The 56885-nt window shown below is 42.0% G+C and carries 59 protein-coding genes and 2 other RNA genes (1 of these 61 running past the window's edge); 32 read left to right on the forward strand and 29 right to left on the reverse strand.

Annotated features, from left to right (window positions below; genetic code table 11):
- Positions 1-249: 249 nt before the first annotated feature.
- Positions 250-870 carry a PAQR family membrane homeostasis protein TrhA gene (gene trhA, locus J1N09_RS12915; protein WP_265200650.1) on the forward strand — a complete coding sequence of 207 codons (621 nt, stop codon included), beginning with the start codon at positions 250-252 and terminating at the stop codon, positions 868-870.
- A gap of 2 nt (positions 871-872) precedes the next feature.
- On the opposite strand, the gene J1N09_RS12920 is transcribed toward trhA, so the two are convergent.
- On the reverse strand, positions 873-1541 hold the full coding sequence (locus tag J1N09_RS12920) for a ZIP family metal transporter (RefSeq protein ID WP_265200651.1): 669 nt from the start codon (positions 1539-1541) through the stop codon (positions 873-875).
- Entirely contained in the window at positions 1538-2272 is a 735-nt protein-coding gene (locus tag J1N09_RS12925) for a class I SAM-dependent methyltransferase (RefSeq protein ID WP_265200652.1), read from the reverse strand. The genes J1N09_RS12920 and J1N09_RS12925 overlap by 4 nt, the downstream gene beginning before the upstream one ends.
- 56 nt (positions 2273-2328) lie before the next feature.
- Between J1N09_RS12925 and J1N09_RS12930 the strand changes: the two genes are divergently transcribed.
- Positions 2329-3489 (forward strand): THUMP domain-containing class I SAM-dependent RNA methyltransferase, encoded by a 1161-nt coding sequence (locus J1N09_RS12930; protein ID WP_265200653.1) that lies wholly within the window; start codon positions 2329-2331, stop codon positions 3487-3489.
- Positions 3490-3491: 2 nt separating this feature from the next.
- Here J1N09_RS12930 and J1N09_RS12935 read toward each other — a convergent pair whose 3' ends face one another.
- Genes J1N09_RS12935 through rlmD form a run of 3 tightly spaced genes read right to left on the reverse strand, consistent with a single transcriptional unit; the run spans position 3492 to position 6061 of the window.
- A complete protein-coding gene (locus J1N09_RS12935; protein WP_265200654.1) occupies positions 3492-4184 on the reverse strand; it encodes a DUF6048 family protein in 693 nt (230 codons plus the stop codon).
- Positions 4150-4638 carry a DUF6452 family protein gene (locus J1N09_RS12940; protein WP_265200655.1) on the reverse strand — a complete coding sequence of 163 codons (489 nt, stop codon included), beginning with the start codon at positions 4636-4638 and terminating at the stop codon, positions 4150-4152. Before J1N09_RS12940 ends, J1N09_RS12935 begins: the two co-directional genes overlap by 35 nt.
- A gap of 10 nt (positions 4639-4648) precedes the next feature.
- Positions 4649-6061, reverse strand: coding sequence for a 23S rRNA (uracil(1939)-C(5))-methyltransferase RlmD (rlmD, locus tag J1N09_RS12945; protein WP_265200656.1), 1413 nt, complete (start codon positions 6059-6061; stop codon positions 4649-4651).
- A 258-nt stretch (positions 6062-6319) separates the two neighbouring features.
- On the opposite strand from rlmD, the gene rocD reads away from it, so the two are divergent.
- The gene (gene rocD / locus J1N09_RS12950; RefSeq protein WP_265200657.1) at positions 6320-7603 is read left to right on the forward strand and encodes an ornithine--oxo-acid transaminase; all 1284 of its coding nucleotides are present in this window, start codon (positions 6320-6322) and stop codon (positions 7601-7603) included.
- Between the two features lie 46 nt (positions 7604-7649).
- On the opposite strand, the gene J1N09_RS12955 is transcribed toward rocD, so the two are convergent.
- The 3 genes from J1N09_RS12955 to J1N09_RS12965 are packed head-to-tail and all read right to left on the reverse strand — an operon-like array spanning position 7650 to position 10178.
- Complete coding sequence (locus J1N09_RS12955) at positions 7650-7976, reverse strand: CCC motif membrane protein (RefSeq protein ID WP_265200658.1); 327 nt, start codon at positions 7974-7976, stop codon at positions 7650-7652.
- 12 nt (positions 7977-7988) lie between these two features.
- Positions 7989-8282, reverse strand: coding sequence for a DUF2752 domain-containing protein (locus J1N09_RS12960; RefSeq protein ID WP_321160815.1), 294 nt, complete (start codon positions 8280-8282; stop codon positions 7989-7991).
- 3 nt (positions 8283-8285) lie between these two features.
- Entirely contained in the window at positions 8286-10178 is a 1893-nt protein-coding gene (locus J1N09_RS12965; RefSeq protein WP_265200659.1) for a T9SS type A sorting domain-containing protein, read from the reverse strand.
- A gap of 195 nt (positions 10179-10373) precedes the next feature.
- Here J1N09_RS12965 and J1N09_RS12970 point away from each other — a divergent pair, with 195 nt between their 5' ends.
- Positions 10374-10925 (forward strand): Smr/MutS family protein, encoded by a 552-nt coding sequence (locus J1N09_RS12970; protein WP_265200660.1) that lies wholly within the window; start codon positions 10374-10376, stop codon positions 10923-10925.
- Here J1N09_RS12970 and J1N09_RS12975 read toward each other — a convergent pair.
- Positions 10922-11812: a hypothetical protein gene (locus J1N09_RS12975; protein ID WP_265200661.1), complete on the reverse strand. Its 891-nt coding sequence runs from the start codon at positions 11810-11812 to the stop codon at positions 10922-10924. The genes J1N09_RS12970 and J1N09_RS12975 overlap by 4 nt on opposite strands.
- Positions 11813-11897: 85 nt before the next feature.
- Between J1N09_RS12975 and J1N09_RS12980 the strand changes: the two genes are divergently transcribed.
- Complete coding sequence (locus J1N09_RS12980) at positions 11898-13046, forward strand: cysteine desulfurase family protein (protein ID WP_265200662.1); 1149 nt, start codon at positions 11898-11900, stop codon at positions 13044-13046.
- Position 13047: 1 nt separating this feature from the next.
- On the opposite strand, the gene J1N09_RS12985 is transcribed toward J1N09_RS12980, so the two are convergent.
- A complete protein-coding gene (locus tag J1N09_RS12985; protein WP_265200663.1) occupies positions 13048-15540 on the reverse strand; it encodes a TonB-dependent receptor plug domain-containing protein in 2493 nt (830 codons plus the stop codon).
- 15 nt (positions 15541-15555) lie between these two features.
- Complete coding sequence (locus tag J1N09_RS12990) at positions 15556-17238, reverse strand: M23 family metallopeptidase (RefSeq protein WP_265200664.1); 1683 nt, start codon at positions 17236-17238, stop codon at positions 15556-15558.
- A gap of 149 nt (positions 17239-17387) precedes the next feature.
- Between J1N09_RS12990 and J1N09_RS12995 the strand changes: the two genes are divergently transcribed.
- The 4 genes from J1N09_RS12995 (at position 17388) to rny (ending at position 19829) form a co-directional block, all read left to right on the forward strand.
- Positions 17388-17678 carry a hypothetical protein gene (locus J1N09_RS12995; RefSeq protein WP_265200665.1) on the forward strand — a complete coding sequence of 97 codons (291 nt, stop codon included), beginning with the start codon at positions 17388-17390 and terminating at the stop codon, positions 17676-17678.
- A 5-nt stretch (positions 17679-17683) separates the two neighbouring features.
- Positions 17684-17974 (forward strand): cell division protein ZapA, encoded by a 291-nt coding sequence (locus J1N09_RS13000; RefSeq protein WP_265200666.1) that lies wholly within the window; start codon positions 17684-17686, stop codon positions 17972-17974.
- 52 nt (positions 17975-18026) lie between these two features.
- Positions 18027-18134, forward strand: a non-coding RNA gene (ssrS, locus tag J1N09_RS13005) — 6S RNA.
- 129 nt (positions 18135-18263) lie between these two features.
- A complete protein-coding gene (rny, locus tag J1N09_RS13010; protein ID WP_265200667.1) occupies positions 18264-19829 on the forward strand; it encodes a ribonuclease Y in 1566 nt (521 codons plus the stop codon).
- Between the two features lie 97 nt (positions 19830-19926).
- On the opposite strand, the gene J1N09_RS13015 is transcribed toward rny, so the two are convergent.
- Both J1N09_RS13015 and xerD read right to left on the reverse strand, forming a co-directional pair.
- Positions 19927-20874: an aldo/keto reductase gene (locus tag J1N09_RS13015; protein ID WP_265200668.1), complete on the reverse strand. Its 948-nt coding sequence runs from the start codon at positions 20872-20874 to the stop codon at positions 19927-19929.
- A gap of 73 nt (positions 20875-20947) precedes the next feature.
- Positions 20948-21850, reverse strand: a complete 903-nt coding sequence (gene xerD, locus J1N09_RS13020; RefSeq protein ID WP_265200669.1) for a site-specific tyrosine recombinase XerD — start codon at positions 21848-21850, stop codon at positions 20948-20950.
- 93 nt (positions 21851-21943) lie between these two features.
- Here xerD and J1N09_RS13025 point away from each other — a divergent pair, with 93 nt between their 5' ends.
- The 5 genes from J1N09_RS13025 to aroQ all read left to right on the forward strand — a co-directional run bounded on the left by J1N09_RS13025 (position 21944) and on the right by aroQ (position 24989).
- Positions 21944-22492: a porin family protein gene (locus J1N09_RS13025; RefSeq protein WP_265200670.1), complete on the forward strand. Its 549-nt coding sequence runs from the start codon at positions 21944-21946 to the stop codon at positions 22490-22492.
- 152 nt (positions 22493-22644) lie between these two features.
- Positions 22645-23154, forward strand: coding sequence for an outer membrane beta-barrel protein (locus J1N09_RS13030; RefSeq protein ID WP_265200671.1), 510 nt, complete (start codon positions 22645-22647; stop codon positions 23152-23154).
- Between the two features lie 137 nt (positions 23155-23291).
- Positions 23292-23918, forward strand: coding sequence for a porin family protein (locus J1N09_RS13035; protein ID WP_265200672.1), 627 nt, complete (start codon positions 23292-23294; stop codon positions 23916-23918).
- Positions 23919-24013: 95 nt separating this feature from the next.
- Positions 24014-24505, forward strand: coding sequence for an outer membrane protein (locus J1N09_RS13040; RefSeq protein ID WP_265200673.1), 492 nt, complete (start codon positions 24014-24016; stop codon positions 24503-24505).
- Between the two features lie 67 nt (positions 24506-24572).
- Complete coding sequence (gene aroQ, locus J1N09_RS13045) at positions 24573-24989, forward strand: type II 3-dehydroquinate dehydratase (RefSeq protein WP_265200674.1); 417 nt, start codon at positions 24573-24575, stop codon at positions 24987-24989.
- A 45-nt stretch (positions 24990-25034) separates the two neighbouring features.
- On the opposite strand, the gene lpdA is transcribed toward aroQ, so the two are convergent.
- The 5 genes from lpdA to J1N09_RS13070 form a co-directional block, all read right to left on the reverse strand.
- Entirely contained in the window at positions 25035-26411 is a 1377-nt protein-coding gene (gene lpdA, locus J1N09_RS13050) for a dihydrolipoyl dehydrogenase (RefSeq protein ID WP_265200675.1), read from the reverse strand.
- Positions 26412-26493: 82 nt separating this feature from the next.
- A complete protein-coding gene (locus tag J1N09_RS13055) occupies positions 26494-26718 on the reverse strand; it encodes a hypothetical protein (RefSeq protein ID WP_265200676.1) in 225 nt (74 codons plus the stop codon).
- A 49-nt stretch (positions 26719-26767) separates the two neighbouring features.
- On the reverse strand, positions 26768-27175 hold the full coding sequence (gene msrB, locus J1N09_RS13060; protein ID WP_265200677.1) for a peptide-methionine (R)-S-oxide reductase MsrB: 408 nt from the start codon (positions 27173-27175) through the stop codon (positions 26768-26770).
- Positions 27175-27651: a peptide-methionine (R)-S-oxide reductase MsrB gene (gene msrB, locus J1N09_RS13065; protein ID WP_265200678.1), complete on the reverse strand. Its 477-nt coding sequence runs from the start codon at positions 27649-27651 to the stop codon at positions 27175-27177. The genes msrB (J1N09_RS13060) and msrB (J1N09_RS13065) overlap by 1 nt, the downstream gene beginning before the upstream one ends.
- Position 27652: 1 nt before the next feature.
- A complete protein-coding gene (locus tag J1N09_RS13070) occupies positions 27653-28174 on the reverse strand; it encodes a hypothetical protein (RefSeq protein WP_265200679.1) in 522 nt (173 codons plus the stop codon).
- Between the two features lie 143 nt (positions 28175-28317).
- Here J1N09_RS13070 and J1N09_RS13075 point away from each other — a divergent pair, with 143 nt between their 5' ends.
- From J1N09_RS13075 to J1N09_RS13085, 3 genes are read left to right on the forward strand one after another with little or no spacing between them, the layout of a single operon-like run.
- Entirely contained in the window at positions 28318-29142 is an 825-nt protein-coding gene (locus J1N09_RS13075) for a M48 family metallopeptidase (protein ID WP_265200680.1), read from the forward strand.
- 55 nt (positions 29143-29197) lie between these two features.
- On the forward strand, positions 29198-30535 hold the full coding sequence (locus J1N09_RS13080; RefSeq protein WP_265200681.1) for an MFS transporter: 1338 nt from the start codon (positions 29198-29200) through the stop codon (positions 30533-30535).
- Positions 30536-30585: 50 nt separating this feature from the next.
- A complete protein-coding gene (locus J1N09_RS13085) occupies positions 30586-31986 on the forward strand; it encodes a DUF6252 family protein (protein ID WP_265200682.1) in 1401 nt (466 codons plus the stop codon).
- A 68-nt stretch (positions 31987-32054) separates the two neighbouring features.
- Here J1N09_RS13085 and J1N09_RS13090 read toward each other — a convergent pair whose 3' ends face one another.
- Genes J1N09_RS13090 through J1N09_RS13105 form a run of 4 tightly spaced genes read right to left on the reverse strand, consistent with a single transcriptional unit; the run spans position 32055 to position 34980 of the window.
- Positions 32055-32786 (reverse strand): head GIN domain-containing protein, encoded by a 732-nt coding sequence (locus J1N09_RS13090; RefSeq protein WP_265200683.1) that lies wholly within the window; start codon positions 32784-32786, stop codon positions 32055-32057.
- Positions 32787-32805: 19 nt separating this feature from the next.
- Positions 32806-33888 carry a hypothetical protein gene (locus J1N09_RS13095; RefSeq protein WP_265200684.1) on the reverse strand — a complete coding sequence of 361 codons (1083 nt, stop codon included), beginning with the start codon at positions 33886-33888 and terminating at the stop codon, positions 32806-32808.
- The gene (locus J1N09_RS13100) at positions 33872-34429 is read right to left on the reverse strand and encodes a hypothetical protein (protein ID WP_265200685.1); all 558 of its coding nucleotides are present in this window, start codon (positions 34427-34429) and stop codon (positions 33872-33874) included. The genes J1N09_RS13095 and J1N09_RS13100 overlap by 17 nt, the downstream gene beginning before the upstream one ends.
- Positions 34426-34980, reverse strand: coding sequence for an RNA polymerase sigma factor (locus J1N09_RS13105; RefSeq protein WP_265200686.1), 555 nt, complete (start codon positions 34978-34980; stop codon positions 34426-34428). The genes J1N09_RS13100 and J1N09_RS13105 overlap by 4 nt, the downstream gene beginning before the upstream one ends.
- 216 nt (positions 34981-35196) lie before the next feature.
- Here J1N09_RS13105 and lon point away from each other — a divergent pair, with 216 nt between their 5' ends.
- The 4 genes from lon (at position 35197) to J1N09_RS13125 (ending at position 40595) form a co-directional block, all read left to right on the forward strand.
- Positions 35197-37647: an endopeptidase La gene (lon, locus tag J1N09_RS13110; protein ID WP_265200687.1), complete on the forward strand. Its 2451-nt coding sequence runs from the start codon at positions 35197-35199 to the stop codon at positions 37645-37647.
- Positions 37648-37874: 227 nt separating this feature from the next.
- Positions 37875-38894 (forward strand): type IX secretion system protein PorQ, encoded by a 1020-nt coding sequence (porQ, locus tag J1N09_RS13115; protein WP_265200688.1) that lies wholly within the window; start codon positions 37875-37877, stop codon positions 38892-38894.
- Positions 38894-39589, forward strand: coding sequence for a (d)CMP kinase (gene cmk, locus J1N09_RS13120; protein WP_265200689.1), 696 nt, complete (start codon positions 38894-38896; stop codon positions 39587-39589). The genes porQ and cmk overlap by 1 nt, the downstream gene beginning before the upstream one ends.
- 118 nt (positions 39590-39707) lie before the next feature.
- Positions 39708-40595 carry a hypothetical protein gene (locus J1N09_RS13125; RefSeq protein ID WP_265200690.1) on the forward strand — a complete coding sequence of 296 codons (888 nt, stop codon included), beginning with the start codon at positions 39708-39710 and terminating at the stop codon, positions 40593-40595.
- Positions 40596-40686: 91 nt separating this feature from the next.
- Here the strand turns inward: J1N09_RS13125 and J1N09_RS13130 are convergent, their stop codons facing one another.
- Entirely contained in the window at positions 40687-40821 is a 135-nt protein-coding gene (locus J1N09_RS13130; protein ID WP_265200691.1) for a hypothetical protein, read from the reverse strand.
- Positions 40822-41597: 776 nt separating this feature from the next.
- On the opposite strand from J1N09_RS13130, the gene rpsA reads away from it, so the two are divergent.
- From rpsA to J1N09_RS13175, 9 genes are all read left to right on the forward strand, one after another.
- The gene (gene rpsA / locus J1N09_RS13135; protein ID WP_265200692.1) at positions 41598-43469 is read left to right on the forward strand and encodes a 30S ribosomal protein S1; all 1872 of its coding nucleotides are present in this window, start codon (positions 41598-41600) and stop codon (positions 43467-43469) included.
- A 419-nt stretch (positions 43470-43888) separates the two neighbouring features.
- Entirely contained in the window at positions 43889-44428 is a 540-nt protein-coding gene (gene pyrR / locus J1N09_RS13140; protein WP_265200693.1) for a bifunctional pyr operon transcriptional regulator/uracil phosphoribosyltransferase PyrR, read from the forward strand.
- A gap of 1 nt (position 44429) precedes the next feature.
- Positions 44430-45368: an aspartate carbamoyltransferase catalytic subunit gene (locus tag J1N09_RS13145; RefSeq protein ID WP_265200694.1), complete on the forward strand. Its 939-nt coding sequence runs from the start codon at positions 44430-44432 to the stop codon at positions 45366-45368.
- Positions 45358-45693 (forward strand): ribonuclease Z, encoded by a 336-nt coding sequence (locus J1N09_RS13150; protein WP_265200695.1) that lies wholly within the window; start codon positions 45358-45360, stop codon positions 45691-45693. Before J1N09_RS13145 ends, J1N09_RS13150 begins: the two co-directional genes overlap by 11 nt.
- Positions 45694-45903: 210 nt before the next feature.
- The gene (locus J1N09_RS13155; protein WP_265200696.1) at positions 45904-46809 is read left to right on the forward strand and encodes a ribonuclease Z; all 906 of its coding nucleotides are present in this window, start codon (positions 45904-45906) and stop codon (positions 46807-46809) included.
- Positions 46810-46877: 68 nt separating this feature from the next.
- Positions 46878-47525, forward strand: a complete 648-nt coding sequence (gene pdxH, locus J1N09_RS13160; RefSeq protein ID WP_265200697.1) for a pyridoxamine 5'-phosphate oxidase — start codon at positions 46878-46880, stop codon at positions 47523-47525.
- 11 nt (positions 47526-47536) lie between these two features.
- Positions 47537-48028, forward strand: coding sequence for a SixA phosphatase family protein (locus J1N09_RS13165; protein WP_265200698.1), 492 nt, complete (start codon positions 47537-47539; stop codon positions 48026-48028).
- 2 nt (positions 48029-48030) lie between these two features.
- A complete protein-coding gene (gene ppk1, locus J1N09_RS13170) occupies positions 48031-50112 on the forward strand; it encodes a polyphosphate kinase 1 (RefSeq protein WP_265200699.1) in 2082 nt (693 codons plus the stop codon).
- Position 50113: 1 nt separating this feature from the next.
- Positions 50114-51034 carry a Ppx/GppA phosphatase family protein gene (locus tag J1N09_RS13175; protein WP_265200700.1) on the forward strand — a complete coding sequence of 307 codons (921 nt, stop codon included), beginning with the start codon at positions 50114-50116 and terminating at the stop codon, positions 51032-51034.
- Here the strand turns inward: J1N09_RS13175 and J1N09_RS13180 are convergent.
- From J1N09_RS13180 to J1N09_RS13190, 3 genes are all read right to left on the reverse strand, one after another.
- Complete coding sequence (locus tag J1N09_RS13180; RefSeq protein ID WP_265200701.1) at positions 51031-51723, reverse strand: class I SAM-dependent methyltransferase; 693 nt, start codon at positions 51721-51723, stop codon at positions 51031-51033. The two genes, J1N09_RS13175 and J1N09_RS13180, sit on opposite strands and share 4 nt — an antisense overlap.
- Before the next feature lie 74 nt (positions 51724-51797).
- Complete coding sequence (locus J1N09_RS13185) at positions 51798-52379, reverse strand: tRNA-(ms[2]io[6]A)-hydroxylase (RefSeq protein ID WP_265200731.1); 582 nt, start codon at positions 52377-52379, stop codon at positions 51798-51800.
- Positions 52380-52418: 39 nt separating this feature from the next.
- On the reverse strand, positions 52419-54188 hold the full coding sequence (locus J1N09_RS13190) for a DNA polymerase III subunit gamma/tau (protein ID WP_265200702.1): 1770 nt from the start codon (positions 54186-54188) through the stop codon (positions 52419-52421).
- An 87-nt stretch (positions 54189-54275) separates the two neighbouring features.
- Here J1N09_RS13190 and rnpB point away from each other — a divergent pair.
- An RNA gene (gene rnpB, locus J1N09_RS13195) (RNase P RNA component class A) lies at positions 54276-54598 on the forward strand.
- Here rnpB and J1N09_RS13200 read toward each other — a convergent pair.
- The 3 genes from J1N09_RS13200 to J1N09_RS13210 are packed head-to-tail and all read right to left on the reverse strand — an operon-like array spanning position 54593 to position 56692.
- Positions 54593-55144 (reverse strand): RsmD family RNA methyltransferase, encoded by a 552-nt coding sequence (locus J1N09_RS13200; protein ID WP_265200703.1) that lies wholly within the window; start codon positions 55142-55144, stop codon positions 54593-54595. The two genes, rnpB and J1N09_RS13200, sit on opposite strands and share 6 nt — an antisense overlap.
- 2 nt (positions 55145-55146) lie before the next feature.
- Positions 55147-55965: a DUF3822 family protein gene (locus J1N09_RS13205; protein ID WP_265200704.1), complete on the reverse strand. Its 819-nt coding sequence runs from the start codon at positions 55963-55965 to the stop codon at positions 55147-55149.
- Complete coding sequence (locus J1N09_RS13210) at positions 55943-56692, reverse strand: hypothetical protein (RefSeq protein WP_265200705.1); 750 nt, start codon at positions 56690-56692, stop codon at positions 55943-55945. The genes J1N09_RS13205 and J1N09_RS13210 overlap by 23 nt, the downstream gene beginning before the upstream one ends.
- A gap of 127 nt (positions 56693-56819) precedes the next feature.
- Here J1N09_RS13210 and J1N09_RS13215 point away from each other — a divergent pair, with 127 nt between their 5' ends.
- On the forward strand, positions 56820-56885 hold the 5' portion of the coding sequence (locus tag J1N09_RS13215) for an ATP-dependent DNA helicase (protein ID WP_265200706.1). It continues 1365 nt past the right edge of the window; 66 of the gene's 1431 nt are visible here — the first part of the coding sequence; its start codon is at positions 56820-56822; its stop codon lies beyond the right edge, outside the window.

Consider the following 56885-nt stretch of genomic DNA (forward strand, 5'->3'; position numbering starts at 1 on the left):
AGCCCGTTTGCGCCGATGATACTACAAACGTGGAAAAGTAGGTCGCCGCCTTCTTTAAACCCTGAAGTGAGTTTACTCTACTTCAGGGTTTTTTAATACCCTAAACCCAACAACCTCACTTCGGTGGCGACCCCAACTGTTAAATATTACCTTATCCGCAATAGGGATAGGAGTGATATCCTTATTATGCCTTAGATTTGCATAATAAGATAGAGCGGATAGCCCGGTTGCGAAGCAAATTGCTATAAAATGTACACGAAAAAGGAAGAACTCTGGAATACCATTTCCCACGGATTAGGGATACTTCTGGGTATTGCAGGCCTCGTACTTTTATTGGTTTTCGATAGTAAGAAAACGCCTTACAGTACTTTTAGTATTCTGATATATGCTAGTTCAGTAATTGTACTTTACAGTGCATCAACACTTTATCATGCTATCAGTCATATTAAATGGAAACCTGTATTACGGAAACTTGATCACATAAGCATCTACTTCTTAATTGCGGGAACCTATACTCCCGTGGCTTTAATTTCGCTGGAACACGACTCAGGATGGATATTATTCTGGACGGTCTGGATCACAGCAGCCATCGGTACCTTCTTGAAATTATTCTTCACAGGCAAATTTGAGGTTATTTCACTCTTACTATACCTGCTAATGGGTTGGCTAATCGTATTCGACCTGAGTAGTGTGATGGAAGCCCAGTCTACCTTAGGTCTTACATTGCTTGCACTTGGCGGTGCTTTTTACACGGTGGGAATACTGTTTTACGTAGTAAAGAAAATCCCTTTTAACCACGCCATCTGGCACATGTTTGTCCTGGCAGGAAGTGTATTTCACTTCTTCTTTATCTTCACAGACGTCATCTAGTTTTATATAAAGTAGGCAATACCGAATCCCAGGATGATTATCAGCAACTTGGCCATGTTAAATTTATGGTCTTTACTGCTTTCGTAAAGGATTGTGGTTGAAACGTGAAGAAAGATACCAATCACCACTGCCGTGATCTCTGTATGGTACTGCTGAAGCACCTCAACCGCTGTGGAAAGGAAGTTGCCAAGGGGTGTCATCAGTGCAAATAGCAGCATAAAAGTTAGAGTGATCCATTTCTTATAACCTGCATTAATGAAAAAGAAAGATAGAATTATGGCAACCGGGATCTTATGAATGATGATCCCTACCAGGATATCATTCTTTTCTGAAATAGGAAAACCTTCTAAAATTGCATGAATTGCCAGACTTGTGAAGAGTAGCCAGGGAAAGGTTTTATTCGTTAAATGGATATGCACATGTCCGTGTTCCGCTCCTTTGGAGAAGAACTCAAGCACGATCTGTAACAAAATACCTCCCATGATAAAGCCACCAATTCTCTGTGTGGGCATTTCAAAGACTTCGGGGAGAAGTTCATTGATGGTCATTGATAACAGAAAAGCCCCGCTAAATGCCAGGAAAATAGACATTTGCCTGGGTTGCCTGGATTTTAGTCCAAGTGCAATCAGATAGCCTATGGCAACCGCAAGAAATAAAAGCAAATAAATCATTTGCCAAAGATAAGGATTAATCGTTCCGAGGAATTAACATCAAAGTCACTCAAATGGTAACAACCGAAGCTTCGAATCATCTTCACCCCGGCCTGTATAAAATAATGTTGAAAATCATCCAGGGATAGTGCTTTTACTCGTTCATGGAATTGCATACCATCACCATTTACTTCGAATTCTATTCGTTTTACGAGGTAGCCGTCCTCATATTTTCGATCAACCTTAAAATGAATACCATCTATAAATTTTTCTTCGGAAGGAACTAATTCGGGAATCGTCTTCTGCACATTCAGAAAATCGATCACGCCATATCCTGAAGGCTTTAAGGCGTCCCGAATGGCTGTAATAGTGCGAAGGTTATCGCCTTCTTTCTCAAAGTAACCAAAACTTGTAAACAGGTTAAAGACAGCATCGAATTTTCCGGGATAGGGGACACACATGTCGTGGACCTTGAATTGTAATCGCTCATTTTCGAATTGCCTGGCCTTAGCAATGTTATTTTCCGATAAATCCACTCCGGTGACCTTATACCCCAAGTCACTAAGATACCTGGCGTGGCGACCTTTTCCACAGGCGAGATCGAGAATTTCAGACCCAGGATCGAGATTCAGGAAAGCTGTTAAATTTCGCATAAATAGTCCAGCTTCTTCCTCATCACGATCCTTGTAAAGAATGTGGTAATAAGGTGTATCGAACCAGGATGTGTACCAGAGTTCCTTCGGATTTTGCATACAATTCTATTTCAGGGCTAAAAATACTGTATTTTTGCAGCACTTTTGATTCGACTATGAGAAAGAACTTTAAAATGTTGGCCAAAACCTTATACGGGATGGAAGAGCTCTTGGCTGATGAATTGCGACAATTAGGAGCATCTGCTGTGGAAACAGGTACGCGCAATGTTACATTCGAAGGAGATACAGGCTTTATGTACAAAGCTAATCTCTGTTGTCGTACCGCTATAAAGATCTTAAAACCTATTACCGCATTCAATGTATTCAACGAAGATGATCTTTACCGAAAGATCTATGACCTGCGATGGGAGGAGCATATGGACGAGAATGGGTCATTAGCAGTGGATGCTACAGTTTTTTCGAAACAGTTCACTCATTCCCAGTTTGTGTCTTTAAAGACCAAGGACGCTATTGTGGATCGTTTCAGGGATAAAACAGGTACTCGTCCCGATGTAGACCTGGATCACCCCAGTTTGAGGATCAATATTCATATAGATCGAAATATTTGTACTGTTTCTTTGGATAGTTCTGGCGCATCTTTGCACAAAAGAGGTTATAAGACCGAGACCACGCTGGCCCCCATAAACGAGGTGCTTGCCGCCGGTATGATCATGTTAAGCGGCTGGACCGGACAATGTGATTTCATGGACCCCATGTGTGGAAGTGGAACGATATTGGCTGAAGCAGCCATGATTGCCTGCAACATTCCTCCAAATCTGAATCGTGATGAATTTGGATTTGAAACATGGCCCGATTTCGATCCTGATCTCTATGAAGTGATCGAGAATGCCGCCTTAAAGAAAATAAAGGATTTTCATTTTAAGATCTACGGTTTCGACAAAGATGCCATAGCAGTGAAGAAGGCGAAGCAAAACATAAAGAACGCCAACCTACAGGAGTTTATCGAGATCCGAACAAGAGACTTTTTTGAGTCGGAGAAAGAAAGTAATCGCCAACTTCACCTGGTATTCAATCCACCCTATGACGAGCGTCTGTCTGTTTCCGATATTTTCGAATTCTACGCCAACATTGGTAATACTTTAAAGCGTGGTTACCCTGGTTCGAATGCCTGGATGATCACCAGTAATATGGAAGCTTTAAAAAATGTAGGTCTCAGACCTTCAAAAAAGATCAAGTTGTACAATGGGAAGCTGGAAAGTAGGTTCGTGCGATACGAGCTTTACGAAGGCAGCCGAAAGGCTAAGAAGAACATTTAGAATTAATTCTTGAAGATGGGTATGAAATACGAAATACTATAGCCATACCCCGCACCAAATTCACTGAAATCATAAGTTCTGTTGAAGCCTGGAATGAACAGGTTGTCGAAATTTTCCGGAGTAGTCTCTGATATCTTTCGTTTTAGCTGAAGATTGATAGTTAGGTACAGGTTATTTATGATCTCTGTCTTTACGCCAACTTGTAACTCTATCCAGGAAGCGGTTAATCCAGTAAACTCCTGAGGATCCACCCGGAAAGTACCGGGAAAGGTCTGGTTGGTGGTATATATCCCGTAGGCTAGTAATTCCTGCTTAAAAGTAGAAAATCCGTATCTCAGTCCGGCATAGATCATATTTTCCATACCCAGCCAGTTCTGGTATGCGTTGAAGTCACCACCCACCTTGACATAGCTACCCGAGGCAATGGAATTCAGATTGCTTTCAAATCGCTCTTTTTCTTCGTTGCCAAATTCGGCCGCAGCATAAAATCGTTCAGAAACTCTAAAATCACCAATAATTTCAAAACCGGTATAACCATCTTCCAGCACCGAACGCAGTGGCTTAGACAGATCGATCCCAACACGTAAACCATAAGATTCCTTTTTGGGAGGAATACTATCGGTGGCCGTTTCCTGCGCCGATACCGGGCTTAGCAAAAGGCTAATGAAGAATAGTAATGTGAGTTTCAGTTTCATCGACTATATCGTTGGTTTCAACAACCAGTTGTAGTATCCAGTTTGCACTTCCTTCATTTTGAACGATGGCATTCAAATCGTGGTATATGGTTTTAAAGGCACAGGCCCGGTTCACATAGAGGTCTTCAGTTGAATATCGAAGCGTTAACACATCCGTGTTTGGAGTTGCAGTACCAACCCCTTTTTTAAATCGGTAGCTCGTTTCCATTGCCGCATTTCTCAAGGGAATAGCGATGGAATCGGTGGTTTGTGAGGAGATCACTTCAGTGCTGTTTAGCTCTCGCGTTTCAACCGTTAGGCTAGGTACAGACTTGCGTTCCGTAGGATTCACAATATCATTAAAAGTAATAATGAGGAGTGGAGTAGTGGCGGCTCCTTCTTCACAAATGTCGTCCCGGGTACATCCTGCGATCACGGTAAATGCCAAAAAAAGGAATGCAAGCCGTTTTAACATCAATTGAAGCTTAATTACGTTTTTCCAAAAGTACAACATTTTCTACATGGTATGTCTGCGGAAACATATCCACTGGCTGGATCCTAACTACCTTATAATCTTCATCCATGAGTTTCAGGTCCCTGGCCTGGGTTGCACTATTGCAACTAACGTAGACGATGCGATTTGGTGCCAGTTTTAACAACTGCATTACCACATCCTGATGCATACCATCCCTGGGAGGGTCGGTGATCACTACATCTGGTTTGCCGTAAGTCTGTACAAATTCGTCATTAAAAACATTTTTCATGTCACCCACGACAAAAGTTGTGTTCTCGATTCCATTCCGAATTGCGTTTTCTTTTGCGGCAATTATAGCCTCAGGAACCGATTCAACCCCAACCACGTGAGAAGCTTTCTTAGCAACAAATTGGGCAATGGTTCCTGTCCCGGTATAAAGATCGTACACAAGTTCATTTCCCTGGAGGTTAGCAAAATCCCTGGTGATCTTGTATAGTTCGTAGGCTTGTTCACTATTGGTTTGGTAAAAGGATTTGGCGTTGATCTTGAATTTAAGACCTTCCATTTCCTCAAAAATATGGTCTTGTCCACTATAGCAAATCACTTCCTGGTCGTAAATGGTATCGTTTCCTTTTGAATTGATTACGTAGAGAAGGGAAGTAATCTCCGGGAATTCCTCCTTGATTGCATTTAGCAACTCTATGCGATTTTCTTCATCTTCAGCAAAGAATTGTACAAGAACCATAATATCACCGGCACTACTTGTTCGAAGCATGAGTGTTCTTAGAAAACCTTCCTGCTTACGTGTATTAAAGAAGGAAAGCCCCAATTCCTCGGATTTCTTTTTTACGAAGTTACGTATGGCATTGCTGGGATCCCGTTGCAGGTGACATGTATCGATGTCAAGAATTTTGTCCCACATACCGGGAATATGAAATCCGAGGGCATTTCGATTCGGAATTTCTTCGCCGCTCTCAATTTGTTCTTTGGTGAGCCATTTATTATCGCTAAAGGAAAACTCCATTTTGTTCCTGTAGAACAATGTCTTTTCCGAGCCTAGTATAGGGGTGATCTCGGGTAATTCAATACCACCTATTCGAACCAGATTATTTTCTACCTCCTTTTGCTTATAGAAGAGTTGCTGGTCGTAAGCCATGAATTGCCACTTACAGCCACCACAAGTTCCGAAATGCTCACAAACTGGATTTACGCGTCTTTCCGAGTATTTGGAGAATGCGATCGCGGTTCCTTCGTAATAGGCTTTCCGTTTTTTATACGTCTGAATAGTAGCCACATCTCCCGGAACGGCATTATTCACGAAGATAATTCGGCCATCGGGTGCCTTTGCGACTGCTTTGCCTTTTGCACCGGCATCGATTATCTCGATATCCTCGAAAATCACTCGTTTGTTCCTTCTTGACATAGACGCAAAAATACATATAGATGAATAATTTATACGATAAAATTGCGCGAAGTTCTCATCCATTTATTTTCCGACCAAAGATCGAAGGAATTTGATAAAATGATTAATAAATTTCAGCTAAAGGGTAAATAGATGTTCCGATTATTTATTAATTTGCACTTAAGGGTGATTTCTCTCCTCCGCTGAATTTCCGGCTTCTCGGAAAAATAAAGGTACAGTAGGAATGTTTAGATTTTTGAATTTTTAAAATTTAATGTTATGTCTGTAGCACAGCACACTCTATCACAGGAAGCCATGGCGTTGGAAAACAAGTATGGCGCTCAGAACTATCACCCGCTTCCCGTTGTTTTGAGCAGGGGAGAAGGGGTCTTTGTATGGGATGTTGAAGGAAAGAAGTACTATGATTTTCTTTCGGCTTACTCCTCCGTAAACCAGGGACATTGTCATCCTAAGATCGTCTCGGCACTAACCGAACAAGCCAAGAAACTATCACTCACCAGTAGGGCATTCTACAATAATATGCTGGGGAAGTATGAGAAATTCACCACAGAGTATTTCGGTTATGATAAACTACTTCCTATAAACACAGGAGCAGAAGCGGTGGAAACTGCCATCAAGCTTTGCAGAAAGTGGGCATATGAGGTAAAGGGAATCGATATCAACGAAGCTAAGATCATAGTTTGTAAGAATAATTTCCACGGAAGGACGACTACGATCATATCATTTTCGAATGACCCGGTAGCGAGGAAGAACTTTGGCCCGTATACAGAAGGATTCGTAAAGATCGAGTATGACAATCTTGAAGCGTTGGAAGCTGTTTTAATCGGCAATAAGAATATAGCAGGTTTTCTTGTTGAACCCATTCAGGGCGAGGCAGGCGTTTATGTGCCAAGTGAAGGTTACTTAAAGGCAGCAAAAGCTTTATGTGAGAAATACAACGTATTGTTCATCGCAGACGAAGTTCAAACTGGAATTGCGCGAACTGGACGATTACTAGCCACCTGTGGTAATTGTTCCTGTGAGACGAAGAATTGTGAAGGAACACCGGATGTCAAACCGGATATCCTGGTTCTGGGTAAGGCGCTTAGTGGCGGTTTATATCCTGTATCTGCAGTATTAGCAGACAATGAGGTTATGGGTGTAATCCGACCTGGTAATCACGGAAGTACTTTTGGTGGAAACCCGTTAGCTGCTGCGGTTGCTATTGCGGCTCTTGAAGTTGTAAGGGATGAAAGATTAGCGGAAAACTCCGAACGACTAGGTATCATCTTCCGGGAGCGAATTAATGAATATATTAAAGGTAGCACAATCTGTAAACTTGTAAGAGGTAAAGGCCTGCTGAATGCTGTAGTCATCAACGATTCTGAAGATGGCGACACCGCCTGGAGAATATGTCTTAGATTGCGCGATAATGGCTTGCTGGCTAAGCCTACCCATGGCAATATAATTAGATTTGCCCCTCCGTTAGTAATGACGGAAGAGCAGTTGCACGAATGCATTGACATTATAATTAATACACTCAAGGAGTTTGATTCTGAATAAAAAAAGCGGCCATTTGGCCGCTTTTTTTATTAATAAATCGATGTACCTAAGACTGTATGCCATATTGTTCCATCATGGAACGTTGTTGTTCCATGTATGCATCCCAACCTCCTGCAGAGAAGATAAGGAAGATATTATAGGCCAGGTATAGCGCATTTATAATCAATACGACCAATGCGATAATACGTGCTGTGTTCATAGCTTGACCATTCTCATAGGCCTCCGGATTTGCTTTCCATTCCTTCACTTTTCCATTAGCAATGAAGAAAGCGATCGCTGAAGGTATAATTCCGATTAATGGTAAGCAGCAGCATATGAAACCTACAATAGACAGGATATAGACCAGCGTGGTATTTAGCTTTTGTTTTTCCATGTTTTTGGTTGATTAGTGTAACATTAGTTTCAAGAGAAAATTTCCTACTATAAAAGTGATGGTAATCAAGATAAGAATTATTTTAATTCGTTCTGCCTGTTTGAATGAAAAGAACATATTCAGAATAAGGAATAGGACCAGGGCTATGAGAGGATAGATAGCCGGATACATTTTGAAGGCAGAGATGAACTCTCCCCTAAAAAGAAAAGCTGCGGAACGTTGCATTCCGCAGCCAAAACAATCAAAACCTAGATATTTCTTTGTAAGGCATGGCAACATATAATCGTCAATGCCTTCCAGCGTCATAAATTATCTTCTATTGTGTACCGTCATGCGGTAATCAATGGTAATGTCATCTTCGGTTACCAGTTTCACAATATATACACCATCACTGAATGTGGCAGTTGAGAATGTGAAACTAGTGCTATCTCCCAGATCTCGTTGGTTAAGGACAAGTTTTCCGGACATATCAAAGATAGAGGCCGACTTGATCACGAAACCTTCAGGGTTTGCAACCTCGAGTTGAGATGCCGGGTTGTTCTGGAAGAAATCAACATTATTATTCACCTGAGCAGACCTGTTATTGACAGATATCGTTGAAGGATCAATCACAGGATCCGGCCCACCTCTAAACACCAAGAAGAAACGATTCTCATATGTGCCTTCATGTAACTGAAGTTCAGCTTGATTTCCATTTGTAATCTCCTGCCAAGTGTTTCCTTCACTATCCCAAAGAACTACTTTGGACGGTAAGTTTATTTCTTCAGTAGCCATAATAGTTACCGGTGTCGCCTGATCGATTACAAAATTCAATGGAATCTTTTTGCCTACAGAATAAGGAACGGTTTGAATCACATAAGGAAGGAAATCCTTATCATCGCCAATAGGGAAGTAGGCTTCTGCATTCTTACCATCCATAGGGTGACGTGCGTCTAGCCCTCGGTCGTAACCATCAGTTGAAGTATCAGAGAGCATCAATAACATATCTCTTAAATGAGATTCACCGAATACTGTATAAAACCTTAAAGTAGGAGGATACTCTGCAAATGGGTCAACTTCAGAAGAAATTGTCGACGGATCACCATTTTCTGGATTTCCAATAGTGGAAGTACCAGTGCCAGCTCCTTGAGGAGACCTAAACACAGAAAGTGAACCACTTTCACGGTAAAATACCCTATGACTATTTTTAAGAACAATTTGACCATCCCCAGCAATATCTGTAAATATATTAAAGCCTTGGCCTATAGGTGAATAAAGACGATTAAGGGCTTCTCCAGAATCCATAGTAGCTCCTATCGGATTGCCCCCGTTGTCGTAGTTGAGGAATGTTGGAGCCGCATAAGCACCTCCAGTAGCATAAGGCGAAGGTCCAGGAATCCATGTTCCATATCCTCCTTTATTGTCAACAAAATAATGTGAGTTTATACTTCTATCTTCGTCCCAAAAACGAAATTCATTAATCTCAATGTTATCAGGATCATTAAATACAAGGTTCAGGTCTAAAGCTGATGGGTATGGGTTTCCGGAAAGTACACTTTCGTTGGCTAATGTATTTACAACGATATCTCCATTGTGAGGCCTTCCTCTAAAGTCGTATAATTGATTCATCGGATCCACCCATGGATCGCCCCCAGCAGGGGTAACTCCCACACCTTTCATCGTAAACCCGAGACCGGCAGGTACGCTATAATTTGTCCATATAGCTTGATAACCTCCGCCAGCAGGCCTTTTGTATAGCCATCTTCTTGAGATGGTCAGGTTAGGCGATGGTGTGCCGTTATATGCCGCGGTTACGTTGGTTTGGTCCGAATCGGTGACAGTATTGGCATCATAGACATTTAAAATACCAAAATTTCTGTTGCCGCTTCCTGCATTTGGATTTCCAACAGGAGAACTCCAGAAATTATAGTCATAAGAATCTGAGTTACTGTCTTGATAAACCGAGATAAACCCAGTTCCAGAATTTGCGGATGCCGTAGCTCCCTGGATTAATTGAGCTTCATCCCGCAAATAAATACTTGCTTCGGTGTTTGGATCATTCGTATTTGCAACAAGATTTACATCTTGTTCAACAAATAATACTTCGTCACTTACGTATACGTAGGAATCGGTTGAAGACGATGCGTTAGGAGTAACGTACAATTGAGCCATAGCGTTCAACGACATCACTAACGCAACTGAAAAGAGTAGTAGGTTTTTCATATTTATATAATAATTTTGTACCATCTTGGGGGCAAAATGATACTATTAACCGAGGTAAAAATAGAAATAATATTTAATTATCACAGTTTTAAGTGATTAAAATCGACGAAAAGCATGATAATACAGGCCAAGATTTCGTTAAAATGCAATAAATGTCGATAACCTGTTAACAAATTGTAAGAAATACATTACACGATGTTTAAAATCGGAGACAAAGTTGAATCACTCAACGATTCCATAAAAGGAGAGGTGTTCGCGGTAAAAGAGAATAGCATTTTCGTATTGACCGAGGATGACTTCGAAATGGAGTTCGATCAGGATGAACTTGTGGTCGTTGGTTCGGAAGAATCCGACATACATTTAAACCCTATGGATGTCTCAAAGGCCCTTTCAGAAAAAGAATCATGGAAACCTCGGAAAACCAGGCGAATCAAACCCAAAGAACGTGTTCAGCCTGCCATGGAGGTGGATCTGCATATCCATAAGCTAGTAAACGCCACTAAGAACATGTCTAATTATGATATGTTGACCATACAGCTTGATACGGCTAAAAGACAGCTGGAATTCGCGATTCGGAAGAAAATACAGAGGGTTGTCTTTATTCATGGAGTGGGAGACGGAGTGCTGCGAACGGAATTGGAGTACTTATTCAAACGCTACGATAATCTGAAGTTTTACGACGCGAATTTTCAGAAATATGGTCGCGGAGCCACTGAAGTCTACATTTTTCAGAGTAAAACCGCCTAGTCAGGAAAAGCTGGGGTAATTGAAATATTCTCGTTTAAAATGCTGGATATACTGCCCAGTTCAAGGGATTCCTGGGTTATTTGTTCCGATTCGGATATTAATACTAAATTATCGATTCGAACCCGAACATCACTATTAATATTGTAGGTGTGAACACGGAACTCATCCACTATGAATTCTATCGTTACAGCCGGATTCAGATAATTCGGGCCAACATTGGGGTCGAGGATATTATCCAATGGATTCAAATCAATGTTACTCCCTACCTCATAACGTGTTAATACTCCGTCGTTGTCGTCGTCCTCATCCAGGTAATCCACATTGTCTTCTCCATCAGTATTCATGGGGTTATTCGGATCATCGCCTATTTCGGCAATGGTTGGGACATTGTCGCCATCGTCATCATCGTCATAAAAGTTAGGCAGCCCATCGTTATCGAAATCCCCGAAGCCCTCTTTTAACGGGTCGTTGCTATTCTCGAAGGGAATGCCATCATTGTCGTCCAGTAATGCGGTGATAAATAATGTAGCCGTGCCATCTGTACCAAGGAAGCTTGTTACTACCTGTGGTGTTGTGGGAGGAATATTATCGCAGAAATAGTCGGAGCCTACACTCTCATTAAAAGTTCGGTAAGCAACTATATTGCTCGTTCCATTTACAGCAAATTCCAGGGTATCACTCTCAAAAAACAGTATATCTGTTGTGCCTAATTGAAGTGCGATGCTTTCGAAGGACTGACTGTTTATCTTGTAAAATACATAGTCGCCCTGACCTCCACAAAACTCAAGGTTGGCATCACCAAAATCGAACGAAGTGAGTATTATATCGCCGTCATCACAGGCATTCAGAACAATTCCCAGGAGTAAAATTGAAAGGTATTTCTTCATTGCAACATTTTCTGCTTAGACAAAGTAACGCAATTCTTTATAATTGATGATTTCAAAATTAGATTAATGTGTATTTTTGCGCGAGATGAGAAAAGTTTATTTCGATAGTGCGGCTACTACTGAACTGAGAAGCGAAGTCATCCGATGTATGTCGGAAGTTCTTAAAACAGAATACGGAAACCCTTCATCTACACATTCATACGGGCGCTCATCTAAATCTTTACTTGAAACAGCTAGAAAAGAGATCGCCGGATTCCTTAATGTCTCAGCCTCCGAGATTATTTTTACATCAGGTGGAACAGAAGCAGACAATCTTGCGCTGCATAGTGCAGTTGCCGACCTTGGTGTAACACGAATTATTTCGAGCCGGATCGAGCATCATGCGGTTTTGCACACCATCGAAGTGCTTGAGGAGCGATACAATATAAATGTGGATTATGTTGATGTGAACACTACTGGTTGTATTGACTATGATCATTTGAAATCACTTCTGAAAGATTCTTCCGAAAAGACACTGGTGAGTCTGATGCATGTAAATAACGAGGTAGGAACGATGATCGATCTAAAGCGCGTTGCCTTGTTGTGTAAGGAACACGGAGCTTTATTTCATAGCGATATGGTGCAGTCCATAGGGCATTTTGAAATAGACCTGGCGGATATCCCGGTAGACTTCGCAGCTGCCGCAGCCCATAAGTTTCACGGTCCGAAAGGAGTTGGATTTGCATTTATTAGAAAAGACAGCGGTTTAAAACCTTTGATTCATGGCGGACAGCAGGAACGCGGCATGCGTGCTGGTACAGAGCCTGTGTACGCCGTAGCGGGAATGGCAGAAGCCCTCAGAATCTCTTATCAGAATTTAGAAAAGGAGAAAGCTTATATCAATTCTCTGAAGGAATATTTTATTCAGCAATTAAATGAACAGGTTCCCGGAGTACATTTTAACGGGGCATGTGAGGACGGAGACGACAGTACTTATACTCTTATCAATGTATGTCTACCACTTTCACCTGAAAAAGCCATTCTGCTCTTGTTTCAGTTGGATTTAAAGGGAATTGCCTGTTCCAAGGGAAGTGCCTGCCAAAGTGGGAGTGAAGGCGGTTCTCACGTTTTAAAAGAGATCCTTTCCAAAGATAACTTCAAAAGACCCTCTGTACGATTCTCATTTTCTTCGTTTAATAAAAAGGAAGAGATCGATTATGTGATTGATGTACTCAAGGAGTTTGTGAATTCCTAATTTAGAACTTCATCGTAAGTCGGACATTGTAAACACGAGGGGTTAAGAAATTCGGTATTGAATACTGAACTTTCGTATAAACATCGCGAACAAAGGTATTCGTAATGGAGTTACGTACGTCGAAGATGTTGAAGATCTCGGCACCAATGGTAAGCTCTCTAAATGGCTTTAACCATCCGCTATCTCGCAATTTATTCGCATCAACCAACACATAGGACACCCCTAGATCGGCTCTTTTATAATCTGGTAATCGCGTTTGGAAGTCGTACGGATCTGCATAACTGGGCGATCCACCCGGTAATCCAGTGTTATAAGTAAGATTCAGGTACATTTTCAGATCCGGGATCACTTTTACATAATCCTGGAATAGCACACCGAATTTCAGCCTTTGATCCGTAGGACGGAAAATAAAGCCGCGATTGTCAATATTTTCTTCAGTTCTGAGGTAACCAAAACTCACCCAGCTCTCAGTTCCGGGAACAAATTCACCGGCTAGCCTCAGGTCTAGTCCGGCAGCGTAGGCCTCGGCATTGTTTCGGGCACGGTAGCGAATACGGACATTTTCAAGGGTGTAAGGGTTCACATCCGTTAGTTTTTTATAATACACTTCGGAATTTAAAGTGAATGGCCTACCCCATAGATCGAAACTGTAGTCATTACCCAATACAATATGTATGGATTGCTGCGCCTTAACACCTGGCCGCACAGTGCCGGTGGAATCTCTCAACTCCCTGTAAAAAGGTGGTTGGTGGTAGACACCTCCTGATAGTCTGAACAACATATCCATTTCCCAGTCCGGTTTAAGAGATATCTGGGCCCGGGGACTAAATACAGTTTGTGTCGTGCTTTCGATTCCGTCTCCGTTTACTGTCCAATTATGTGCTCTAACACCGGCGTTGAGCCAAAGATCATTAGTTCCAAGATTGGTTTTCTTACTCCATTGAACAAATCCCTGGATACGGTCGGTTTGTACGTTATTGGTGGCTCGGATGGTCGTAAAGGGTACGATAGGCGACACAAAAGGCTCATAAGGTTGGTCATTCGCGAAATCGGGTAGTGGTGGGCGAATGGAGAAACCTGCGGAGTCTATGATCTCGTATTCCTGCACCCGGTCTCGAATATCTTCCCGTGTATAGCGAACACCGTATTCGATCACAGCGGCGTTTTTATCTTCCTCAGGGGATTTCAACCTGTATACCCCTTTATGCTGTATATTCACGATCAATGCGTCCAAATCGTTCCTCGCGTGGGTAAGTTGCGAACCTATTCCTTCTGAAAACTGAACTTCTCCTAAGTTTTCGTCTCCAATGTTGGTATTTACCTCCCCAAGTCGATATTGCGCCAGGATATCGAAATATTCCTGTTCCGTAGTCTGGAAAACCGAACCTATTAGCTTGGCGGTATACTGATCTGATACCGCGTAGGTTGCTTTTAACGCACCAAAATAAGTATCGTACCGGTCTTCTTCCTGTCCTTCGTAGAAAATAAGCAGAGCCACGGGATCTGCAAGGGTTCCGAAGTTCGTCTGACGCGTTAGCGGTTCGTAATCGTATTGGTTAACTGAAAGATTACCGAGGAAACCTAGTTCGAATTTATTACTGAATTTGTAGGTAATATAGGTTTGAGCATCGGCAAAACGCGGACGGAAATTGGTCTCCGTCTGTTTGGCGTCTACAAAAAGGCTGTTATCCCTGTAGCGCAGTCCTACCACACCACGAAGTCGTTCGTCATTAGAGATTCCTTTAACCGACACACTAGCACCCAGCAGGCTTAAATCTGCAGTAGCACCAAATGAAACAGGGCGCTCATACTGAATATCCAGAACGGAAGATAGTTTATCTCCGAATTTAGCCTGGAATCCCCCGGCTGAAAAGTCAACAGATTGTGTTAGGTCTGTATTAACAAAACTCAACCCTTCCTGCTGTCCGCTACGTATAAGAAACGGACGATAGACTTCAATTTCATTGACATAGACAAGGTTCTCATCAAAATTTCCGCCTCGTACGGCATACTGCGTACTTAGTTCATCATTTCCGCTTACACCTGGAAGTGACTTCAGAAGATTCTCAACTCCTGCATTTGCTCCCGGAATTTTTCTAATGGTTTCCGGGGTAATAGATAGTACGCCTGATTCGTCCACCCTGCTGCGTTTTTTTCTACCTGTAATAATTACCGGGCTAATCTGCTCAACGTCAACCTTCATAACCGGGTTGAATTCATAATCCTGGTTGGGTTTCAGGTTGAAAGTTTGAGAAACATTGCTGTGAGCAATATGCGTATATGTAATGGTAACATCCTGGTTAGCTGGAATTTCAAGTAGATAAAAACCGTCAAAATCCGAAATAGTACCAGTGCCTTCGTAGGAGACATTTACATTTGCGATGGGCACATTCTGCTCATCGAGAATAACTCCTTTTATGGTTGCGTTTTGTGAAAAGATGGATAGACTTGATCCAAAAATCAGTAGTAGTAGAAGTAATCGCGTTGTTTTCAAAAGGTTGCTTTGGCGTTATTTTCTGAAAAAAGTTGCTTCAAATGTAGCATTATTTCCGGCATTATCTACAACATTCACTTTGAAATTGTTTTCTGACTCGGAAATAATATTATCATCGAAATTATAGGTTAAAACGTCTTTTTTGTAATTATATTCCATGAGGATAAACTTTCCATTTATCGTTGCGCGATAGCTCCCGATTCCGCTTAGATCATCCTCGATCTTTACTTTAAGTGTCTTGTTGCTGCTAATCCATTTTTCATCGCTGAAATTCACAGGTTTTATGCTAGGAGGTGTGTCATCGGCTACCAGGGTAAAAGAACCAAAAGTCCGTGTTTTTGCAGTAAGTTTATTGCCTTTTCGGTAGGTTGTATTGTAATAAGGCTCCCCTTTATAGTTCAATCTGCCCAGGTACAATTTGTCCATATCTTCTTTTCTGAAATTGGACGCATCGGCTGTAATGGAAATATTCTTATGTATGGGTATGTTATCTTCATGGAATATCAAAGTGTCTCCCTTTGCTTCGATATCCAGATAAGTGTTCTCATAAAGGGCGTTAGCCGGTATGTATATACTGAATTTACCCTTGGTAATCGACGTAGCCTGGTCTGCATACACAAAATCGTCGGTCTTTTTCAAGGCCAAAGGCTTTACAATGGTTTCGTTTTTACCGTTAATTGGCACGAAGATTCGTTGCTTATTTCCACTGTAATCCAGGATCTCGATAACATAATTCGCGTCGTAACCCTCTTCAATATTGACTTTGCCGCTATTGTCTTCTTTGGTGATGATACTTAATGGGTTGTTTGTTTGTCTGAATAATTTCTGCACTCTGCTCTTATTGGTGCGCCAGTAATGGTAGTCGATAAATCGATTGAGATATCGTGTTTCCCCGAAAGAAAACTTTTCAAACAAAACATTGAAATTTTCTTTGCCGTTAACCGTTGTTATGATTTTGTAGACTCCGTTCTTGTTCGAAGCTCCATCCTGCTGATCGTAGGTTGATACGCCAAACCCAATCTCACCTAAAGCCGATATACTTTTTGTCCTGTATGTTCCGTCTTTCTGAAGCACAAGTCGAAGTTTTACAGGATTCTGAGAACCGTTCACATGCGACTGTTCTCCCATGGGGTAGGCAAATACGGAGTTTACCAGGGGCTTTTTGCTGTCGGGGATCTCGATTCCAAACAACATCGGATTCATAGGCCTTGAACTGCTATCTCTTATTTCGAAATGAAGGTGAGGCCCACCGCTACTACCTGAATTTCCTGTATATCCAATAAGGTCACCCCGATTTACCTTCAGCTTTCCTCCGTCAGGGAACATTTCTACTTCATAGGACTCCCGGGCATATTGAGTACGTTTTACAAATTCCTCTATTTCACCTGCATAACGCTGAAGATGAGCATACACGGTACTGTAGCCGTTAGGATGGGAAATGTACAATGCCTTTCCATAGCCGTAATGACCTACTTTTATTCGTGTTACAACACCATCTGCAGGAGCATAAATGGGTATTCCTTCTCTTTGCTGAGTTTTTATATCCAGTCCACTGTGAAAATGATTCGATCTAAGCTCTCCAAAGCTTCCGGATAGTATCAAGGGTATCTTCAAGGGGTTGTCAAAATAGTCGGTAGGAACACTTTTTTGACCATAGCAAAATCCTCCCAGGAGTGCGGTTAGAATAAGCAGGCGCATGAGTCTTAATGAATTAGAATTACTATAGAAACGGGGGGTGAACAGCATTGTTATCTTCGTCGATCAATATTACAAAAAATATGCAAAAGTGTTGTCATATTAGTAGCACTTGGTTAACTTTGTCTTTAGAGTGTCGAAATTATTTTTCAATGAGTTCCATTTCCGAAGTAGTTGATTCCCTGGAGAACAGGATAAGTAAATTACTTCACAGGCACGAAAAATTGAAACAAGCGAAAACAGACCTGGAGAAACAGATCCTGGTATTGAGATCGCAACAGGACGAATCTCACAGTGAGATTGAGAACCTTCGCGCTAAATGCGAATCCTTGAAAATTGCAAATTCGATGCTTGGCAGCGACCAACATAAACGAGAAACAAAACTCAAAATAAATGCTTTAGTTCGGGAAATTGATAGCTGTATTTCTCAACTTTCCGAATAGACGATATGTCGAACCATCTTAAAATAAAGCTTTCTATCGCGGACCGGGTATACCCCTTGACCATTAACCCCGACCAGGAAGAAGGTTTGAGAAAAGCGGCCAAGAAGATAGAGGAGATGATTAAGAGGTTCGAGAAAAGTTATGCCGTAAGGGATAAACAGGATGTTTTAGCCATGTGTGCACTCCAGTTTGCAGCCCAGGTAGAGCAAAAAGCAATAGATAAGGACTCAGATTCGCAACAGATCGAGAAAAAGTTACAGGCTTTAAGTGAATTGTTACACGAGCATTTGTCCTAACGTTCTTTAAAATATAAAAGGTTACTGCCTACACTAGTATTATTTTTGGTAAACTCAACACGAATTCTTTAAAAAGGGTGAGTTGAAGTTGTAAGAGCGCGCCGCCATTGAGCGGATTTTCGACCAGCTTGTTAGCCCTAAACTTGTTTTTAAGGAGTTTATTCAAAATGCAATTATTAGTGTAGGCTTTTTTTTTGACTAAGATTTACCTGGCTTTAAGGCAATTAAACGCCGAATCACCAGGGATGAACCGATCCCCCTAATCGAGGGATCTAAAACATTGACACAAATGGACGATATGATATTATACGCTATAAGTGGCGCGGTAGGAGGAATCGTTGGATTCATCGTTGCCAAACTACTAGAGCGAAATAATGCTTCTAGAGTGATAAAACAAGCCAGGAAAACGGCATCTTCCATCGTAAAGGAAGCTAAAGTAGAATCGGAAGCACTCAAGAAAGACAAAATATTACAAGCCAAGGAGAAATTCATTGAATTAAAGTCGGAACACGAGAAGGTCATTCTCAATCGCGAGAAGAAGATTTCAGAAGTAGAAAAAAGAGTACGCGATAAAGAATCACAAGTATCCAGCGAACTCTCCAAAAGCAAGAAAATAAATGCCGAATTCGATAACAAACGCAAAGATTACGAAGAACGCCTGAAATACCTTCAGAAAAAGCAAACGGAGGTAGAGAAACTACACAGAAGCCAGATAGAACAGCTGGAGGTGATCTCCAGTCTCTCTGCTGAAGATGCCAAGACACAGCTTATTGAAAGCCTCAGGGAAGAGGCTAAGACAGATGCCATGGCGTATATCCAGGCCTCAATGGAGGAGGCGAAGCTCACTGCACAACAAGAGGCTAAGAAGATCGTGATCAATTCCATTCAACGAATAGGTACGGAAGAAGCTATTGAGAATTGTGTCTCCGTATTCAACCTGGAAAGCGATGATGTAAAAGGAAGGATCATTGGTAGGGAAGGACGAAATATTCGTGCTATCGAATCGGCAACAGGCGTAGAGATCATCGTGGACGACACTCCTGAGGCAATTATCCTTTCCTGTTTCGATTCCGTGCGACGTGAAGTCGCACGATTGTCGCTGCACAAATTAGTGACGGACGGCCGTATTCACCCAGCCAGGATCGAAGAAGTGGTTAGAAAAACTTCCAAACAGATAGAAGAAGAGATCATAGAGGTTGGAAAGCGAACAGTTATCGACCTTGGGATCCACGGACTCCATCCGGAGCTTATTAAGTCGGTGGGGCGCATGAAATACCGTTCGTCTTACGGACAAAACCTCTTGCATCACTCTCGAGAGGTAGCTAAGCTCTGTGGAGTAATGGCGTCAGAACTAGGTCTGAATCCTAAACTGGCTAAAAGAGCAGGCTTACTGCACGATATTGGGAAAGTTCCTGAATCCGAAACGGAAGTGCCACACGCCATTCTTGGGATGCAATGGGCCGAAAAATATGGAGAAAAACCCGATGTTTGCAATGCTATCGGGGCTCACCACGACGAAATTGAAATGACCAATTTGTTGTCGCCTATCGTCCAGGTTTGCGATGCTATAAGCGGTGCACGACCGGGGGCAAGAAGGCAGGTGCTGGATTCTTACATTCAGCGTTTGAAAGACCTGGAAGCCATAGCATTTGGTTTTACAGGGGTCAACAAAGCCTACGCCATTCAGGCTGGGCGTGAATTGCGCGTGATGGTAGAAAGTGAGAAGGTGAGTGACGAAAAAGCGGCTCAACTGTCCTTCGAGATCTCTCAAAAGATACAGACAGACATGACCTATCCCGGTCAGGTTAAAGTTACCGTAATACGGGAAACAAGGGCGGTTAATGTGGCGAAATAAACGATTAAAGTCTGTTTTTTGTCATTCTGAATTCAATTCAGAATCTGAATCAAGTTCATATTGACAAGTTCCATGCGGATTTGGTTCATTCTTTTGCTTATTCGTCATAAATATTGGTATACCCTTTCTCCGGGGCCTCGAAGAATTTACCTGTGATGTACCGATAGTTCCTGTCCAGGGAGGCAATCCTTTCCATGTCATCAGAATCCAATTCTAGGTTTCCGGCTTTGAAGTTCGATTCAATATGTGAAGGACTGGTAGATTTCGGAATCACCGAAGTGCCGCGATTCACATGCCAGCCTATCAAAACATTAGCTGGTGTAACACTGTGTTTGTCGGCAATATCCCGGATCGTTTCTAACTCGAAAAGATCGGGTTCATTCTCACCTTTCATACTGCTGTCACGATCTCCGGATCCAAGAGGAGAGTAGGCTGTGAGCAAGATATTTTCCTTTTTACAATAATCGTACAAGCCATTCTGCTGAAGTAAAGGATGAAGCTCTACCTGGTTCACTTCCGGCTGATAGTTAGCCGTTTGCTTAAGCTCTTCAAGTTTCCTGGTACTGAAGTTTGATACACCGATATGCTTCGATAATCCTTTATCATAAGCTGCTTCCATTTGTTTCCAGGTACTACCTATCGGGCATTCGTCCAGTGAAATGTAATCATCCGGTCCACCTGGGAAGAAAACATCTTTTTTAAAGGCTACTGGCCAGTGAATGAGATAAAGGTCCAGATAATCCAGTTTAAGCTTTCTAAGGCTCTCTTTTAGCGCGGGTAACACATCTTCAGGTTGATGTTCGTTATTCCATAATTTAGATGTAATAAATAGATCTTCCCGCTTTATTTTTCCTTCGGAAAGAACCTCTTCGATTGCTTCACCAATTTCCGATTCATTTTGATATACTGCTGCTGTATCAATGTGCCGCATTCCGGCGTTGATTGCATCTTTAACGGCTTTATTTACGGTATCTCCTGTAGCCTTCCAGGTACCGAGGCCAACGGCATGCATGCTATCGCCATTCGCGAATTTGAGCGTTTTCATAGTATGTAATTTGATTTACTTGAAGGTACGAATTCAGAAGAAAATCTACATAAAATTAAGGTTAAAATTCGTATTAATTATCCTTTCTCGGATGGTATCTGTTTATCACCTCAGTGAGATGTCTCTTATCAATATGCGTATACACTTCGGTTGTCGTAATACTCTCATGACCGAGCATCTGCTGAATGGCTCTTAAATCGGCACCGTTTTCCAGCAAATGAGTGGCAAAGGAATGGCGAAACGTATGTGGACTGATTGTTTTTTGGATCCCGGCTTTTTCCGTTAGCTGCTTAACAATTGTGAAGATCATGGCACGTGTGAGTCCATTGCCTCTTCGGTTAAGAAACAGTGTATCTGCGGATTCAGGTTTGATTGGTTCGTGAACACGAATCTCTTTTCTGTACAGTTCTATATAACGGATAGTGTTGCTGCCAATGGGTACGAAGCGCTGTTTGTCTCCTTTTCCTGTTACCTTGATAAAACCTTCCTCGAAAAATAGGTCGGATATCTTCAAATTGATCAATTCCGAAACGCGAAGGCCACAACCGTAGAGTGTTTCGATTATTGCGCGATTGCGTTCGCCCTGGGGTTTGCTGAGATCAATAGCAGCGATTAGCTGATCGATTTCGGCAATGGATAGCGTATCTGGAAGTTTTCGGCCAATCTTAGGACTCTCGATGAGTTCCATGGGATTGTCCTTCCGAAGATCTTCAAAAATCAAATAGTTGAAAAACCCTCTAAGGCCGGATATGATCCTGCTTTGGGAACGGGGATTGACTTCCTTTGCGATAGTATAAATAAATTGCTGAAGTGTTTCTTCTGAAATGCTAACGGGTGTTACCTCAATACTATTTGCTGAAAGCCAATCGGAGAGTTTTCCTATATCCAGGGCATAATTTGCTATTGAGTTATCGGAAAGCCCACGCTCCAGGCGTAAATAATCCAGATAATCTTTTCTGAAGGTGTTCCAGCTCATTGATTTCGTTGAATGGTGTTAATTTACTATTTGTTTTAAGAATATTGTACCTATTTTTGCGTTACTTAAATCGATAAACTTAAATCAACTTTCATGAAAAAGATCATTTTAGCTTTCATCTGTACAGCATTCTTTACAATAGGAACAAATGCCCAGGGTGTAGACTTTGGTGTAAAAGCGGGTGTTAACTTTTCCAGTATCACCGATGCCAGTGGACTCTCCAACAGAACCGGATTTGTTGCTGGTGTATTCGTAGGCGGAAAACTAAACGACAACCTAGGGATTCAAGGAGAACTTCTTTATTCCCAACAGGGTGCCGAGTTTGAACTTGGAGAATTTAACCTTGACTATGTAAATGTTCCTGTGCTTGTTAAATATTATGTGGCCCAGGGTCTTAATATCCAGGCGGGACCTCAATTCGGAGTCTTGGTTAACGATGAAGCACAAACCGTAATAGGTGAAGTAATTAACGATATTGCAACGAACAACTTCGATATTTCCGGAGTTGTTGGAGCCGGATACGATTTTCCGTTTGGAATTCGTGTGAGCGGACGATATAACTTCGGTTTGAATGATGTTCCCGAAATGGGTAACGGAAAAAACAGCGTTGTTACGCTGGCCGTAGGTTATTCATTCCTATAAACTGATTTTTTAAATTTTACTTAAGCAGTCTTCGGACTGCTTTTTTTATGTTTCTTTGTTAACAACTCTCTTAGTAAATAGTGCAAATGCCGTATTTTATTCTATAAAAATGGTTTGTAGCTTTAACTTGTTTAATCATAATCTTAAAACGTATGAAAAAATTACTTTTAATCGTAGCAGTTGTTTGCTTGGGTATTAGTGCAAATGCTCAGAATCAATTTAGAGCCGGAATCAGCGGTGGTCTCCCTATAGGCGATGCTGGAGATCTGGCAACATTTGCCATAGCGGTAGATCTTGGATACTTGTTCGAAATATCCGAAAATTTTGATGTTGGTGTTACCACGGGTTACTCTCATTCCTTTGGAGATACCTTTACAGAAACATTTGGTCCCCTCACTGTTGAAGTCGATGTAGAAGATGTACAGTTCATTCCCATCGCGGCTTCTGGAAGATTTGAAGTTGCTCCAAGTTTTACTTTGGGTGCCGATGTTGGATATGCCCTTGGCGTCAACGACGGAAATGATGGAGGATTCTATTATTCTCCGAGGGCTCAATACAGTGTGTCCGAGGCTATTGATATTGTAGCTGCCTTTCGCGGTGTTTCCGTTGATGGAGGAAGTTGGGATATTATCTCAGCCGGTGTAGAATTCGGAATAGATTAATTTTCCGTGTAAAACAGTAAAGAGCGGTGATTTCACCGCTTTTTTTATATCATTGATATATAGACAACTATGATTTTTATCATAGTCTTTAACAATAAAATATCTAGTTTTGCTTAATTAACATAACAATTTATATCATGAAAAAAATTCTTATGCTTGCTGCGATCGCAGTATTTTCTTTAGCTACAGTACAAGCTCAGGGAGTGAGTTTTGGTGCTAAAGCCGGTGTGAACTTTGCTACTATCGGTGGAGATGAAACAGATGACATTGACGGCCGCACGGGTTTCTATGTTGGTGGAGTTGTAGAAATTCCTGTGAATGACTTTTTCTCTGTACAACCCGAAGTAGTTTATTCCGCACAGGGAGCGAAAACAAAATTTTCTGAAACGATTCTTGATGAAACTTTTTCCGGTGAATCCACCGTTAAATTAGATTACATAAATATCCCGATAATCGGAAAGTTTTATGTAGTGGAGGGTTTAAGCCTGGAGGCCGGACCGCAGATTGGATTCAATATCAATGCGATGGATGAATTTGAAGTGTCCGGATTAGGCATGTCCGAGTCAGGTGAAGAAGATATTTCTGAATTTGTTTCTGGTACCGACTTCGCGATAGCGGCTGGAGCATCGTATAAACTGCCTAACGGATTGTTTTTCAGTGCTCGCTACAACGTTGGTCTATCCGATATTAACGATGATCCTGAATTTGATGACATCTCTAATCAGAACAATGTTATTCAATTAGGAGCTGGTTTCTTATTCTAAGAGATAATATCTTAGGAACTAAAAGCAGGATCCAACGATCCTGCTTTTTTTTATGGATAAAAAATGTAATTTTGAACAACAAATAAAATCTATCTATGAAAAAATTTATATTCTTCTTTGCAGTGTTGGCCGGAAGCTACACGATGACGGCTCAAGGATTCGGAGGTGCCATATCCGGGGGTTATCTAAGCGAGATCGAAGGTTTCGGTGGAACTGTGGACCTTGTTTACAATATTGACGAGAAATGGAGCGTGGCAACAGATGCAACTTATTCCGTTGCGGATTCGGGCCCTACGAGGAACAAATGGTTCATCGTAGACCTTAATGCCAGGTATAAAGTGTTCGATGAAGCCTATCTTCTGGGTGGAGGTGAATACCTTAGTATTACACTAAAATCGGGCGGATTGGGCGCAGGTTCCATAGGCCCTGAGATCGAGACTACTAACAGTGAATTCGGATTCAATGCCGGAGCAGGATATAAGTATAAGATCATCGACAATGTTAGCGTGTTTACCGAGGTAAAATATGTGATCATTGATCCCGCGGGATATTTCCACGCAAGGCTTGGTTTGCATTTCGATTTCTAAATTCAGAAAAAATATTTTTAAAATTCGGGGTTAGCGCTCCGAATTTTTTATTCTATATATTTGAAACATGAAGATCATTATCATCAACGGACCCAACCTAAATCTCCTTGGTAAGCGTGAGACGGATATCTATGGAGATATGCCTTTCGAGGAATACTTTGATATTCTGAAGAACAAGTTCGACTGGTTTGATTTGGAATACTACCAAAGCAATATTGAAGGTGAACTTATCGATAAGATCCAGGAAGTTGGTTTCTCATACGATGGTATTATTCTAAACGCAGCAGCCTTCACACATACTTCTGTAGGACTGCGAGATGCCATTGCCGCGATCGAAACCCCCGTGGTGGAAGTACATATCTCCAACACATCAAATCGGGAGGAATTTCGTCATAACTCCTTTATAACTCCGGTGGCCAGGGGTGTGATTATGGGCTTCGGACTTCAAAGCTACGAGTTGGCCGTGCAATCCTTTATCAAATAAAAAAGCGCCCTTTCGGACGCTTTTACACTTTATGTTCAGCTTTGGCTACAGGTGAATTACTTCATCGTAGGCATCGGCAACGGCTTCCATTACCGCCTCACTCATAGTAGGGTGGGGGTGAATTGCTTTTAGCACTTCGTGACCCGTGGTTTCCAGTTTTCTCGCTACAACCGCTTCAGCGATCATGTCAGTAACACCGGCACCTATCATGTGGCAACCTAACCACTCACCGTATTTGGCATCGAAGATCACCTTCACAAATCCGTCTTTAGTTCCTGCGGCACTGGCCTTACCACTTGCCGAGAACGGGAATTTACCCACTTTAATATCGTAACCGGCTTCCTTGGCCTGTGCTTCGGTTAGGCCTACACTGGCAATTTCCGGGCTTGTATAGGTGCATCCGGGAATATTTCCGTAATCGATAGGCTCAACATGAATACCGGCAATCTTCTCCACACAGGTAATACCTTCGGCAGAAGCAACGTGCGCAAGGGCAGGACCCGGAACTACATCACCAATAGCGTAGTATCCAGGGATATTCGTCTGGTACCAGTCGTTCACCATGATCTTTCCTTTATCGGTAACAATACCTACATCCTCCAGTCCGATATTTTCTATATTGGAAGCTATTCCCACTGCAGATAAAACCACATCGGCCTCAAGAACCTCTTCACCCTTTTTAGTTTTAACTGTGGCTTTTACTTTTTTTCCTGAAGTATCCACACTTTCTACTGAAGAGTTCGTCATTACCTTGATCCCGGACTTTTTGAAGATACGTTCGAATTGCTTGGAAACTTCTTCATCTTCCAGCGGTACAAGGTTAGGAAGGAATTCAACGATGGTAACATCGGTACCCATTGAATTATAGAAGTTTGAAAATTCTACTCCAATGGCTCCGCTTCCTACAACCAGCATACTTTTTGGCTGAGTTTTAAGCGTCATGGCTTCACGGTAACCAATAACTTTTTTACCATCCTGTGGAAGACTAGGGAGCTCACGAGATCGGGCTCCGGTAGCAATAATAATATGATCTGCGGAATATTCTTTACCATCAACTTCCACCTTTTTTCCGGGTTTCAACTTCCCAAAACCATCGATCACGTCGATTTTATTCTTTTTCATCAGGAACTGAACCCCTTTGCTCATTCCATCGGCTACTCCTCGGCTTCGTTCTACTACTTTGTTGAAGTCCTTGTCGGCTTCTTTAACGGTTAGGCCATAGTCTTCTGCATGCTTCAAATATTCGAATACCTGGGCACTTTTCAGAAGTGCTTTGGTGGGGATACATCCCCAGTTAAGACATACACCTCCCAGGTTTTCCTTTTCAACAATAGCTGTTTTTAAACCTAACTGAGATGCCCTGATGGCAGTTACGTAGCCTCCCGGACCACTACCTAGAACTATAATATCGTATTTGCTCATTTCCTGAAATTAGTGTCGTTATTAGAGGAAACGAATTTACGAAATGTAAGCGTAATGAGGAAGATTACAAGTTTTTTTTAACCTAGCGTACTTTTACAAGTACATAGCCATTTCGGGTCTTTCGATAACGGTTACCGTTCCAGGTGTAGTAGCGCCTTCCCTTAATAACCACCACTTTGTGATTCCGGGGAGCCTTCTTCACTACGACAACTCTAGTGTTTTGTGTGGGAGTAGTTGTAACCACGCGTTTTGCGCAACTTGTATAAAGTATGGTACATAACCCGAAGAGTAGTAGAATACGTTTCATAGTAGTCGATTTTCTGTTCGATACTATGACGAAATTTGTAGGAAAAGGTTTAATTTTCCTTTTCCTCGAAGTCTACTGAAAGCGAATTCACGCAATATCGCTGGCCGGTAGCAGTGGGTCCATCGTTAAAGACATGCCCCAGGTGACTGCCGCAATTGGCACAAAGTATCTCGGTGCGAATCATTCCGTGTGTCGTATCCCTAATATATTCCACGGTTCCTTCGATGGCTTGGTCAAAAGAGGGCCAGCCACAGCCACTGTCGAATTTACTGCTACTATCAAAAAGCTGGGTTTTGCAAGCCCCACAGGCGTATAATCCCTTGTCGTATTTGAGATTGTATTCACCCGTAAACGGGCGCTCTGTTCCCTTTAAGCGTAGTATTCGGTAGCGCTCAGGGCCCAGCTCCTCAAGCCACTCTTCTTCTGTTTTGTGAATCGGATATTGTTTTTCTGCCATTAGTTCTTCGGAATAAAATCTAAAGCTGCTCCATTAATACAATGACGTATTCCAGTGGTTTCACGTGGACCGTCATTGAAAACATGCCCAAGGTGGCCACCACAGTTAGCACAATGCTCTTCGGTGCGGGCATATCCTAATTTATAGTCTGTATCGAATGCGACGTTACCTTCAATTTCACGATCGAAACTCGGCCAGCCTGTTCCACTGTCGAACTTGTACTCACTTTTGAACAGGGGGTGACTACAAGCCGCACACACGTAAGTGCCCGGCTCATAGTTTTTATTCAGCTCACTTGTGAAGGCACGTTCGGTGCCGGCTTCACGAAGTACATAATATTCCATTTCCGTGAGTTCGGTACGCCATTCGGCTTCAGTTTTAGCTATGGGAAATATTTCTTTTTCTTTTTTATCCTGCGCTTTCGAATTGCAACTTAGAGCCAGGAAAGCGAAGGTTAGCAATGCTATGTTTTTCATTTTAATTTCCAATTGATTGAATGTCGGTAACTTCCAAATTAATAGTATCCAATAGATCAGACATCGATAGGTTCGCATCAGCGAATTCCGAAGGAACTACTGCAATACGGAACGTTTGGTCGTTTGTAAAGTTACTTCCTAACGTACTAAGATCGAAATTACCGTCCAGGAATAATCTAACATCCAGGAAAGTATGATCGAAGCTGTACAGCAGCGTGTTATTCCCCACAAAAAACGTTTGTGGAAGTTGACTCCATACATCTATACTTCCACCAGGATCGGGAATTACATCTTCCAGAAGGTACACAAGAACCACATCGCTTTCGAAGACTTCTACGTTAGATGGAAATTGGATCAATTGGCTGTAACCGTTACCCGGCGTGAAGTCAACAGTCACTTCAAAGACCTGTCCCAGAATATTGATTCCCGGATCTCCCGGAGGCCCCGGAGGGCCAGGATCACCTTCACAAGACGTTAGAAAAATAGCAGTAGACAATGAGAATAATAGGAGTAAGTTTTTCATAATAAAATGTGTTTTCGATTAGTGGTATCAAAAGTCGTTCCATGAGTAATCCATATCAAAAATAATGGTATATATTTTGCTTCTGAAATAAAAACTGATATAACTTTTATCATTAACTTTAGACTTTAATAAAAACGTTAACCATGAAATTAAAGACAACAATTTCTCTTTTAGGAGTTGCCATATTTATGGTGGCTTGTGCCACGAATCCTTTTACAGGAAAAAAGACGATGGCACTAGTCCCGAATTCACAGATATTCCCGATGGCTTTTCAGCAGTACGATCAATTCCTTGCTGAAAACAATGTAGTAACCGGAACAGCTCAGGCTAATAAAATAAAGAAGATCGGGCAGGAGATAGCCACAGCTTCAGAGCGATGGCTGAATGCGAACGGATATGCAGGTTATTTGAAAGACTATCAGTGGGAATATAATCTTGTAAACGATCCCGCAGTAAATGCATGGTGTATGCCTGGTGGCAAGATCGTTTTTTATACAGGTATTCTTCCAATAGCGAAAAACGATGCCGGAATTGCTGCCATTATGGGACATGAGGTGGCTCATGCACTGGCAAATCACGGTCAGCAGCGAATGAGCGCCGCACAGTACCAGGGTTTAGTGGCAGTCGCGGGAAATGTAGCACTATCTAAAGACCCGAAAGCCCAAGAAGATTTCAATAAATACTACGGGATAGGTTCTACTGTTGGTGTGATGCTGCCTTTCAGCAGAAAACATGAGAGCGAGGCAGACCGTATTGGATTAACGCTTATGGCGATGGCAGGGTACGATCCCATAGAAGGAGCTGAATTATGGAAGCGCATGCAACAGAACAGTGGTGGGCAAGCTCCTCCTGAGTTTCTGAGTACTCACCCTTCGAGTCAGACCAGGATCAATAACATTACTGCCTGGGCACCTGAAGCAAAGGCGGAAGCACGTAAATTTGGCGTTACCAAATTCAAAAGAAACTAGGTCGTCTAAAATATTTTAGTACTTTAGAAGCTGCCTACAAAAGGCAGCTTTTTTTATGGCCAACCTACCAAAGGGAAGTAAGAAACTTTTAAATGCCTGGGCTTTCTACGACTGGGCAAATTCTGTGTATAGCCTGGTAATTGCCTCGGCTGTATTCCCCTTGTTCTATCAGGCTCTTTTTAACACGGCAGGTGTAGAGACCGTTTCCGTATTCGGAGGAGAGATACGAAGTACACCGCTTATCAGTTATACCACTGCAGCCGCCTTCCTTGCAGTATCTTTTTTGTCACCACTATTATCGGGTATAGCGGATTATGTAGGAAACAAGAAGGTATTCATGAAATTCTTCTGTTACCTCGGAAGCCTTTCCTGTATTGGACTTTACTGGTTCGATTTGGATTACATTTATATCAGTCTCACTTTTTATTTCCTGGGATTGATAGGATTCTGGGCGAGTCTGGTGTTTTACAATTCGTATTTACCGGACATTGCACACAAAGAACAGCAGGATTCGATAAGTGCCAAAGGATTTTCAATGGGTTATATAGGTAGTGTTGTACTACTTATTTTCAACCTCGTAATGGTAATGAATCCTGGTTGGTTTGGACTCGGAGAAGGAGATGAAGCCAGTATAAAGGCCATGAGGGTCTCATTTATAACCGTTGGGATCTGGTGGATGTCTTTTAGTCAGTACACCTTTTTCCATCTTCCCAAAGGAGTATCCACCGGTCATAAGGTTACGAGTTCAGTAATTTTCAATGGTTTCAGGGAGTTGAAAGGAGTTTTTAATGCCTTGACGGAGAACCTAAGGTTAAAACGTTATCTGGCGGCATTCTTTGTGTATAGTATGGCTGTTCAAACTGTCATGCTGGTGGCTACCTATTTCGGAGAGAAGGAAATTTGCTGGTGCGAAGGATGTGATGATATAAGTTGTAGCGAAAAAACAATTGGTCTTATTTCCAGCATATTGATCATACAATTAGTAGCAGTATTAGGAGCCTGGATTACGTCGCGGGCGAGTTTTAAATTCGGGAATATACCTACGCTCATTGTAATAAATATTGTTTGGGTTGGAATCTGTATATACGCTTTCTTTATCACTTCACCCATGCAGTTTTACAGCACGGCGGCGGTTGTAGGACTTGTTATGGGAGGGATACAGGCTCTTTCGCGATCCACTTATTCGAAGTTCCTGCCAAAGACTGAGGATACGACCTCTTATTTCAGTTTTTACGATGTAGCGGAAAAGATCGGGATTGTTGTGGGGATGTTAATTTATGGGTTTATCGATCAGATAACAGGTTCTATGCGGAATTCTATACTTTTCCTCGTTATCTTTTTTAGCGTGGGTGTGATTTTACTTCTGCGTGTGCCGAAAAAGGAACCCGAATAGACAATTTTTACTTAAGTTTGCGTTTAATACCAAGGAAAACTTACTTACTTATGAAGCGATTTCAACTAGTTAGCTGGTTATTTTTATGTTTTCTTGCGCTCCAATTCTCTGCCTGTGACAATGAACCCCTTGAAGGTGTTTTTATAATTGAGGAAGAAATTGTTGCTGAAGAAGGACAATTCGTAGCCAATATCGGTGGGCAGTCATGGACGGCCAGTGCAGCAGGAGCTGTGTTCTTTGCCGATAACACCCTAGTCATCTCAGGTACTCTTGATGGAACGGGTCAGACAATATTATTAACAGTAGAAAATGCAGCGGTTAACCTATTCGACCTTACGGCCGGTGTGGGTACTATCAATGCTGCGGTCTATATAGATGGTAACCCGGACAACCCCTTTACTTCGGAAGGAGCAAATGGTGGATTCGGGCAAATGGAAATTACCGATATAGATACTGAAAACCTTACCATAACCGGAACCTTCAGCTTTGAAGGTGTTCGATTTGCGCTAGATTCCGAAGGAAACCCTATCATCGACGGTAACGGTGATCCGGTCATTGAAAACATATCCATTTCTGGTGGATCCTTTAACGCCATACCTTATACCGAAGATATCGGTGGCGGTGGTGGAGGAGGAGGAATGTCCCTCGATCCTTTCTTTGCGAAGGTAGACGATGTCGATTTTATTCCGGAAAGTGTTACAACTACCCGAACTCTGATCGCTGATGTTCCGATGATCAATATCGTGGCCTTAAATGCTGAAGGTGCCAAGATCAGGATTGATATACCTGAATTCCTCGGGACAGGAACCTTTGCCATGGAACAGCTTTCCGATGGTACTAAACTAATTGCCCAGTATAATGCGGGTATGGGAACGGAAGATCTTTCTTCCAATCCAGGAACGATTGAAATCACTGAATTCAACACTCTAACGGGTCGTATCGTTGCTAATTTTGCATTTACCGCAACTGATCCATTAGGCCTTGATCCAACAGTAGTGGAGATCACGGAAGGAAATTTTGAAGTACTATACGAACCGGAAGCTACCAATCCAAATAACAGCATGTTTGCAAATGTAGACGGTATGGACTGGGTGGCTAATTTTGTGGATGCTTTTGAATTTGATTTCTCAGGAACGGAGACCGTCACGGCCAGGGGATATAACAATGATTCAGGGGAACTGATCGAGATCACCTTCCCTAAGAATCTTGAGCCCGGTAGCTATGATTTCGTTAGTACGGCGGCAGCAGGTGAGTCTATTGCAAAGTTCTATACGGAACCTGGAGGAACAGAATTCACTTCAACCGATGGAGCGATCATAGTTATTACCAACGAACTTTCAACAGGAGGGACTATAAATGCCGCATTCCTTTTCTTAGCAGAAGATCTCACCGGCGGAGATCCTGCCTCATTTAATATTACAGGCGGTGAGTTTACGGTAGAACTTCCTTAGATCTTATTAAAACACAAAAAACCGCTACTTCATTAAGAACGTAGCGGTTTTTTATTTTGATTGGTATTCTAGTTGGAGTTAATGCTTCCCGAGCCCGATACTTTCGTATCTCTCTTCTCAGGATTACCTTCATATTTAATATCTCCCGAACCATTCACTCTTGCTTTCAGGTATTTACTGGCATACACTGAAGCATCGCCTGATCCTGATACGGTTGCATCTGTGTTTTCCGAACGAAGCCCGTCTCCATCGAAATCACCGCTTCCTGTAACTTTAACGTCCAGGTTAGTAGTTCTTCCTGAGACTACGATATCTCCGGATCCGGTTACGGTTGCATCTACAGTATTCGCAGCTACTTCGAGATCAACATCTCCCGATCCGGTAACCTTGATCACAAGGTTATCACTTTCTATAGGATCTTCGGTATTTATGTCTCCGGACCCCGTTAAGGATACTTCAGAAATATCTTCAAAAGGAACATATACATGGATACCTTTTTTGGTCTTCAGATAGGTGTTTTTCTTAGTACGTATCTTTAGAGTATTGTTCTCTACCTCGACAACAATATATTCCTGAAGGTTCTCATCGGTCTTTATCGTGATCGTTCCTTCCGAACCTCTCATAAGGTGTACATCCATGGAACCTATGCCTTTTACAGCATCGTAGCTTCCTGTATTCACGGTTTTGGTGGTCACGTTCCCGTTGCCAACAACTTTCTTATTTCCCCATTGGGCAAAGACATTGCCTGTACCCATCATTACAATTGCCAGGGCGAGCACATACTTAAATAACCTGTTCATTTTTATAGTATTTTGATGATTAAAGTTTCTTCATACTTACACCTCCATAGGTGGAATTAATGTTTATCGTGTTGCCAGAATTAGCACTTCCATGATAGCCTTCATATAATTTGTTAGAATTGCTCTTGTCACTTCGTTGTACATTCAGATCATCTGTACCGTTAAACCCGGCATACGACAGTTTCACAATGAAATCGAAATTCGCGCTCGAGTCATATCCTAATTTAACGCCTGTATAGTCCGACTTGATCACGACATCCTTTACAGAAGAAGTAAGCCTGTCCACATGAATGGAACCGTAGTCGGTATTCAGGTTTAAGGAGCCAGTTACTGTTCCTATCTTGTTAGGAATATAATTTCCGCTCCCTACCAGTTTATTCACTTTTCCTACTACCAGTTTTCCGTAATCTGAGTTGTAGTTTAGCTCGTCGGCCTCACCAATATCCGAATTCGAATAATCGGCATTAAGATCAAGGCGCTCCACCTTATCTAGGGTAAATCCGGAATAATCGGCATTGATCCTTCCACTTTTCATATACTCAATTGTTGAATTATTGGTGTAGTCGAAATTAAGTGAATTGTCCTCAGCTCGTAACTCACCAATAATGATTTGGCCGTAGTCACAGCTGATCTTTGCATTCCCGTCAAGTTGATTAAGACTAATCGAACCATAATCATTGCTGAGGTCAACAGAATTAGTTACGGGCAACCTAATAGTGTAGTTAACTTCAACCTGGACGTTGTTCCTTTTGTTACCCCACATGCTCCAGCCACCTTTTTTTCCTCCGAATCTGGTTTTCGCAGATACAAGAGTGGCACTTCCTGAAAATTCAACATCGATCTCTTCCAGTCGTTTCTGAACTTTCTCTTCGTTATCGCCATTGGTAGTAATAGTTACTTCGATAACCGTTCTGTTCTCACTCCAGGTTGTTATGTCGATGTTTCCATAGGAATTATCAACTCGCAATCCTGCATTTGCATTTACTGCATACTCTTTATTGAGTGTTTTGGTCTTGGTGTATTTTCCTTTGAACTTGTCGTTCGCTGTAACCACGGCTGGCAACAGCAGAAGGATTATAAGGGATTTAAATAGTAATTTCATTGTCATTCATTTTAAGGTTTTTAACTTCCTCGACGATGAAAACCACTTGTTCTAACAGATCGATCCGTTTCTGAAAGTTGGAGATCATGGCGTAAATCACGCGCTTGTCATTCCCACTGTCAATTAGATCCTGTCTCAGCAGTTGATATTCTTCTTCAAGGTTGGTTATCTGATTCAATGCGTCGTCGATCATGGCTTTGGTTTCAGGTGTTTCAAAACTCTTCAGCTTTTCGATCTCGGAATTGATGGTTGAAACAAAAAAGGTTTGTGTCTGTTCCATCTCAGGAGAAACACTGGCCAATTCGCCCGATGGTGCTGGACTCTTCAGAAGAGAGAATCCAAGGCCAATAAGCACAACTACAGATGCCGCGATGGATAACGGTCGCCACCAATTCACACGGACTTTCGTTTCCGTATTCGCCTTATCATGAGCTGCATTCAGCTTATCAAGAAAACGTTTTTGGTGCCCTTCAGGAGTTTGATGTACGTCAAACTTGCCTTTGTGGGAATCAAACAATTCATCTATAGTATTTTTATTCATAATTCTTGTGTTAACTTCTTGCGTAAACTATCTTTTGCTCTTGAGATCAATGTCCTGCAATTCGCATAACTAATGTCCATGATCTCACATATTTCCTCGTAGTCGTATCCTTCAATAAAATGCAAATTGAGTATCCTGTGGTAGCTGTCATGCAATTCATCCATGCAACTCAACAACTTCTTCACCTGCACACCGGAGTAGTCTTCGTCATAACCATTCATCTCTCCCGTATTGTCTTCTTCTGAAAGAAACTCATCCGAAACCATCACATACCTGGACGATTTCCGGTACTGGGTTAAACTATTGTTGATCACGATCCGCTTTAGCCAGGCTCCGAAGGTGGCATCACCTTTAAAACTATCCAGCTTACTGAAAGCGGTAATAAAGGATTCCTGCATGATATCTTCGGCCTCGGCACTGTCCTTTACGATTCGCAATGAGACATTAAACATGGCCTGCTGGTAACGATTGTACACTTCCAACTGGGCCAGCTGGTTTCCCTGTTTACAAAGAACGAGTAACGCGTTTATATTTTGATTGGTTAGTGACAACTAAAAAACACATGTTTACCCTAAAGATAAGCCTCTTGATAATTTGTTACACTTAGTTCCGAATTTTTTTCGATTGGCACAAGAATTGACCTTTATATGGCAGAGAAACTCTTGCATCCCTTATACAATGGGCCAAACAAAAAGAGTTAAGTTTAAAAAAGAAAATTAGGAAATTGTGTTGACTCAATTTAGTGACACAATGTCGTACAATATACTATGGCTAAAACGAAATTAACATCAGTAGACAGTTTGTCATTTCAGGATCTGACCGAAGACGCCGATCTTATCCCCCTTATGACCCCGGAAGATGAAGATGCGATGAATAAGGAGGACCTGCCACAGGTGCTGCCCATACTTCCCCTCAGAAATACGGTGTTGTTCCCGGGAGTGGTGATTCCCATTACCGCGGGAAGGGATAAGTCTATCAAACTTATCAACGAAACCAATAAGGGGAATAAGATGATCGGGGTTGTAGCCCAGAAAGAAGAGGCAAAAGAAGATCCCGGGATAAAGGATATTAATCGTATTGGAACGGTGGCTCAGATTCTCAGGGTGTTGAAAATGCCTGATGGGAATACCACCGTGATCATCCAGGGTAAGAAACGCTTCGAAGTGAATGAGGTGATCACTACAGATCCTTATATGACTGCTACTATTAGCGAAGTTGCCGAAGCGAGACCAGCACCCGATAATGAAGAGTTCAAAGCGATTATAGATTCCATCAAGGAAATGGCTCTGGAGATCATAAAAGACAGCCCGAATATTCCTTCGGAAGCTGCTTTTGCCATTCGAAATATTGAAAGCACATCTTTCTTAGTGAACTTTGTGTCTTCAAACCTCAATATCACCGTTGCGGAGAAACAGAAGCTTTTAGAGATCAACAACCTGAAAGAACGTGCGCTTGAAACCATGCGCTATATGAACATTGAGATTCAGAAGTTATCACTTCGACAGGATATTCAATCGAAGGTAGAGAGTGATATCAGTCAGCAGCAACGTGAGTATTTCCTTCAGCAACAAATAAAGACCATACAGGAAGAGCTGGGAGGAAATTCCTATGAGGCGGAGATAGAAGAAATGCGTGCCAGGTCTAAATCCAAGCAGTGGGACGAGAAAGTAAAGGAACACTTCGATAAAGAACTGGCCAAGCTGCAGCGAATGAACCCGCAGGTAGCCGAATTCAGCATCCAGCGGAATTACCTGGAACTTATACTAGATCTTCCCTGGAATGAATACAGTGAGGATCAGTTCGACCTGAACCGCGCAAGGAAAATACTGGATAGGGATCATTACGGACTGGAAGATGTGAAGAAGCGAATCGTTGAATACCTGGCGGTCCTAAAGCTTCGGAATGATATGAAATCACCCATATTATGTCTGTATGGCCCTCCGGGAGTTGGTAAGACATCCCTGGGTAAATCCGTTGCAGAGGCACTGGGAAGAGAATATGTTCGAATGTCCCTGGGTGGTTTGAGAGATGAAGCAGAGATCAGGGGACACCGGAAAACATACATAGGAGCCATGCCGGGACGTGTGGTTCAGAATATAAAGAAAGCGGGTACTTCCAATCCTGTATTCGTTTTAGATGAGATCGATAAACTTTCCATGGGACACCAGGGAGATCCATCTTCGGCCATGCTGGAAGTGTTGGATCCGGAACAGAACAGCGAGTTTTATGATAACTTCCTTGAATTAGGTTACGATCTTTCTAAAGTAATGTTCATCGCTACGGCTAATAGTTTGAGCACCATCCAACCGGCCTTGCGAGACCGTATGGAGATCATCAATGTTTCAGGTTATACTATCGAAGAGAAAGTTGAAATTGGCAAGAGACACCTGCTTCCGAAGCAATTGGAAGAACACGGACTCAATAAATCGCACTTGAGCATAGGAAAACGACAACTCGAAAAGATCGTTGAAGGCTATACCCGCGAGAGTGGTGTGCGTGGTCTGGAAAAACAAATTGCTAAAATGGTACGTCATGCGGCCATGAAGATCGCCATGGACGAGTCTTATGACCAGAAAGTGAGCAACGATATGATAGAAAAAGTACTTGGGCCGCCTAAATTAGAGCGTGATAAGTACGAAAACAATGACGTGGCCGGTGTGGTAACGGGCTTGGCCTGGACAAGGGTAGGAGGAGATATTTTATTTATTGAATCAATTCTTTCTAAAGGAAAAGGGCAACTCACCATGACCGGTAACCTTGGGAAAGTGATGAAAGAATCTGCTACCATTGCTTTGGAATTCATCAAGTCGAATGCAGACAGACTAGGGTTGCGACCGGAGATATTCGAAAAGTACAATGTACATATTCACGTTCCAGAAGGGGCTACACCAAAAGATGGGCCTTCGGCGGGTATTACCATGCTAACTTCACTGGTTTCACTCTTCACCCAGAGAAAAGTGAAGAAAAGCCTGGCGATGACAGGAGAGATAACCCTTAGAGGTAAAGTGCTTCCGGTAGGTGGGATCAAAGAAAAGATATTGGCCGCCAAAAGAGCACGAATCAAGGAGATCATGCTAAGTGAAGACAACCGAAAGGACATTGAGGAGATCAAACCGGACTACCTTAAAGGACTTACATTCCATTATGTGAAGAACATGGCGGAAGTGTTACAGGTAGCGCTTACGAATCAGAAAGTGAAAAATGCAAAGAAACTATAGGAATCGTTCATTGTGATATTGATTCTTAAAAAGTTTTTGTCAAACCGAACTTGATTCGGTTTCCAAATAAATTGACCATATTGATTTTTAGATTCTGAATTAAATTCAGAATGACAACTCGGCTTCTATTTATCCACTTTTATTATCTTCCGAATCATTTCGTGCTCCGCCAAAAATAAATTATACTTGCAGTCGTTTTAGATTTCAGGGAAAGAATCTCGCGCTCCATGCACCATACGATAATTTACGTATTAACTATCTTATTATCGGCTTCAACTTTTGCCCAGGTGGGCGGACGCTCTACTTACCAGTTCCTCAATCTTGTCAATTCTCCCAGGCAGGCGGCTCTGGGTGGGAAAACTATTACCAATTACGACTACGACGTGACCCAGGGAATGTTCAACCCGGCAAGTATCAATCCTGCCATGGACAACCAATTGTCTTTAAATTACACCAACTATATAGGCGATATCAATTACGGGACCGCTGCCTATGCTTATTTATGGGACCGAAGAACCCAGGTGCTCCACGTGGGGGCGACCTATATAAATTACGGTCAGTTTGACGGCTATGACGAATTCGGGAATCCCACCAGTAGTTTCAGTGGGGGAGAAGTAGCACTATCATTCGGACATGCACGGAATATTGCTTTTACCAATTTTCACGTGGGAGCCAACGTAAAACTGATCTCATCCACTTTGGAAAATTACTCGTCTTTTGGAGGAGCACTGGATATCGGAGTGATGTATGTGTATGCAGACTGGGACCTGCACATTACCGCAGTAGCGCGAAACATAGGAACACAGTTCACGCCTTACGACACTGAATACGAGCCGCTCCCTTTTGAAGTTATCTTCGGAATTTCGCAAACTTTACAGAATATCCCTATTCGTTGGCATGTTACTATGGATAATTTGCAACGATGGAATGTTGCCTTTTCCAATCCGAACCGTGAAATAACCGACCTCGAGGGGAATGTGCAAGGTGAGAACATTAACTTTATCGATAATGCGCTACGCCACGTGATCGTTGGACTTGAATTATTTCCCGAAGGAGGTTTTAACGTCAGACTTGGATACAACTTGAGAAGAGCAGAAGAACTTCGGATAGTTGACAGGCGAGCCTTTGCCGGTCTGAGTGCAGGATTTTCACTGAAATTGAATAAACTACGCCTAAGCTATTCCTTTGCGAAATACAGTACAGCGGCTTCTACGAGTAACTTCGGACTAAACATCGACTTTCAGTAATGGGTAAAATTACGATTGCAATCGACGGCTATTCATCCACGGGCAAGAGCACTGTAGCGCGGCAATTGGCGGAATGGTTGGGGTATGTATATGTCGATTCAGGTGCTATGTACAGGGCGGTCACTTTATATGCTATGCGGAAGGGGATCATTTCCGAAGAAAAATTTGACAAAGCCGCACTTATCGATTCGCTTCCGGATATCGCACTTGAATTCCGGAAGAATTCTGAAAACAAGGCGGAGATCCATCTCAACGGTGAAAATGTTGAAAAACAGATCCGCACCCTGGAAGTTTCTGAATATGTGAGTCCGATCGCTACCGTACCTGAAGTCAGACGCAAACTTGTGGCATTGCAGCACACCATGGGAGAAGACAAGGGTGTAGTGATGGATGGTCGGGATATAGGAACAGTGGTCTTTCCTAAAGCCGAATTAAAGATCTTCATGAATGCCTCTGCGCGAGTTAGAGCCGAACGTCGCTTTAAAGAATTGAATGAAAGAGGTGATGAAATTACTTTTAACGAAGTACTTGAGAACGTGAATGAACGAGATCAGATCGACACTACACGAGAAGATTCCCCACTGCGCAAAGCAGAGGACGCCATCGAGATAGACAATACCGAAACTAATATCGAGGACCAGTTTCATATCATACTTCAATTGGCACAGGACAGGATAGCGGGAAGAGTAAAATAGTGCATTACACCGATAATATTAATCACTTCATCTAATATAACAAGTATATTCCTACATTTTCTTGGATAGTAAGGGTTTATATTGTTGTTTTGACCCGAATTGCCCTAAATTCCTACAAATGAAACGTATAATACCTACTATTCTATGCGCGTCGTTACTGCTGTGTTTTGTTTCCTGTTCCCAGGATTCAGATTTTTCTGCAGAAACCAGCCTAGACAGCGCCCATCTTTTACACGAACAATTACCTGAAAGATCTTTAAATCAAAGCACTGAAGGCTTATATCACGGAGCTGTACAGTCTGCTTCCACGACATCACGTGGTAAGATCTGGGTCAACATTGCCAATGATGGCATGTTCAATGCCCTTATCCAATTGACTTCCGGAGAATCTTATGTCTTCGAGGCCAAAGCTGAGCTAATAGGTTCGAATGGTCAATTACCTCTAATCGAATTCGTTGGAGTCAATGGAGATTTTAGAATAGATCTCAGTAACATCCAAAACCCTCTAATTAATGATCTAACCATTAATGGTGAAGCCTATTACAGCCATCTGGTAAAAAGCATGAGCTCAAATCCGGCCAGTGTTGCTACAGCTGTATTCCTTGAATTCAGCGACCCTATGTTCAATGGTACCTGGAGTATTATTGCTGATGGTACTTTAGTAAACCCTAATGGTGATAATGGTGATGGAATCACTTCGGTTATGGTTGTATATGATGGAGTATCCTATACCGACACTGCTATGGATCTGATCAATGCAGGACCTTGCCTTGGGAACGGAAGTTATGTGCCTACTATTAATTCGTTTGGAGTAACAGGATCAGTGGTTAGTGATTATCAAAACACTGCCTTCGCCGGAGGAATGTCCAAGTGGGACCTGGGCTACGATGCCGACACGGATACTTATATGAATTACATGAATTGTAACGCTGTGGTATCCGGGACTTTTTCCTGGACTAGCGCAGATGGTACAATAATAAAGACAGGGGAGATCATTATGGACTAGATTCAAAAACATATGACATAAAAAAACCACTCTTACGGGAGTGGTTTTTTATTCTGCTAACTTTAACTAAATAACTAATAAGTCCGGTATCTTAGAATATGTATGGCTTTCCCGGCATCGCCATATCACATCGCTGTGAAGCGAGTTTTAAGCGTTTGAGTAGAAACAGGTCCTTTCGTTGCGCCTCCTGCTTCATGATCGTGTGGATGTTTCTTGCTAAGTTCATTGTTCTTGGTTTAATATCCTCCAAAGCTTCTTGCGAAGGAGGATGGGTTAGTTTGCCTTAGTTTATCTAAAGCGTCTTTTTGTGTTCCATGTAAACCCTTTACTTGTTCTGGGCTTTTCGGTTAAGGTGTTGCTATCTAAAGTTCTCATGATTGTTGTTTTTTATAGTTTGATTAGGTCTTAAAGTGTGCTTATGATCTAAAGCGTCTTTTCGAGTTCCATGTGAAACCTAAACTTGTTTTAGGCTTTTCGGTTAAGGTGTTTGAATTTAAAGTTCTCATTTTAATTAGTTTTAAACTGTTCGTTTTAAGATTGATTTATTCGATTGATGTATTAAGTAGACGACGTACAAATTAAAATGTTACAGTACTTTGCATTACATAGTACTATTTTAACAAATTTTAACAGATCAATTTAGTAGGGAAATAACCTTACCATCTGTTTATCAGCTATTTAATGTTTTTATTTCGAAATAAAGAATTTCCTTAATTTTAATAGAGAAGTAATATCTGCGACCACACAGGTCGATAGACACACTATCTATAATGTTCTTTATATAAGGTATAACTTCGTTCGTTTCATCAAATGAAGCAAACCCTTTGATAATCAAAACTAAAATGGTATTTTTGCCATCCTTTTGGCGGTCAAGCAAGTAGCAAAAGGATATAAAAAACCGAAATCAAACCCTTCTGTGGGACGACCGGGAAACAACTTGCAGCAACACAGGATACAAAACATTGGTTTCAAATTTCTTTTTCTGAAACCAACATTTTTCAAATGGCTGAAAAAGCAGAAGCTAAAAAAGCAACAAAAGCCAAGGCACCTAAAGCCGAGGCTAAAAAAGCAGAAGCTACAGAAGTAGTGGAGCAACCAAAGCAGGAAGTATCTTTAAAAGAAAAAGATCCTGAAAAATTTCTAAAAGACTTTAACTGGCACAATTACGAAGAAGGCATCGATCCTATCGACGATGGCAAACTAGCCGAATTCGAGAAGCTCGTAGCCGAAAACTTCGTAGACACACTAGATGACGAAGTAGTAGAAGGAGAAGTGATCCATATCACAGATCGTGACGCTATCATCGACATCAACGCTAAAAGTGAAGGTGTAATATCATTGAATGAGTTCCGCTATAATCCGGACCTTAAAATAGGTGATAAGGTTGAAGTATTGATCGATGTTCGTGAAGACAGTACCGGTCAGTTAATTCTTTCACATAGAAAAGCAAGAACTATCAAGGCATGGGATCGTGTGAACGCGGCTCATGACGAAGGTACCATCGTTAACGGTTACGTGAAGTGCCGTACTAAAGGTGGTATGATCGTGGATGTATTCGGAATCGAAGCGTTCCTTCCGGGATCTCAGATCGATGTTAAGCCTATTCGCGATTACGATATCTACGTTGGAAAGACCATGGAATTCAAGGTGGTGAAGATCAACCAGGAATTCAAGAACGTTGTGGTTTCCCACAAAGCGCTTATCGAAGCGGATATCGAAGAGCAAAAGAAAGAGATCATCGCGCAGCTTGAAAAAGGTCAGGTACTTGAAGGCGTCGTGAAGAACGTAACTTCTTACGGTGTATTCGTTGACCTTGGAGGTGTAGATGGACTTGTCCACATTACAGACCTTTCCTGGTCTCGTATCAATCACCCAAGTGAAATCGTAGATCTTGATCAGAAACTTAACGTTGTGATCCTTGACTTCGACGAAGACAAAACACGTATCCAGCTTGGTCTGAAACAACTTAAGCCACATCCATGGGATGCCCTTGGTGAGGAACTTAAGGTTGGAGACAAGGTAAAAGGTAAAGTAGTGGTTATTGCCGACTACGGTGCATTTATCGAAGTAGCTGAAGGTGTTGAAGGTCTTATCCACGTAAGTGAGATGTCATGGTCTACGCACCTTAGAAGTGCTCAGGACTTTGTGAACGTTGGAGACGAAGTAGAAGCTGTGATCCTTACTCTGGACCGCGAAGAGCGAAAGATGAGCCTTGGTATCAAGCAACTAACTCCGGATCCATGGACAGATATTACAACCAAATACCCTGTTGGAAGTAAGCACAGCGGTATCGTTCGTAACTTCACCAACTTTGGAGTATTTGTAGAGTTGGAAGAAGGAATCGACGGACTAATCTACATCAGTGACCTTAGCTGGACTAAGAAAGTGAAGCATCCTAGCGAATTCACCAATATCGGTGATTCTCTTGATGTGATCGTTCTCGAACTGGATGTTGATGGTCGTAAACTGAGCTTAGGTCATAAGCAAACTACCGAGAATCCTTGGGATAAGTACGAGGATGAGTTCAAAGTAGGTAGCAAGCATACAGCTGCTATCACTGAGATGGTAGACAAAGGAGCGGTGATCGACTTTAATGACGATATCACTGCCTTCGTGCCAATGCGCCACCTGGAGAAGGAAGACGGAACTAACCTTAAGAAAGGTGAGGAAGCCGAATTCCAGATCATCGAATTCAACAAAGAATTCAAGAAAGTAGTTGCATCGCATATGACCATCCACAAGGAAGAGGAAGCTAAGATCGTTAAGCAAGCTGCTAAAAAAGCGGCTAAGCAGGCGGAAGAAGCGAAACCAACCCTTGGTGATGCCAACGCGAAGCTACAGGAGATCAAAGACAAGATGGAAGGCAAGAAATAAACCCTTCATCTATACTATAGAACAAAAGCCCTTCAGAAATGAGGGGCTTTTTTTATGGGCGTTCCCGTGAAGTAGATCGGAGCTCACTTCACGGGCGGGCTTTCGGCTATACACGCCTTCGGCGGGGTATTTACCTCTATCCCTAACGCGGAATATTCCTGGTTTCATACTCTACACTTGTCATTTAGAACTTGATTCCCTGATTTGTCATGCTGAACCTGCCCGAAGGTCATTGCGGACTTGATTCAGCATCTTTCGTATAAATTCAATGAGATTCCGAATCAAGTTCGGAATGACAAATAATCCAACGCCCGAATCAACGAATCAACGAATCAACAAATCAACAATTTCAAGGCAGTTGCAATTAATTGTACAAAAACACTTACTTTTGTACCCTGAACGAGATTCAGATTCTGCACATGAGCCAAAAAGTGTTACTAAACGCAACCGAAGTGCATATTGCCCTTCACAGACTGGCTTGCCAATTGATTGAAAATCACGATACTTTCGAAGATACCGTTCTAATAGGACTTCAGCCTCGTGGTATTTTCCTGGCCAAGCGACTTAAAAGCTTGCTTGAGAACGACTATAAAATCAAAAACATTCAATTGGGACACCTGGATATTACTTTCTTCCGTGACGACTTCCGAAGAGGAGAGAAGCCACTAGAAGCCAACACAACGCAGATCAATTTTATCGTGGAAGACAAGAAGGTGGTGTTCGTAGACGATGTGCTCTACACCGGAAGAAGTATACGGGCGGCCTTAACAGCTATTCAATCATTCGGAAGGCCGGAAGAGATAGAATTGCTTACGCTTATAGACAGGCGATTCAGCAGGCACCTGCCAATACAACCAGATTATCGGGGTAGACAGGTAGATGCCATTAATAAAGAAAAGGTAAAAGTGTGCTGGGAAGAACAAGACGGCGAAGATGCTGTTTATTTAATCAATAGTTAGTATGAGTGAACTAAGTGTGAATCACTTATTAGGAATCAAATACATCAGCGAGGCTGACATCCACCTCATTTTCGAAACTGCAGACCACTTCAAAGAGGTCATTAATCGCCCGATCAAGAAAGTTCCTTCATTACGCGACATTACTATTGCTAACTTGTTCTTCGAAAACAGTACAAGAACCCGACTCTCCTTTGAATTGGCAGAGAAACGGCTGTCAGCAGACGTAATCAACTTTTCCGCGGCGTCTTCTTCAGTAAAGAAAGGGGAGACGCTAATCGATACGGTAAATAACATCCTGTCTATGAAAGTAGACATGGTTGTAATGCGACATCCAAACCCAGGAGCCGGAGTGTTTCTTTCGAAGCATATCAATGCCAGTATAGTGAATGCTGGTGATGGAGCACACGAACATCCTACCCAGGCATTGCTCGACTGCTATTCTATTCGCGAAAGACTAAAAGATGTAGCAGGAAAGAAGGTGGTGATCGTTGGAGATATACTCCATTCAAGAGTAGCTTTGAGTAATATTTTCGCCCTTCAGAAGCTTGGAGCAGAGGTTAAGGTATGCGGACCTAAAACACTTATCCCCAAATACATAGAAAGGATTGGGGTATCTTACGAAAAGAATCTGAGATCAGCCCTGGAATGGTGTGATGTAGCTAATATGTTGAGAGTTCAGAACGAACGTATGGATATCTCTTACTTTCCATCTACCAGGGAATACACCCAACAATATGGTGTCAATAAGGCATTGCTGGACAGTCTTGGCAAAGAAATTGTTGTCATGCACCCGGGTCCCATCAACAGAGGTGTGGAAATTACCAGTGATGTGGCCGACAGTAAGCAGGCAATCATCCTTGAGCAGGTACAAAATGGCGTCGCTATAAGGATGGCAGTATTATACCTGCTGGCATCAAAAATACAGCATAATGAAAATTGAAAATTTCGATAATTATGTGGTTTTGGCGGATGACCACGATAATCTAAAAGAATTCGCCGAGTTTCTAGAATTCCAGATCTTGAATAAATATAAGGGCCAGAACGTTGTGATCAACCTTCTGGACTACCCTGCGCTCAAACTGGAAGAATTACTATATTTTTTGAAAACTTCTACCGCTCACAGGGCTGCTAAACAATCCTTTGTACTGGTGACATCAGCCCTGGATCCCGATACCATACCTGTTGAACTCATGGTAGTACCTACACTTCAGGAAGCGGGTGACGTAATTGAGATGGAGGAGATTGAGAGAGACCTTGGATTTTAATTTTCTAACCAAGAAAGAGTAATTTATGTTTGTCATTCAGAAGGAGCATAGCGACTGAAGAATCTTATGAGATTTCTCGTTTGCCACTCCGCTTAAGCTATAGCGGCATGTGGACACTTAAAATGACAAACAACCAACATACTAACATACCAACATACCAACATACCAACATACCAACATACTAACATACCAACATACTAAAATACTCATATGACCCTCACCATTCTCGGTTGCCATTCCGCTACACCTCGTGCCAATGCACATCCTACGGCCCAGGTACTGGAAATGAGGGGACATCTATTTCTTATCGACTGTGGAGAAGGAACACAGGTTCAATTGAGGCGATTTAAACTAAAGTTCTCGAGGATCAGGCACATCTTTATCTCACACCTTCATGGGGATCATTTTTACGGTCTCATCGGACTTGTATCCACTTTCCGTTTGTTAGGAAGGGAAGCTGATCTGCATATTTACGGACCTAAAGGCATCAAAGAGGCTATAATACTACAACTAAAGCTTAGTAATAGTTGGACAGACTACAATCTTATCTTTCACGAACTGGAATCGGATTCACCCGAGGTTCTGTTTGAGGATGAAAATATAAGCGTTACCACAATTCCCCTGGATCATCGTGTTTACACCAATGGCTTCCTGTTTCAGGAGAAACCCGGAGAGCGTAAATTAGACCTTGAAGCGGCGGTAGCAGCCAAAATAGATACGGCCTATTTTAGAAAACTAAAACAAGGCTTTGATGTTGAGAATAGGAAGGGGGATATTATTCCAAACAAGCAAGTCACCTTAGATCCTGAACCTCCTAAATCTTATGCATACTGCAGCGACACAGCCTATTATCCTGAAATCGTGGAACAGATCAAAGGAGCTACAGTCCTGTACCACGAAGCAACATTTCTGGAATCGCATCAACATCTTGCTGAAACCACTAAACACAGTACGGCCAAGGAAGCGGCATCTATAGCAAAGCGAGCCGAAGTTGGCACCCTCATTTTAGGCCACTATTCCGGTAGGTATAGCGAATTAGAGGCATTTCGTAAAGAGGCCATGGAAGTCTTCGAAACGGTGGAGTTGGCCGAAGACGGAAAATCCTTCAAGTTTTAACCCAGATTTAATTATTTCTGTTTTTTACAGCTTTTAAAAACTCGTAACTTGCGTGCTAATTCAGCAGTATGGTAGATAATCTACACGATCAAAGAAAGAACTATGAAAAGGGAGAGCTCTCCGAAACGTCTGTAGATCCTAATCCTTTGCAACAGTTCCGAACCTGGTTTTATGATGCAATGGATACGGACGGGGTGGACGAAGCCAATGCAATGTCGTTAACCACTATAGGTACGGATGGATTTCCGAGAGGTAGAATGGTTCTTTTGAAGAAATACGACGAACATGGATTTTATTTCTACACCAATTACAATAGTGAGAAAGGGCGTTCCATAGCTGAAAACAACAAAGTATCCCTAACATTTTTCTGGCCAGTATTAGAACGCCAGATCATCATTCAGGGTTTTGCTGAAAAGACATCAGAAGTAGAATCTGATAATTACTTTAGCTCTAGACCAAAAGGCAGTCAGCTTGGAGCTGTGGTTTCCGCACAGAGTGAAACTGTGGCAAACCGGGAAATCCTGGAGGATAAACTAAAGGAATTAGAAAAAAAATACGAGAATGAAGAAGTGCCAAGACCTGATTTTTGGGGTGGCTTCCTCGTTCGGCCTCTTAAAATAGAATTCTGGCAAGGCAGACCCAACCGTCTGCACGATCGTATTCAGTATGTGCTGGATGACGATTACAATTGGATAATCAACCGTTTACAACCTTAAAAAACAATTAAATGAAAACTCTTTATATGGTCCGACACGCTAAATCCTCCTGGAAATACGATCTTCCGGACCATCAGCGACCACTTAAGAAAAGAGGGCATAACGATGCCGAACTCGTTTCGGATAAAGTCAAGTCGGGTTACGAAGCCCCGCAAAAGATCATATCCAGCGATGCTAAACGAGCGCAAACCACGGCCCGATATTTTCAAAAAGCCTTCGGTGTCAAGGACGAAGATTTTGTACTTGATCACGAGCTGTATGACTTTAGCGGACAAAGTGTGATGGAGATCATCAAAGGTTTGGACAACGACCTGAAACGTGTTATGATCGTTGGGCATAATCATGCTTTTACTTCTATCGTCAACATGCTGGGTAACGAGTATATCGATAATTTGCCTACCAGTGGTTTTGTGATTATAGAATTCGATACTACATCTTGGTCTGAAATAAATACAGGGAAGACCAAGACTCTTGTATTTCCTCGTCACCTCAAAGATAAGTAGGCATGTCATCGGCAGCTAAAACCAGTAAGAACGAATACATTAACAGGGAACTAAGCTGGTTGCAGTTCAATGCACGAGTATTGCAAGAAGCTGAGGATCCCACGGTTCCACTAATTGAGCGTCTTCGATTTGTTGGGATATTTTCGAACAACCTCGATGAATTCTTTAAGGTCCGATACGCCACGATCAAACGCATTGTCGAGGCTGGTAAAGGCGGAAGGAATGTGCTGGGAGGTATCTCAGCCACAGATCTCTTAGAAGAGATCACAAAGACTGTGATCGAACAACAGGCTACAAGTTTAAAGATTCTCAGTAGCATTCAGAAAAAACTGGAAGGGGAGAATATTTTTATCATTGATGAAAACGAACTCAACGAAGAACAGGATAAATTCATTGCCGATTTCTTTATTCGGAAAGTAAGCCCGGCCCTGGTTACCATCATGATAGGAGAATTGGATGAATTTCCAAGCCTGAAAGACAGTGCGGCCTATCTCGCTGTGAAAATGGTGATGTCCAAGACGGATGAAACATTCGAGAATAAGGTGAATTATGCGTTGATCGAAATACCGCGCTCGGTGGAAAGGTTTGTCGTATTGCCTTCCGAAGGAGAAAAACAGTATATCATCATACTCGACAATCTTATTCGTCGATGTATGGGACGAATATTCAATATCTTCAACTTCGAAAGTATCACGGCTCACATGATCAAGATCACACGTGATGCGGAGTTGGATATCGACAGTGATCTGAGTCGAAGCTTCCTGGAAAAGATATCTAAAAGTGTTGAGCGGAGAAGTTCTGGCGATCCCGTGCGATTCGTATACGACAAGAGCATCGACAAAGAAACGCTGCAATTCCTCATGGAGAAGATGGGTATCGATAGCACGGATAGCATTATTCCAGGGGGCCGATATCACAACAGGAGGGATTATATGAAGTTTCCTAGCCTGGGAAGAACAGATCTTCTTTATTCAGCAATTGAACCATTGAGAATACCCGGCTTATCGCTTGAAGGAAGCTTGTTTGAAAAAATAGCCGAAAAGGACTATTTACTGTATGCGCCCTATCAAACGTTTAATTACGTTGTGAAATTCCTGAAAGAAGCTGCTCTCGATCCCAAGGTACGGTCGATCAAGATCACGATCTACAGACTGGCACAGACATCACAGATTGCCAGCGCATTGATAAATGCGGCCAAGAACGGTAAGGATGTAACCGTGCAAATAGAGTTGCAAGCGCGATTTGACGAGGCAGCCAATATCAGCTATGCGGAACAAATGCAGAGTGAAGGTGTGAAGTTGATCTTTGGTGTTTCAGGTTTGAAAGTACACTGCAAGGCCTGTGTAATTGAAAGGCTTGAGCAAGGAAAAATAGCCCGTTACTCTTTCATAAGTACCGGAAACTTTAATGAAACAACCGCCAGGATCTATACGGATTACACGCTTTTTACACACAACCAGAAGATAGGAAAGGAGATCCATAAGGTCTTTGACTTCTTCGAAGTGAATTACCTCATCAAGAAATACCGTCACCTGATAGTCTCACCACATTATACACGCAATGCAATAAATAACCTTATTGAGACAGAGATCAAGAATCATAAGGCTGGTCTTCCAAGCGGTATAAAATTAAAGCTCAATAGTTTGTCCGATTTCAAAATGATCGATAAGCTGTATGATGCCAGCAGGGCAGGTGTGAAAGTAAAACTTATTGTTCGAGGCCTGTGCTGTCTGATACCCGGTGTTGAGGGAATGAGTGAAAATATTGAGGTGATCAGCATAGTAGATAAGTTCCTGGAACATCCACGATTATTTATTTTTGAAAATGCCGGTGACCCTAAGTATTTCATATCTTCGGCAGATCTGATGCAGCGAAACCTGGATCACCGGGTGGAACTCACATGCCCGATCTACGATGAGGATATAAAACAAGAATTAAATGATACCTTTGAAATCTCCTGGAACGACAATGTGAAGGCCAGGATCATAGCCCGGGACTCAGATAACGAATACAGGAGGAATAATGAACCATCTGTTCGTTCCCAGTTTAGGTTGTATGAATATTATCTAGAAAAATTGAATTGATTTGCTGAACATAGAGAAATATGCCGCGATAGACATCGGTTCTAATGCAATACGATTATTAATCTCCACTGTTATTGAAAAAGAAGACCAGGTACAATTTAAAAAGACCTCCCTGGTGAGAGTACCCATTCGATTAGGTGCCGATGTATTCCTGAAAGATCGTATTTCAGAAAAGAATTATAAGCGCATGGTAGATGCAATGAATGCCTATCGTTTGCTTATGAAAACCCACAAAGTGAGCAGGTACAGGGCCTGTGCTACTTCGGCCATGCGTGAATCCAAAAATGGGGAAGAGATCGCGGCACTCATTAAAAAAGAGACGGGCATCAATATTCAGATCATCGATGGTAAGGACGAAGCATCCATCATCGCTACTACAGATTTAAGGGAATTGATCCAGGATGACAAAGTTTTCCTATATGTGGATGTGGGTGGAGGTAGCACGGAATTTACCGTATTTGCAAATGGTAAAGTGGTTACTTCCCGGTCCTTCAAGTTAGGAACCGTTCGTATTCTGAACGATATGGTTCGCGAATCTGTTTGGGACGAGGTAAAAGACTGGATCAAGAAAAACACCAGGAAATACGAAAAAGTAAGTTGTATCGGTTCCGGAGGAAATATTAACAGCATCTATAAACACAGTGAGAAAAAACTGGGGAAACCCCTAAGTTATTTCTACCTGGCCCGTTTCTACGATGAATTGAAATCCTATACTTACCACGAACGAATCTTTCAATTACAAATGAACCCGGACAGGGCCGATGTGATCATCCCGGCTACTCGTATCTATCTTTCTGCGATGAAATGGAGCAAATCAAAAAATATGTTTGTTCCCAAGATCGGACTGGCAGATGGTATTATTAAGAGTCTTTACAATGAAAAGGTAGCTCTTGGGATTGATGTCAATAATGGAATGAGTTAAATTTTGCGTGCGATGATTACACTTTGTTTTGTGCGAGAAATGTGCTGAGGCGCGAATATTTCAACTTTAAATCCATTCTCCTCGAATAAATTTAAAAAGAATTGTTTTTCAAAACGTACACGGTGTAATTTACCAACGGATTCACCAAGATAATTTTTTGGATTCTCTTCACAATCAGGAACTTTCTCCTCTACGAAAGCAGTAACATACAGAATCCCGTTTGCTTTTAACACAGCCTGAAACTCTTCAATATAAAATAATACATCATCGGTCAACATATGGGAAAAAACCGAATTGAGGAATACTAGATCGAAAGAATTTTTCTCAAAAGGAAGTTGTTGCAATGTTTCGACGCCTCTGTTATAACGGGCATTAAAAGCAGGAAGGTGAATAAACTTGATCTTTGTTCCATATTTGGTGATCCATTTATTGCACCATTTTATAGACTTGTAATGTGTATCCACACCAAAATATGAACCAAATTGTGTTCTCATCAATTTAAGACCATTGACCAACCTCCCTTGACCACAACCGAAATCCAGAATTGAAGAGGACTCGTAAAAATCAAAATACTCGGAAAGGTGATTTATTTGCTCTACCGCAGATTGCAGATAAACCTCGTTATCACTTAAACCTTGATTTTCCCTAAATGTTGGCAAATAAAACTCTTTATAAGTAATGGCCTTCATCTTTGGATCCCCTAGGAAGGTGATTTTCACTCTATTTATAATCCGTCTAAGGATTTTCCTCATAACAATTTTTATTACCCATGAACGGTTTCTTCTTTACCAAGGTCCTTCATTAATTCCGCTTCGTAGGTGAGTAGGTCCTGCCATTTTTTATCAACAACTTCTCGTTCTCCATATTGTCTTGCAAAGGAGAGGAACATGGTGTAGTGATTCGCTTCGCTGATCATTAACTTCCGGTAGAACTTCGCTAGTTTCTTATCTTCAAGCTCTTCGCTCAATAGTCGGAAACGTTCACAACTTCTGGCCTCGATCAATGCCGCATACAACAGCCTATGGACCAATTGATCGTTTCTGCTACCTCCCTTAGGGAAGAACTTCATGAGCTTGTTCACATAGGCATCTTTACGTTCACGTCCCAGGTGTAAACCTCGTTCGAGGAGTAGATCGTGTACCATTTTGAAGTGGCTCATTTCCTCCTGCGCAAGTAATGTCATTTCACTCACCAACTCACTGTATCCCGGGTAACCAATAATGAGTGAAATGGCTGTGGAAGCCGCTTTCTGCTCACAATAGGCGTGATCTGTTAGAATTTCTTCAATATTTTTCTCAACGATATTTACCCAACGCGGATCGGTAGGTAATTTGAGTCCGAGCATTTTCTTATTTAATTCTTTCATTTCCTCCATAACTCGATATTATAATTCAAGGTCGAATTCTCTGCGAAGATCTTCGATCGCCGGATTCTTTTCCCTGAGTTTTTCGAATTTTTCTCTAGCGGTATACGCGTAGCGTTTTGTTTCCGTTTCGTTTACTTCAATGGAAAGATCCACTTCGTAATTTTGCAATTTCTCCCTTAAAAAACCAAGGAGTTCGTATTTAGCCCTTTCCACTTCCACTTTTATAGTGTCGTTCGGAAAAACAAGATGGATAAGTGATCCTTCCAGTTTTGGTGTTCCCATGGTGAGATGGGAGAGGAGGTTGTATTTTCCTTCCTTTTCTACCTTACTTGAATAATCATCCCAGGCCGACTGCATTTCCGCTTCTGTAAATTCTGAAACAGGTAGATTTGCCTCATCCGGCTGCCTGGCTATTAATTCCTTTTTAAGTTGTTGTTTTCTCTGAATGCTTTTGAGCGACAAAGCCGATACTTTTTTGGCATTTCTTTCAGCGAGGATCTGAGGTCGTTCAATTATCTTTTCCTTGATTTGTGGTGCTGGATTCTCTGAAACAGTTTCTACTGGTAACTCCTCAACAGTTTCTTTTTCTTCTGAAATGGCTACTTCGTGAGTGTCTGGAACTTCAACTTTGTCCTCAGCCTGGGGCCTAACGGGTTTCTGTTCAGCAGCAATTCCTTTGAAGAAAGACGGGGGAATTACGTATCTGTTGTTGTCAGACTTTTTTTTTTCGTCCTTTTTGGTGAGGGAACCAAGTTGTAATAAACACAATTCCACCAGTAACCTGGGGTTTCGACTTGATTTATATTTCAGATCACAGTTATTAGCAAGCTCAATGGCCTCTACCAGGAACTTGGTATCGGCTTGCTGCGATTGCTTCAGGTACATGTTCTTTACCTGTTCACCTACTTCGAGCAATTCCACAGTTTCACTGTTCTTACATACAAGCAGGTCTCTGAAGTGAGACGCCAGCCCCATGATGAAGTGATGACCATCAAAACCTTTGGAAAGGATCTCATTAAATGCCACCAATAATTTGGGAATGTCATTTGCCAATAGTAGACCGGTGATGGAAAAGTAATAGGTGTAATCCAGCACATTGAGGTTTTCGGTTACTGCTTGCCGAGTGAGTTTATTTCCAGCAAAACTAACTACCCGATCAAAAATTGACAATGCATCACGCAGCGCACCGTCGGCTTTTTGAGCAATTATATGCAGCGCATCATCTTCGGCTTCTATGCCTTCAGCATTCGCAACCCTGGCAAGGTGCTGCTTGATATCCTTTACGGTGATTCTCCTGAAGTCGAAGATCTGGCAACGAGAAAGGATAGTTGGTATGATCTTGTGTTTTTCGGTAGTTGCAAGAATAAAGATGGCGTGTTTCGGAGGTTCTTCAAGCGTTTTCAAAAACGCGTTGAATGCCGCAGAGGATAACATATGTACCTCGTCAATTATATAGACCTTGTATTTTCCTACCTGGGGCGGTATGCGAACCTGGTCTATCAGGTTGCGTATATCATCTACGGAATTATTGGACGCAGCGTCAAGCTCGAAGATATTGAATGCAAAATCTTCATCTTCACGTTCATCTCCGTCCTGGTTGATCTTCTTTGCGAGTATCCTGGCGCAAGTGGTTTTACCAACGCCTCTGGGACCTGTGAATAAAAGGGCCTGAGCCAAATGATTGTTAGAGATAGCATTGTCAAGAGTACTTGTGATGGCACGTTGACCAACAACATCTTCAAACTGTGCAGGTCTGTATTTCCGGGCCGATACAATGAAATGCTCCATATCAAACAAATATAAAAAGCCATAGTCGCTTTTTAAACATTTGCCATGGCAATTTTGTGCTATTTATTAACATTAACGTAATTTTGCAGCGCAGGCCGCCTTATCGCTCTTTTTAAAAGGGAGGAAAGTCCGGACACCATAGGGAAGCATAGCGGCTAACAGCCGTCACCCAGTAGCTAGCGCTACTGGGGCGGACTAGTGCAACAGAAAGTATGTACAGGTAATGCTGTAGTGAAATCGGTAAACTCTATGCGGTGAAATACCACGTAAACTTGCATTTGAGGGTTCCCGCCCAACGCAAGAGGGTAGGTAGATAGAGCTAACTGGTAACAGTTGGTCCAGATAAATGATAAGGACCCTTTAGCAGTTGCTAGAGGGGACAGAATCCGGCTTACAGGCCTGCTTTATTTTTCTTCATTTTTTTCTGAAAAGAAACTAAATACAGATCCGCCGTATCTCCGCGATTCCTGATATCCTTTCAATGTTGAGAGATCCAGGTGCTTCGTATGTTCCAGGATAAGGATACCCTCTTCATGCAGTAATTCGTTATCCATGGTTAAACTCACCAGCTCTTCCATTTGTTCTTTACTGAAGTTATAGGGTGGGTCTGCAAAAACGATGCTGTACTTATTTGGATCTTTCGAAAGGTATTTGAACACGTCTGATTTCACCGTTCGAATCGGCATCTCAAGTTCATCGGCGGTTTTCTGAATGAATTTCACACATCCGAAATGTCCATCCACAGCACAAATACTTTCAGCTCCTCGAGAAGCAAATTCATAGCTGATGTTTCCGGTACCGGCAAAGAGGTCCAGCACTGTTACCTCATCAAGGTCATAACGATTGTTCAGTATATTGAATAGGGCCTCCTTAGCGAAATCGGTGGTCGGCCGAACAGGCAATTTTTTCGGGGCGATGATCCTTTTCCCTTTAAAGACTCCTGAAACAATCCGCATGTTTAAATCGATTTCAGTAATAACCGCTCATGCGGCAATGAATCTTCAATGAAGAGCCCTTCATCTGTCGTTTCCATGAAATCGATATTTCGAATATAAGTGTAGGCAATCTCATATAGCGAATCATGTTCCGAGACCATTCCGAGGAAAGTAACTTTTACGCTATCAGGATTCAGTTCCAGTTGTTCAAAACAGAAGAGCACATAATAGATGAAGTCTTCAGGTGTGGTGTAGGGATAAGCATTGCACAGTTGTAGTTCTCCGTTTTTCTGAATTACCATCTGGAAGCTCGCACGGTCTACATAGATGAATACTTCGGGAGATTCTGAAAATCGATTTGCCGAGGGAACCAGGTTCAGCATAACGGACGCCACATGAAAATATTCGAATCCACCAAAGGTATCGTAGAGGAAGTTATTCACATTCACATAGGGAACATACACCACATGCAGCCCGCGGTTCTGGACTTCATCCCATGCAATATAGTCGTTCACTAAGATCTTGGAATTGAATTTCAGATAGTCGCTTGCCTTAGATTCATCAAATAGAGTAGAGGGAACCAGGGCGTATTCGGGGTTGGAATAAATAACTTTTACAGATTCTACTGTTGCCACCTCGCCCAGATCATTTCGAACAAAGGATGCTATGTCCAACAACAGTTCTTCAGGCGTGCGTGCCTTGGTGTAGGTCTTTTCAGAAAAGTGCAGCACCTCAGTACGGATACTGTTAGTTACTAAAAAAGAAAGTCCGGTCAATGAAACTTGAACGGACAGTCTTTTATTTGGAATGTTTTGTATGCTATTGCTTGTCGTCTGTGTCATAAATCTTCGGCCAGTTTCCACTGGTGTCCACTTCATCCATGGATCCCACTTTAATGCTAGGACCATTTACACCATCCACAGATACTACCTGCTTTTCTTGAGCCAGTAGGTCTTTATCAAGATCTGATAGTATTACGTCTTTATCTACTTTTACTTCAAAAACTGAGTAAATAGTTCCGTTCTTATCTAATTTCCCTGCTTTCAACTGGAACTTCTCACTAACTCCTTCAACAGGAATATTCATCATTGACTTGTAGCGATCTGTCCCCTGGTAAATAGAGTCTCTAACAGGTGTAAATCTCAATGTATCGGTAATAACTTCTTCAACAAAATAACCTCCTTCAATAGGATCGAGACCGAAGGCCTTGTTCTTCTCCACATCAGGATAACTTGTATCCCTTCTTTGAACTACAGGGAATTGTGCGGTATCCAGGAAACGTACAAGACTGTCGAAATCACCAATGAAACCTCCCTGGATTTCCTGATAAGCCAATTGACCGGCCTTAATATCTTTTAAATTTTTGATAACCTTCGCATATCTGGCCTCCTTCACCTTGTTGAATTCGATAGGCCCCTGGATGGAATTATATAAGAGATATCCCAGATAGATAATAACAGCCCACAGAATTAGTGAAATTATTGGATTGAATTTCTTAGGCACGAATTTCTCAAGAAAAAGCACCAATCCAATACTGAGAATAATGCCTATTACAATGTATACAATCATAATTAATCAGATGAAGGTTATTATAGTTAATCAGGTCTATCGCAAATCTACAATTTTTTTTTGTTCACAAAAGTATAATCCGAAAAAATCATAGCTATCTTTAGCGCTTCAGATTGCCAACTACCTTATGGATGTTTCCGGTTTTTACAGCCTGCTAAAGAACGATTTCAAGTTTACCGCTACTCCCAAGCAG

It is taken from the genome of Aureitalea sp. L0-47 (assembly GCF_026126405.1).
Classification (GTDB): domain Bacteria; phylum Bacteroidota; class Bacteroidia; order Flavobacteriales; family Flavobacteriaceae; genus Pukyongia.

What these genes read in the sequence shown, in the direction of transcription:
- msrB (WP_265200678.1), bottom strand. Translation starts at nt 27,651, where the DNA reads ATGAAAAACATAGCATTGCTAACCTTCGCTTTCCTGGCTCTAAGTTGC.
- J1N09_RS13165 (WP_265200698.1), top strand. Translation starts at nt 47,537, where the DNA reads ATGAAAACTCTTTATATGGTCCGACACGCTAAATCCTCCTGGAAATAC.
- J1N09_RS13200 (WP_265200703.1), bottom strand. Translation starts at nt 55,144, where the DNA reads ATGCGGATTGTTTCAGGAGTCTTTAAAGGGAAAAGGATCATCGCCCCG.
- J1N09_RS13125 (WP_265200690.1), top strand. Translation starts at nt 39,708, where the DNA reads ATGAAACGTATAATACCTACTATTCTATGCGCGTCGTTACTGCTGTGT.
- J1N09_RS13205 (WP_265200704.1), bottom strand. Translation starts at nt 55,965, where the DNA reads ATGACACAGACGACAAGCAATAGCATACAAAACATTCCAAATAAAAGA.
- pdxH (WP_265200697.1), top strand. Translation starts at nt 46,878, where the DNA reads ATGGTAGATAATCTACACGATCAAAGAAAGAACTATGAAAAGGGAGAG.
- J1N09_RS13185 (WP_265200731.1), bottom strand. Translation starts at nt 52,379, where the DNA reads ATGCTCGGACTCAAATTACCTACCGATCCGCGTTGGGTAAATATCGTT.
- J1N09_RS13085 (WP_265200682.1), top strand. Translation starts at nt 30,586, where the DNA reads ATGAAGCGATTTCAACTAGTTAGCTGGTTATTTTTATGTTTTCTTGCG.
- J1N09_RS13180 (WP_265200701.1), bottom strand. Translation starts at nt 51,723, where the DNA reads ATGAAGGCCATTACTTATAAAGAGTTTTATTTGCCAACATTTAGGGAA.
- J1N09_RS12935 (WP_265200654.1), bottom strand. Translation starts at nt 4,184, where the DNA reads ATGAAACTGAAACTCACATTACTATTCTTCATTAGCCTTTTGCTAAGC.
- J1N09_RS13015 (WP_265200668.1), bottom strand. Translation starts at nt 20,874, where the DNA reads ATGAAAACGCTCAAATTCGCGAATGGCGATAGCATGCATGCCGTTGGC.
- J1N09_RS12970 (WP_265200660.1), top strand. Translation starts at nt 10,374, where the DNA reads ATGTTTAAAATCGGAGACAAAGTTGAATCACTCAACGATTCCATAAAA.
- J1N09_RS13210 (WP_265200705.1), bottom strand. Translation starts at nt 56,692, where the DNA reads ATGATTGTATACATTGTAATAGGCATTATTCTCAGTATTGGATTGGTG.
- J1N09_RS13080 (WP_265200681.1), top strand. Translation starts at nt 29,198, where the DNA reads ATGGCCAACCTACCAAAGGGAAGTAAGAAACTTTTAAATGCCTGGGCT.
- J1N09_RS13000 (WP_265200666.1), top strand. Translation starts at nt 17,684, where the DNA reads ATGTCGAACCATCTTAAAATAAAGCTTTCTATCGCGGACCGGGTATAC.
- J1N09_RS12925 (WP_265200652.1), bottom strand. Translation starts at nt 2,272, where the DNA reads ATGCAAAATCCGAAGGAACTCTGGTACACATCCTGGTTCGATACACCT.
- J1N09_RS13030 (WP_265200671.1), top strand. Translation starts at nt 22,645, where the DNA reads ATGAAAAAATTACTTTTAATCGTAGCAGTTGTTTGCTTGGGTATTAGT.
- J1N09_RS13155 (WP_265200696.1), top strand. Translation starts at nt 45,904, where the DNA reads ATGACCCTCACCATTCTCGGTTGCCATTCCGCTACACCTCGTGCCAAT.
- J1N09_RS12955 (WP_265200658.1), bottom strand. Translation starts at nt 7,976, where the DNA reads ATGGAAAAACAAAAGCTAAATACCACGCTGGTCTATATCCTGTCTATT.
- J1N09_RS13150 (WP_265200695.1), top strand. Translation starts at nt 45,358, where the DNA reads ATGAAAATTGAAAATTTCGATAATTATGTGGTTTTGGCGGATGACCAC.
- rpsA (WP_265200692.1), top strand. Translation starts at nt 41,598, where the DNA reads ATGGCTGAAAAAGCAGAAGCTAAAAAAGCAACAAAAGCCAAGGCACCT.
- J1N09_RS13145 (WP_265200694.1), top strand. Translation starts at nt 44,430, where the DNA reads ATGAGTGAACTAAGTGTGAATCACTTATTAGGAATCAAATACATCAGC.
- J1N09_RS13070 (WP_265200679.1), bottom strand. Translation starts at nt 28,174, where the DNA reads ATGAAAAACTTACTCCTATTATTCTCATTGTCTACTGCTATTTTTCTA.
- J1N09_RS12965 (WP_265200659.1), bottom strand. Translation starts at nt 10,178, where the DNA reads ATGAAAAACCTACTACTCTTTTCAGTTGCGTTAGTGATGTCGTTGAAC.
- J1N09_RS13025 (WP_265200670.1), top strand. Translation starts at nt 21,944, where the DNA reads ATGAAAAAGATCATTTTAGCTTTCATCTGTACAGCATTCTTTACAATA.
- J1N09_RS13035 (WP_265200672.1), top strand. Translation starts at nt 23,292, where the DNA reads ATGAAAAAAATTCTTATGCTTGCTGCGATCGCAGTATTTTCTTTAGCT.
- J1N09_RS13100 (WP_265200685.1), bottom strand. Translation starts at nt 34,429, where the DNA reads ATGAATAAAAATACTATAGATGAATTGTTTGATTCCCACAAAGGCAAG.
- ppk1 (WP_265200699.1), top strand. Translation starts at nt 48,031, where the DNA reads ATGTCATCGGCAGCTAAAACCAGTAAGAACGAATACATTAACAGGGAA.
- J1N09_RS13095 (WP_265200684.1), bottom strand. Translation starts at nt 33,888, where the DNA reads ATGAAATTACTATTTAAATCCCTTATAATCCTTCTGCTGTTGCCAGCC.
- xerD (WP_265200669.1), bottom strand. Translation starts at nt 21,850, where the DNA reads ATGAGCTGGAACACCTTCAGAAAAGATTATCTGGATTATTTACGCCTG.
- lon (WP_265200687.1), top strand. Translation starts at nt 35,197, where the DNA reads ATGGCTAAAACGAAATTAACATCAGTAGACAGTTTGTCATTTCAGGAT.
- pyrR (WP_265200693.1), top strand. Translation starts at nt 43,889, where the DNA reads ATGAGCCAAAAAGTGTTACTAAACGCAACCGAAGTGCATATTGCCCTT.
- J1N09_RS12980 (WP_265200662.1), top strand. Translation starts at nt 11,898, where the DNA reads ATGAGAAAAGTTTATTTCGATAGTGCGGCTACTACTGAACTGAGAAGC.
- aroQ (WP_265200674.1), top strand. Translation starts at nt 24,573, where the DNA reads ATGAAGATCATTATCATCAACGGACCCAACCTAAATCTCCTTGGTAAG.
- J1N09_RS12960 (WP_321160815.1), bottom strand. Translation starts at nt 8,282, where the DNA reads ATGACGCTGGAAGGCATTGACGATTATATGTTGCCATGCCTTACAAAG.
- msrB (WP_265200677.1), bottom strand. Translation starts at nt 27,175, where the DNA reads ATGGCAGAAAAACAATATCCGATTCACAAAACAGAAGAAGAGTGGCTT.
- porQ (WP_265200688.1), top strand. Translation starts at nt 37,875, where the DNA reads ATGCACCATACGATAATTTACGTATTAACTATCTTATTATCGGCTTCA.
- J1N09_RS13190 (WP_265200702.1), bottom strand. Translation starts at nt 54,188, where the DNA reads ATGGAGCATTTCATTGTATCGGCCCGGAAATACAGACCTGCACAGTTT.
- cmk (WP_265200689.1), top strand. Translation starts at nt 38,894, where the DNA reads ATGGGTAAAATTACGATTGCAATCGACGGCTATTCATCCACGGGCAAG.
- J1N09_RS13055 (WP_265200676.1), bottom strand. Translation starts at nt 26,718, where the DNA reads ATGAAACGTATTCTACTACTCTTCGGGTTATGTACCATACTTTATACA.
- J1N09_RS12930 (WP_265200653.1), top strand. Translation starts at nt 2,329, where the DNA reads ATGAGAAAGAACTTTAAAATGTTGGCCAAAACCTTATACGGGATGGAA.
- trhA (WP_265200650.1), top strand. Translation starts at nt 250, where the DNA reads ATGTACACGAAAAAGGAAGAACTCTGGAATACCATTTCCCACGGATTA.
- J1N09_RS13040 (WP_265200673.1), top strand. Translation starts at nt 24,014, where the DNA reads ATGAAAAAATTTATATTCTTCTTTGCAGTGTTGGCCGGAAGCTACACG.
- J1N09_RS12940 (WP_265200655.1), bottom strand. Translation starts at nt 4,638, where the DNA reads ATGTTAAAACGGCTTGCATTCCTTTTTTTGGCATTTACCGTGATCGCA.
- J1N09_RS12990 (WP_265200664.1), bottom strand. Translation starts at nt 17,238, where the DNA reads ATGCGCCTGCTTATTCTAACCGCACTCCTGGGAGGATTTTGCTATGGT.
- J1N09_RS12975 (WP_265200661.1), bottom strand. Translation starts at nt 11,812, where the DNA reads ATGAAGAAATACCTTTCAATTTTACTCCTGGGAATTGTTCTGAATGCC.
- rocD (WP_265200657.1), top strand. Translation starts at nt 6,320, where the DNA reads ATGTCTGTAGCACAGCACACTCTATCACAGGAAGCCATGGCGTTGGAA.
- rny (WP_265200667.1), top strand. Translation starts at nt 18,264, where the DNA reads ATGGACGATATGATATTATACGCTATAAGTGGCGCGGTAGGAGGAATC.
- J1N09_RS13130 (WP_265200691.1), bottom strand. Translation starts at nt 40,821, where the DNA reads ATGAACTTAGCAAGAAACATCCACACGATCATGAAGCAGGAGGCGCAA.
- rlmD (WP_265200656.1), bottom strand. Translation starts at nt 6,061, where the DNA reads ATGTCAAGAAGGAACAAACGAGTGATTTTCGAGGATATCGAGATAATC.
- J1N09_RS13090 (WP_265200683.1), bottom strand. Translation starts at nt 32,786, where the DNA reads ATGAACAGGTTATTTAAGTATGTGCTCGCCCTGGCAATTGTAATGATG.
- lpdA (WP_265200675.1), bottom strand. Translation starts at nt 26,411, where the DNA reads ATGAGCAAATACGATATTATAGTTCTAGGTAGTGGTCCGGGAGGCTAC.
- J1N09_RS12995 (WP_265200665.1), top strand. Translation starts at nt 17,388, where the DNA reads ATGAGTTCCATTTCCGAAGTAGTTGATTCCCTGGAGAACAGGATAAGT.
- J1N09_RS12920 (WP_265200651.1), bottom strand. Translation starts at nt 1,541, where the DNA reads ATGATTTATTTGCTTTTATTTCTTGCGGTTGCCATAGGCTATCTGATT.
- J1N09_RS13075 (WP_265200680.1), top strand. Translation starts at nt 28,318, where the DNA reads ATGAAATTAAAGACAACAATTTCTCTTTTAGGAGTTGCCATATTTATG.